Origin of the sequence: Mesorhizobium sp. B2-4-15, from assembly GCF_006658505.1 — a bacterium.
Classification (GTDB): Bacteria; Pseudomonadota; Alphaproteobacteria; order Rhizobiales; family Rhizobiaceae; genus Mesorhizobium.
This window is the reverse complement of record NZ_VFUZ01000013.1, coordinates 113,326-169,492: the sequence shown is the minus strand read 5'-3', so window position 1 is coordinate 169,492 and position 56,167 is coordinate 113,326. Positions and strand designations below refer to the sequence as shown.

The 56,167-nt window shown below is 63.6% G+C and carries 51 protein-coding genes, 1 other RNA gene and 1 pseudogene (2 of these 53 running past the window's edge); 34 read left to right on the top strand and 19 right to left on the bottom strand.

Going from position 1 to position 56,167, the window contains the following annotated elements; translation table 11 throughout:
- The 3 genes from FJ930_RS17410 to FJ930_RS17400 all read right to left on the bottom strand — a co-directional run.
- On the bottom strand, window positions 1–1,562 hold the 5' portion of the coding sequence (locus FJ930_RS17410) for a thiamine pyrophosphate-binding protein (RefSeq protein ID WP_141839364.1). The gene continues 88 nt to the left of window position 1, outside the view; the window shows 1,562 of its 1,650 coding nt (coding positions 1–1,562); its start codon is at window positions 1,560–1,562; its stop codon lies beyond the left edge, outside the window.
- Window positions 1,559–2,734 carry a CaiB/BaiF CoA-transferase family protein gene (locus tag FJ930_RS17405; RefSeq protein ID WP_141839362.1) on the bottom strand — a complete coding sequence of 392 codons (1,176 nt, stop codon included), beginning with the start codon at window positions 2,732–2,734 and terminating at the stop codon, window positions 1,559–1,561. Before FJ930_RS17405 ends, FJ930_RS17410 begins: the two co-directional genes overlap by 4 nt.
- Window positions 2,735–2,842: 108 nt before the next feature.
- Complete coding sequence (locus FJ930_RS17400; RefSeq protein WP_141839360.1) at window positions 2,843–3,775, bottom strand: alpha/beta hydrolase; 933 nt, start codon at window positions 3,773–3,775, stop codon at window positions 2,843–2,845.
- A 189-nt stretch (window positions 3,776–3,964) separates the two neighbouring features.
- Between FJ930_RS17400 and FJ930_RS17395 the strand changes: the two genes are divergently transcribed.
- The 4 genes from FJ930_RS17395 to FJ930_RS17380 all read left to right on the top strand — a co-directional run bounded on the left by FJ930_RS17395 (window position 3,965) and on the right by FJ930_RS17380 (window position 9,031).
- Window positions 3,965–4,972, top strand: coding sequence for a ribonuclease (locus tag FJ930_RS17395; protein WP_140743407.1), 1,008 nt, complete (start codon window positions 3,965–3,967; stop codon window positions 4,970–4,972).
- 228 nt (window positions 4,973–5,200) lie between these two features.
- Window positions 5,201–6,850: an energy-dependent translational throttle protein EttA gene (ettA, locus tag FJ930_RS17390; RefSeq protein WP_141839358.1), complete on the top strand. Its 1,650-nt coding sequence runs from the start codon at window positions 5,201–5,203 to the stop codon at window positions 6,848–6,850.
- 45 nt (window positions 6,851–6,895) lie between these two features.
- Window positions 6,896–7,666: a trans-aconitate 2-methyltransferase gene (gene tam, locus FJ930_RS17385; RefSeq protein ID WP_141839356.1), complete on the top strand. Its 771-nt coding sequence runs from the start codon at window positions 6,896–6,898 to the stop codon at window positions 7,664–7,666.
- Between the two features lie 243 nt (window positions 7,667–7,909).
- Window positions 7,910–9,031, top strand: a complete 1,122-nt coding sequence (locus FJ930_RS17380; RefSeq protein ID WP_140608106.1) for a beta-ketoacyl-ACP synthase III — start codon at window positions 7,910–7,912, stop codon at window positions 9,029–9,031.
- 24 nt (window positions 9,032–9,055) lie between these two features.
- Here the strand turns inward: FJ930_RS17380 and FJ930_RS17375 are convergent, their stop codons facing one another.
- The 3 genes from FJ930_RS17375 to FJ930_RS17365 all read right to left on the bottom strand — a co-directional run bounded on the left by FJ930_RS17375 (window position 9,056) and on the right by FJ930_RS17365 (window position 10,567).
- Entirely contained in the window at window positions 9,056–9,622 is a 567-nt protein-coding gene (locus tag FJ930_RS17375; RefSeq protein ID WP_141839354.1) for an isoprenylcysteine carboxylmethyltransferase family protein, read from the bottom strand.
- Window positions 9,623–9,726: 104 nt separating this feature from the next.
- A complete protein-coding gene (locus tag FJ930_RS17370) occupies window positions 9,727–10,125 on the bottom strand; it encodes a glyoxalase/bleomycin resistance/extradiol dioxygenase family protein (RefSeq protein ID WP_141839381.1) in 399 nt (132 codons plus the stop codon).
- Window positions 10,126–10,144: 19 nt separating this feature from the next.
- Window positions 10,145–10,567, bottom strand: a complete 423-nt coding sequence (locus FJ930_RS17365; protein ID WP_141839352.1) for a tautomerase family protein — start codon at window positions 10,565–10,567, stop codon at window positions 10,145–10,147.
- 196 nt (window positions 10,568–10,763) lie between these two features.
- Here FJ930_RS17365 and FJ930_RS17360 point away from each other — a divergent pair, with 196 nt between their 5' ends.
- Both FJ930_RS17360 and FJ930_RS17355 read left to right on the top strand, forming a co-directional pair.
- The gene (locus FJ930_RS17360) at window positions 10,764–11,333 is read left to right on the top strand and encodes a TetR/AcrR family transcriptional regulator (protein ID WP_246676944.1); all 570 of its coding nucleotides are present in this window, start codon (window positions 10,764–10,766) and stop codon (window positions 11,331–11,333) included.
- 4 nt (window positions 11,334–11,337) lie between these two features.
- A complete protein-coding gene (locus FJ930_RS17355; RefSeq protein WP_141839348.1) occupies window positions 11,338–11,955 on the top strand; it encodes an MOSC domain-containing protein in 618 nt (205 codons plus the stop codon).
- 51 nt (window positions 11,956–12,006) lie between these two features.
- Here FJ930_RS17355 and FJ930_RS17350 read toward each other — a convergent pair whose 3' ends face one another.
- The 4 genes from FJ930_RS17350 to tsaA form a co-directional block, all read right to left on the bottom strand.
- Window positions 12,007–12,846 (bottom strand): SDR family oxidoreductase, encoded by an 840-nt coding sequence (locus FJ930_RS17350; protein ID WP_141839346.1) that lies wholly within the window; start codon window positions 12,844–12,846, stop codon window positions 12,007–12,009.
- A gap of 133 nt (window positions 12,847–12,979) precedes the next feature.
- The gene (locus FJ930_RS17345) at window positions 12,980–13,942 is read right to left on the bottom strand and encodes a D-amino acid aminotransferase (protein ID WP_141839344.1); all 963 of its coding nucleotides are present in this window, start codon (window positions 13,940–13,942) and stop codon (window positions 12,980–12,982) included.
- 198 nt (window positions 13,943–14,140) lie between these two features.
- Window positions 14,141–14,455, bottom strand: coding sequence for a DUF2293 domain-containing protein (locus FJ930_RS17340; protein ID WP_140743387.1), 315 nt, complete (start codon window positions 14,453–14,455; stop codon window positions 14,141–14,143).
- Entirely contained in the window at window positions 14,452–14,976 is a 525-nt protein-coding gene (tsaA, locus tag FJ930_RS17335) for a tRNA (N6-threonylcarbamoyladenosine(37)-N6)-methyltransferase TrmO (RefSeq protein ID WP_141839342.1), read from the bottom strand. The genes FJ930_RS17340 and tsaA overlap by 4 nt, the downstream gene beginning before the upstream one ends.
- Window positions 14,977–15,176: 200 nt before the next feature.
- Here tsaA and FJ930_RS17330 point away from each other — a divergent pair, with 200 nt between their 5' ends.
- Together FJ930_RS17330 and metF are read left to right on the top strand one after the other, a co-directional pair.
- Window positions 15,177–16,199 (top strand): metalloregulator ArsR/SmtB family transcription factor, encoded by a 1,023-nt coding sequence (locus FJ930_RS17330; protein WP_141839340.1) that lies wholly within the window; start codon window positions 15,177–15,179, stop codon window positions 16,197–16,199.
- Entirely contained in the window at window positions 16,199–17,116 is a 918-nt protein-coding gene (gene metF, locus FJ930_RS17325; protein ID WP_140743381.1) for a methylenetetrahydrofolate reductase [NAD(P)H], read from the top strand. Before FJ930_RS17330 ends, metF begins: the two co-directional genes overlap by 1 nt.
- A gap of 492 nt (window positions 17,117–17,608) precedes the next feature.
- Here metF and FJ930_RS17320 read toward each other — a convergent pair whose 3' ends face one another.
- A complete protein-coding gene (locus FJ930_RS17320; RefSeq protein WP_141839338.1) occupies window positions 17,609–18,526 on the bottom strand; it encodes a DMT family transporter in 918 nt (305 codons plus the stop codon).
- Window positions 18,527–18,738: 212 nt separating this feature from the next.
- Between FJ930_RS17320 and FJ930_RS17315 the strand changes: the two genes are divergently transcribed.
- The gene (locus tag FJ930_RS17315) at window positions 18,739–19,959 is read left to right on the top strand and encodes an alanine racemase (RefSeq protein ID WP_141839336.1); all 1,221 of its coding nucleotides are present in this window, start codon (window positions 18,739–18,741) and stop codon (window positions 19,957–19,959) included.
- A gap of 139 nt (window positions 19,960–20,098) precedes the next feature.
- Here FJ930_RS17315 and FJ930_RS17310 read toward each other — a convergent pair whose 3' ends face one another.
- Window positions 20,099–21,277 (bottom strand): lytic murein transglycosylase, encoded by a 1,179-nt coding sequence (locus FJ930_RS17310; RefSeq protein ID WP_141839334.1) that lies wholly within the window; start codon window positions 21,275–21,277, stop codon window positions 20,099–20,101.
- 246 nt (window positions 21,278–21,523) lie between these two features.
- Window positions 21,524–22,324: a GH25 family lysozyme gene (locus FJ930_RS17305; RefSeq protein ID WP_141839332.1), complete on the bottom strand. Its 801-nt coding sequence runs from the start codon at window positions 22,322–22,324 to the stop codon at window positions 21,524–21,526.
- 285 nt (window positions 22,325–22,609) lie between these two features.
- Here FJ930_RS17305 and FJ930_RS17300 point away from each other — a divergent pair, with 285 nt between their 5' ends.
- Window positions 22,610–23,989, top strand: a complete 1,380-nt coding sequence (locus FJ930_RS17300) for a serine hydrolase (RefSeq protein WP_141839330.1) — start codon at window positions 22,610–22,612, stop codon at window positions 23,987–23,989.
- A 23-nt stretch (window positions 23,990–24,012) separates the two neighbouring features.
- On the opposite strand, the gene FJ930_RS17295 is transcribed toward FJ930_RS17300, so the two are convergent.
- The 5 genes from FJ930_RS17295 to FJ930_RS17275 form a co-directional block, all read right to left on the bottom strand.
- The gene (locus FJ930_RS17295; RefSeq protein ID WP_140743371.1) at window positions 24,013–24,321 is read right to left on the bottom strand and encodes a HigA family addiction module antitoxin; all 309 of its coding nucleotides are present in this window, start codon (window positions 24,319–24,321) and stop codon (window positions 24,013–24,015) included.
- Window positions 24,322–24,329: 8 nt separating this feature from the next.
- Window positions 24,330–24,626: a type II toxin-antitoxin system RelE/ParE family toxin gene (locus FJ930_RS17290; RefSeq protein ID WP_141839328.1), complete on the bottom strand. Its 297-nt coding sequence runs from the start codon at window positions 24,624–24,626 to the stop codon at window positions 24,330–24,332.
- A gap of 146 nt (window positions 24,627–24,772) precedes the next feature.
- Complete coding sequence (locus tag FJ930_RS17285; RefSeq protein WP_141839326.1) at window positions 24,773–25,438, bottom strand: class I SAM-dependent methyltransferase; 666 nt, start codon at window positions 25,436–25,438, stop codon at window positions 24,773–24,775.
- On the bottom strand, window positions 25,435–26,733 hold the full coding sequence (locus tag FJ930_RS17280; RefSeq protein ID WP_141839324.1) for a DUF3419 family protein: 1,299 nt from the start codon (window positions 26,731–26,733) through the stop codon (window positions 25,435–25,437). The genes FJ930_RS17285 and FJ930_RS17280 overlap by 4 nt, the downstream gene beginning before the upstream one ends.
- A gap of 158 nt (window positions 26,734–26,891) precedes the next feature.
- Window positions 26,892–30,644: a hydantoinase B/oxoprolinase family protein gene (locus tag FJ930_RS17275; protein WP_141839379.1), complete on the bottom strand. Its 3,753-nt coding sequence runs from the start codon at window positions 30,642–30,644 to the stop codon at window positions 26,892–26,894.
- A gap of 188 nt (window positions 30,645–30,832) precedes the next feature.
- Here FJ930_RS17275 and FJ930_RS17270 point away from each other — a divergent pair, with 188 nt between their 5' ends.
- From FJ930_RS17270 to FJ930_RS30515, 7 genes and pseudogenes are all read left to right on the top strand, one after another.
- Window positions 30,833–31,039, top strand: a complete 207-nt coding sequence (locus FJ930_RS17270) for a hypothetical protein (protein WP_140608067.1) — start codon at window positions 30,833–30,835, stop codon at window positions 31,037–31,039.
- A 160-nt stretch (window positions 31,040–31,199) separates the two neighbouring features.
- Complete coding sequence (locus tag FJ930_RS17265; protein ID WP_141839322.1) at window positions 31,200–31,919, top strand: DnaJ family molecular chaperone; 720 nt, start codon at window positions 31,200–31,202, stop codon at window positions 31,917–31,919.
- A complete protein-coding gene (locus FJ930_RS17260) occupies window positions 31,916–32,671 on the top strand; it encodes an N-acetylmuramoyl-L-alanine amidase (protein ID WP_141839320.1) in 756 nt (251 codons plus the stop codon). Before FJ930_RS17265 ends, FJ930_RS17260 begins: the two co-directional genes overlap by 4 nt.
- A 211-nt stretch (window positions 32,672–32,882) precedes the next feature.
- On the top strand, window positions 32,883–33,602 hold the full coding sequence (locus tag FJ930_RS17255; RefSeq protein WP_141839318.1) for a lytic transglycosylase domain-containing protein: 720 nt from the start codon (window positions 32,883–32,885) through the stop codon (window positions 33,600–33,602).
- A 65-nt stretch (window positions 33,603–33,667) separates the two neighbouring features.
- Window positions 33,668–34,066, top strand: an RNA gene (rnpB, locus tag FJ930_RS17250) — RNase P RNA component class A.
- 158 nt (window positions 34,067–34,224) lie between these two features.
- Window positions 34,225–34,509: a type II toxin-antitoxin system ParD family antitoxin gene (locus FJ930_RS17245; protein ID WP_150829157.1), complete on the top strand. Its 285-nt coding sequence runs from the start codon at window positions 34,225–34,227 to the stop codon at window positions 34,507–34,509.
- Window positions 34,506–34,658 (top strand): annotated as a pseudogene (locus FJ930_RS30515) (type II toxin-antitoxin system RelE/ParE family toxin); the annotation flags it as partial. The gene FJ930_RS17245 and the pseudogene FJ930_RS30515, both read left to right, overlap by 4 nt.
- A gap of 149 nt (window positions 34,659–34,807) precedes the next feature.
- Here the strand turns inward: FJ930_RS30515 and FJ930_RS17235 are convergent.
- Entirely contained in the window at window positions 34,808–35,923 is a 1,116-nt protein-coding gene (locus FJ930_RS17235; RefSeq protein WP_141839314.1) for a cystathionine gamma-lyase, read from the bottom strand.
- Between the two features lie 409 nt (window positions 35,924–36,332).
- Here FJ930_RS17235 and mraZ point away from each other — a divergent pair, with 409 nt between their 5' ends.
- The 17 genes from mraZ to lpxC all read left to right on the top strand — a co-directional run.
- Window positions 36,333–36,806 carry a division/cell wall cluster transcriptional repressor MraZ gene (gene mraZ, locus FJ930_RS17230; protein WP_140743349.1) on the top strand — a complete coding sequence of 158 codons (474 nt, stop codon included), beginning with the start codon at window positions 36,333–36,335 and terminating at the stop codon, window positions 36,804–36,806.
- On the top strand, window positions 36,803–37,819 hold the full coding sequence (gene rsmH, locus FJ930_RS17225; protein ID WP_141839312.1) for a 16S rRNA (cytosine(1402)-N(4))-methyltransferase RsmH: 1,017 nt from the start codon (window positions 36,803–36,805) through the stop codon (window positions 37,817–37,819). The genes mraZ and rsmH overlap by 4 nt, the downstream gene beginning before the upstream one ends.
- Before the next feature lie 4 nt (window positions 37,820–37,823).
- Complete coding sequence (locus FJ930_RS17220) at window positions 37,824–38,219, top strand: hypothetical protein (protein ID WP_140695619.1); 396 nt, start codon at window positions 37,824–37,826, stop codon at window positions 38,217–38,219.
- Entirely contained in the window at window positions 38,216–39,931 is a 1,716-nt protein-coding gene (locus tag FJ930_RS17215) for a penicillin-binding protein 2 (protein WP_141839310.1), read from the top strand. The genes FJ930_RS17220 and FJ930_RS17215 overlap by 4 nt, the downstream gene beginning before the upstream one ends.
- Window positions 39,932–39,987: 56 nt before the next feature.
- The gene (locus FJ930_RS17210; RefSeq protein WP_141839308.1) at window positions 39,988–41,442 is read left to right on the top strand and encodes a UDP-N-acetylmuramoyl-L-alanyl-D-glutamate--2,6-diaminopimelate ligase; all 1,455 of its coding nucleotides are present in this window, start codon (window positions 39,988–39,990) and stop codon (window positions 41,440–41,442) included.
- Window positions 41,439–42,869, top strand: coding sequence for a UDP-N-acetylmuramoylalanyl-D-glutamyl-2,6-diaminopimelate--D-alanyl-D-alanine ligase (locus FJ930_RS17205; RefSeq protein ID WP_141839306.1), 1,431 nt, complete (start codon window positions 41,439–41,441; stop codon window positions 42,867–42,869). The genes FJ930_RS17210 and FJ930_RS17205 overlap by 4 nt, the downstream gene beginning before the upstream one ends.
- 23 nt (window positions 42,870–42,892) lie before the next feature.
- Entirely contained in the window at window positions 42,893–43,975 is a 1,083-nt protein-coding gene (gene mraY, locus FJ930_RS17200) for a phospho-N-acetylmuramoyl-pentapeptide-transferase (protein WP_140608041.1), read from the top strand.
- Between the two features lie 8 nt (window positions 43,976–43,983).
- Window positions 43,984–45,384 (top strand): UDP-N-acetylmuramoyl-L-alanine--D-glutamate ligase, encoded by a 1,401-nt coding sequence (gene murD / locus FJ930_RS17195; RefSeq protein WP_141839305.1) that lies wholly within the window; start codon window positions 43,984–43,986, stop codon window positions 45,382–45,384.
- On the top strand, window positions 45,384–46,535 hold the full coding sequence (gene ftsW, locus FJ930_RS17190; RefSeq protein ID WP_140695606.1) for a putative lipid II flippase FtsW: 1,152 nt from the start codon (window positions 45,384–45,386) through the stop codon (window positions 46,533–46,535). The genes murD and ftsW overlap by 1 nt, the downstream gene beginning before the upstream one ends.
- A 1-nt stretch (window position 46,536) precedes the next feature.
- The gene (gene murG / locus FJ930_RS17185) at window positions 46,537–47,664 is read left to right on the top strand and encodes an undecaprenyldiphospho-muramoylpentapeptide beta-N-acetylglucosaminyltransferase (RefSeq protein WP_140743335.1); all 1,128 of its coding nucleotides are present in this window, start codon (window positions 46,537–46,539) and stop codon (window positions 47,662–47,664) included.
- On the top strand, window positions 47,661–49,061 hold the full coding sequence (gene murC / locus FJ930_RS17180; RefSeq protein WP_141839303.1) for a UDP-N-acetylmuramate--L-alanine ligase: 1,401 nt from the start codon (window positions 47,661–47,663) through the stop codon (window positions 49,059–49,061). The genes murG and murC overlap by 4 nt, the downstream gene beginning before the upstream one ends.
- On the top strand, window positions 49,058–50,023 hold the full coding sequence (murB, locus tag FJ930_RS17175) for a UDP-N-acetylmuramate dehydrogenase (protein ID WP_141839301.1): 966 nt from the start codon (window positions 49,058–49,060) through the stop codon (window positions 50,021–50,023). The genes murC and murB overlap by 4 nt, the downstream gene beginning before the upstream one ends.
- Window positions 50,024–50,346: 323 nt before the next feature.
- A complete protein-coding gene (locus FJ930_RS17170) occupies window positions 50,347–51,273 on the top strand; it encodes a D-alanine--D-alanine ligase (protein ID WP_141839299.1) in 927 nt (308 codons plus the stop codon).
- Window positions 51,261–52,202 (top strand): cell division protein FtsQ/DivIB, encoded by a 942-nt coding sequence (locus tag FJ930_RS17165; RefSeq protein ID WP_140608028.1) that lies wholly within the window; start codon window positions 51,261–51,263, stop codon window positions 52,200–52,202. The genes FJ930_RS17170 and FJ930_RS17165 overlap by 13 nt, the downstream gene beginning before the upstream one ends.
- Window positions 52,199–53,506, top strand: coding sequence for a cell division protein FtsA (gene ftsA, locus FJ930_RS17160; protein WP_141839298.1), 1,308 nt, complete (start codon window positions 52,199–52,201; stop codon window positions 53,504–53,506). The genes FJ930_RS17165 and ftsA overlap by 4 nt, the downstream gene beginning before the upstream one ends.
- 66 nt (window positions 53,507–53,572) lie before the next feature.
- On the top strand, window positions 53,573–55,261 hold the full coding sequence (gene ftsZ, locus FJ930_RS17155; protein WP_140743323.1) for a cell division protein FtsZ: 1,689 nt from the start codon (window positions 53,573–53,575) through the stop codon (window positions 55,259–55,261).
- Between the two features lie 279 nt (window positions 55,262–55,540).
- Window positions 55,541–56,167 carry the 5' portion of a UDP-3-O-acyl-N-acetylglucosamine deacetylase gene (lpxC, locus tag FJ930_RS17150; protein WP_140743321.1) on the top strand. The gene runs 324 nt beyond the window's last position, so 627 of the gene's 951 nt are visible here — the first part of the coding sequence; it begins with the start codon at window positions 55,541–55,543; its stop codon lies off the right edge, out of view.

Sequence of the window (56,167 nt, the reverse complement as noted above, 5' to 3'; positions counted from 1 at the left end):
CTGGCGCGCGCACGCTCGAAGGCGGATGCGAAATCTGACGTCTTCTCCACCGTCTCCCCATGGCCGCCATAGGCTCGGGCCAGCGACGCGAAGTCGGGGTTCTTGAGGTCGGTCGCAACCACGCGGCCAGGATATTCGCGCTCCTGGTGCATGCGAATGGTGCCGTAAATGCCATTGTTGACGACCACGACGACGATCGGCAGGTCGTACTGCACGGCGGTGGCGAATTCCTGACCGTTCATCAGGAAGCAGCCATCGCCGGCAAACGCGACCACGGTGCGTTCCGGAAACAGCTCCTTGGCTGCGACCGCGGCAGGCGTGCCATAGCCCATCGAGCCCGACGTCGGCGCTGCCTGCGTGCCGAAGCGGCGGAAGCGGTGGAAGCGATGCACCCAGGTGGCATAATTGCCGGCGCCGTTGGTCAGGATGGCGTCTTCCGGCAGCATCTTTTCCAGATAGTTCATGATCGGGCCCATCTGGACCGGGCCAGGGCCGCTTTCCGGCGGCGTCGACCATTCGAGATAGGCCGCATGGAGTTTTGGCGTCTCGGCCGCCCATACCGGCTCGGAGGCCGGCTTGCGCCTGGCGAAAGCCTCGACGAAGGCCGATGGCGAGGCGTTGATGGCCACGGTCGGCCTGTAGACGCGACCGAGCTCGCCGGCATCGGCGTGGACATGCACCAGCGTCTGGTCAGGGTAGGGGCTCTTCAGCAATGTGTAGTCGGATGAGGGCATCTCGCCCATGCGGCCGCCGATCAGCAGCAACAGATCGGCCTGCTTGATGGCGGTGGCAAGCTTCGGATTGATGCCGATGCCGACGTCGCCGGCATAGTTCGGATGCAGATGGTCGAACAGCATCTGGCGGCGGAAGGAACAGCCGATCGGCAGCGACCACGCCTCGGCGATCGCGCGCATCCGTGCCACGGCCTCCGTGTCCCAGCGCGTGCCGCCAAGGATGACGATGGGCCTGATGGACTTGGCCAAGAGCGTTTCCAGCGCATCGAGTTCTGCTTCGCCCGGACGGGTCTCGACCGGCGTGTGCGGCAAGACGGCAGGCGCCTCGACGACGCTGGTCAGCATGTCCTCCGGCAGCGAGATCACCACCGGGCCGGGACGGCCCGATGTCGCCACCGCGAAGGCGCGGGTGACGAATTCGGGGATGCGCGAGGCATCGTCGATCTCGACCACCCATTTGGCGATATCGCCGAAGAACCTCTTGTAATCAACCTCCTGAAAGGCCTCGCGCTCCTTGGCGTGGCTGGCGACCTGGCCGATGAACAGGATGAGCGGAATCGAATCCTGCATGGCGATGTGGATGCCGGCCGACGCATTGGTGGCACCGGGGCCGCGGGTGACGAAGCAGATGCCGGGTTTGCCGGTCAGGCGCCCGTGGCAGTCGGCCATCATCGCCGCACCGCCTTCCTGGCGGCAGACGATGGTGCGGATCGTGGAATCATGCAGCGCGTCGAGTACCGCGAGGTAGGATTCGCCGGGTACGCAATAGATGCGGTCGGTGCCGTGGGCTTCGAGCGCGTCGACGATCAGTTGTCCGCCGGTCTTCATTTTCCAGACCTCTCCAGTTCGGCAAGGATTTCTTGGGTGTGTTCGCCAAGGCGCGGCGAGGGGCGCTCATAGACCAGCGGCGTGCCGGACATCACCATCGGCGCGCGCACCGAGGGCAGAAGGTTGCCATGGCCGTCGTCGAGGTCGAGCCGCATGCCGCGCGCGACCGTCTGCGGGTCGGCGAACATCTGGCCGATCGTGTTGATCGGGCTCGCCGGCACGCTTGCCGCTTCGAGTCTTGCCAACAGCGGATCGCGGTCGAGAGACTTCAGCGCCTCGACGATGCGCTCGCGCAGCCTCACGCGGTTGGCGACGCGGGCCGGGTTGGTGGCGAAGTCGGGATTGGCAGGCAAATCGTCCAGTCCGACGGCGGCGCAGAACTTGGTGAACTGGCCGTCATTGCCGACGGCCAGGATGATGTGGCCATCCCGGACCGGAAGCACTTCGTAAGGGGCGATGTTCATATGCGCATTGCCCATCTGAACCGGCGACTTGCCGGAGACGAGATAGTTGAGGTTCTGGTTGCCGAGCGCCGAGATCTGGGTGTCGAAGAGCGCCATGTCGATATGCTGGCCCTCACCGGTTTGCTCGGCATGGCGCAGGGCTGCCTGGATGGCGACGACCGAATAAAGACCGGTGAAAAGATCCGATATGGCGACGCCGGCCTTTTGCGGCTCGCGTCCGGCCTCGCCGGTGATCGACATCATGCCGGCCATGGCCTGGATGATAAAATCGTAGCCGGCGCGGGGCGCATAAGGTCCATCCTGGCCGAAGCCGGTGATGGAGCAGTAGACCAGGCGCGGGTTGATCTTGCGCAGGCCGTCATAATCGAGCCCGTACTTCTTCAAGCCGCCGAGCTTGAAGTTTTCGATCAGTACATCCGACGTCGCGACCAGCCGGCGCACGGTCTCGGCGCCGTCGGGCGTCGAGAAGTCGATGGCGATAGAGCGCTTGCCGCGATTGCAGGAATGATAATAGGCGGCCGACAGATTCTCGCCGTCATGGCTCATGACAAAGGGCGGCCCCCATTTGCGGGTGTCGTCGCCGCCATCGGGGCTTTCCACCTTGATGACATCGGCGCCGAGATCGGCAAGCAATTGCCCGGCCCAGGGCCCGGCGAGGATGCGGGCGAGTTCGACGACGCGGACGCCTTTCAGCGGGGGCTCAGCCATAAATCACCGTGGTTGCCGCAATCACCGTGATCGCAGCGAAAGCAGAGCCTCTATCAAGCCCGGCGACGACTGTCACGGCCCTTGCAATGGGCCAACGAACTGGCTCGGTCACACTTTCAGAACGCTATCCGCCCAGGCCGCGAAATCGTCCATGACGATGTCGCGGTTCACCTCGTTCAGGCTTTCGTGGCGAGTGTCGGCGTAAACCTTTGATACGAGATTCGAAAAACCCATCTTGCGCATGCGGTTGGCGAGATGGGTGATGCCCTTGCCGTAGTCCGAGGCGGGGTCTTTCTCACCGCCGACGATGGCGACGGGAAGACCGCGCCGGACCCCGGCAAAGCCGGCGTCCTTGCCGCCATTGAGCGCCATCGAGACCACGTCGCGCCACATCGAGATAGAGGCATCCCAGCCGCACAGTGGATCGGCGACGTATTTCGCCACCTCCGCCCCGTCGCGCGACAGCCAGTCGAACAGCGTGCGGTGATTGGGCACCGCCTTGCCCCAGGCCTGGAAGGTGAGTCTCGGCAGCAGGCGCGACGGAACGTCCGAGCCCAGCCGCATCCGCTCCCAGGCAAGGATGCCGAGCGCCAGCTGTCCAAGCAGGCCTTGCGAAAAATTGCCGTTCCAGATCGCGGCGGCATGGATGCGGGATGAGTGGCCCAAAAGGAAATTCAGCGCCACGGACGCGCCCATCGAGTGGCCGAAGAGGATGACGGGCAGGCCTGGCCATTCCCCGGCGATCAGATCGTGGACTGCATCGACATCGGCGATCACCTTGGCCGGTCCATCCCTGTCGGCGAATCTGCCGAGCGGCGCGTCTGGCGCCTTGGTCCGGCCATGGCCGCGATGGTCATGGGCATAGACGTGGAAGCCGCGTGAGCCAAGGAAATCGGCAAAGCGGGCATAGCGCGCGGCATGCTCGGCGAGACCATGATTGATCTGGACGACCGCGCGCGGCCGGCCATCGGCCTGCCTGATGAAGAGATTGAGCTCGGCGCCGGTCGGCGAGCGGACCAGGCGTTGCTGGTTGAATGGCATGCAGGCTGGTCTCCACCCCTGGTTCGCCTCATGGCGTCCGACCTGTGTGCCCCTGCCGTCGGTTTTGCGTCAATCCACACCACCCGCTTTTTGCCCAACGATGTTTCTTGCGTTTGGCCAGCAAAATATCGCAATTCTGACATGGAGACAGCGGCAGTCTGTCACCCATTTGCTTCAGCGGGGATTCCTATGCGCATTGGTGTTGTTTTCGGATTGGCCTTGTTGGCGGCATCGCTGGCCAGTGCAGCGTTTGCCGACGTCAAGATGAGCGGCACTTTCGTCGCCGACGCCGCCTGTCCGGCAACGCAGGCCATCAAGAACGGCAAGAACCCCGGCAATGTCTCGACCGATGCCGGACAGGGCTATCAATTGCTTGCCGGCAACAAGGATGCGCCGACGCACTATTTGATCCAGGTGCCCGGCGCCGATCCGGAGCGTCGCTGGGTGAAGGTCTCCTGCGGCCATCTCTCGGGCAGCAGCGCCGCGACGGTTCCGGCGGCTCCTGGTAGGCAAGACAAGCAAGCGGCGTCGGGAAAACCCGAATATGTCTTCGCGCTGAGCTGGCAGCCGGCCTTTTGCGAGACCAAGTCGAACAAGGCCGAATGCAAGGCGCAGAATCCGAGCGAATTCGACGCCACCAATTTCACCTTGCACGGGCTGTGGCCACAGCCGAACGGCAATTTCTATTGCCAGGTTTCGGCCGGCGACAAGGCCAACGACAATCCTGCCCACTGGCAGGACCTGCCGCCGGTCAACCTTGACGCCGGCACCCGCGCGGAGCTCGACAAGGTGATGCCGGGCACCGCCTCGAAGCTCGAGCGGCATGAATGGATCAAACACGGCACCTGCTACGGCAAGAGCCAGCAGGAGTATTTTTCCGACGCACTCAGCCTGATGCGCGAAGTGAACAGCTCGCCTGTGCGCGATCTCTTTACCAAGAACATCGGCGGCAAGCTGACGGCCGACCAGATCCGCAGCGCCTTCGACCAGGCCTTCGGCTCGGGCGCAGGGGATCGGGTGCGCGTTTCCTGCGTCATCGATCCGTCGAGCGGCCGGCGGCTGATCGGCGAACTGACGCTCGGCCTCGCCGGCCCGATAGGTCCTTCCAGTTCGCTGAAGGACCTGCTGCTGGCATCGGTGCCCACCAACAAGGCCGGCTGCCCAGTGGGTACGGTCGATCCGATCGGCTTCCAGTAAGCGCAAGACCGCCGCGTTTGGTAAGCCGGCGTGCCAGTCGCGGACAGACGCGGAAGGTTAACCGGAGCTTTCAGCAGGGGCGTGACCGGCAGAAACGTCGCCTCTCGGCGGACACTTCCCCGTGTGCCCGGCCCGCAAAAGCGATTGCCGTTCGCCGCCGCATCGCCTACATAGCGGCCAACCTCCATTCAAATCGACAATTCAGTCAGTTTTTCAGGGAAAGCGCGCGTGGCACGCCAGTTCATCTATCACATGTCCGGCCTGTCGAAGGCCTACGGCACCAAGAAGGTGCTCGATAACGTTCATCTGTCCTTCTATCCGGACGCCAAGATCGGCATTCTCGGGCCGAACGGTTCGGGTAAGTCGACCATCCTGCGCATCATGGCCGGGCTCGACAAGGAATATCAGGGCGAGGCGTGGTTGGCCGAGGGCGCGACCGTGGGCTACCTGGCGCAGGAGCCGCAGCTCGACAACTCAAAGACCGTGATGGAAAACGTCATGGACGGCGTTGCCAGGAAGACCGCCATCATCGAGCGCTACAACGAGCTGATGATGAACTATTCCGACGAGACGGCGGACGAGTCGGCAAAGCTCCAGGACGAGATGGACCGGCTGAACCTGTGGGATCTCGAGCAGCAGGTCGAGATGGCGATGGACGCGCTGCAGTGCCCGCCGGGCGATTCCGAGGTGACCAACCTGTCGGGCGGCGAGCGTCGCCGTGTGGCGCTCTGCCGGCTGCTGCTGCAGCAGCCCGATCTGCTGCTGCTCGACGAACCGACCAACCATCTCGACGCCGAGACCACGGCGTGGCTGGAAAAGCACCTGCGCGACTATCCCGGCTCTGTGCTAATCATCACCCACGATCGCTACTTCCTCGACAATGTCACCGGCTGGATCCTCGAACTCGACCGTGGTCGTGGTATCCCCTACGAGGGCAACTACACCAGATATCTCGACGCCAAGGCCAAGCGCCTGATCCAGGAAGGCCGCGAGGACGACGCCCGACAGAAGTCGATCTGGCGCGAACGCGAATGGATCCAGTCCTCGCCAAAGGCGCGCCAGACCAAGTCGAAGGCGCGTATCAAGGCCTATGAGGAACTGGTCGAGCAGTCGCAGAACCGCAAGCCCACCGACACGCAGATCGTCATCCCGTCGAGCGAGCGCCTGGGCAATGTCGTCATCGAGGTCGAGAACCTCAGCAAGGGCTTCGGCGACGAGCTTCTGATCGAGAACCTGTCGTTCAGGCTGCCGCCGGGCGGCATCGTCGGCGTCATCGGCCCGAACGGCGCCGGCAAGACGACGCTGTTCAAGACGTTCACCGGCCAGGAGAAGCCGGATGCGGGCACAGTCCGCATCGGCGAGACGGTCAAGCTCGGCTATGTCGACCAGAGCCGCGACGCGCTCGAGCCGAACAAGACGGTGTGGGAAGAAATCTCCGGCGGCGCCGAAGTCATCAAGCTCGGCAAGCACGAGGTCAACAGCCGCGCCTACTGCTCGTCCTTCAACTTCCGCGGCGGCGACCAGCAGCAGAAGGTCGGCAACCTCTCGGGCGGCCAGCGCAACCGCGTGCACCTGGCAAAGATGCTCAAGACCGGCGGCAATGTGCTGCTGCTCGACGAACCGACCAACGATCTCGACACCGAAACGCTGAGCGCGCTGGAAGACGCGCTGGAAGCCTATGCCGGCTGCGCCGTCATCATCAGCCACGACCGCATGTTCCTCGACCGCATGGCCACCCATATGCTCGCCTTCGAGGGTGACGCGCATGTCGAATGGTTCGAAGGCAACTTCGAGGAATACGAGAAGGACAAGCTGCGCCGCCTCGGCGCCGAAGCGGCAGCCCCGCACCGCATGACGCACAAGCGCCTAACGCGGTAAGGGGGCACTAGGCGGCGAATTCTCAAGGCGATATGAGGAGCTCAAATGGCCGACTGGTCCGCCGCCCAATATCTGAAATTCGAGGACGAACGCACGCGGCCGGCGCGTGACCTCGCGGCCGAGGTGCCGGTCGACTTCCCACGCCGCGTCGTCGACATCGGCTGCGGGCCGGGCAATTCGACTGAGCTCCTGGTCGAGCGCTGGCCGGATGCGGAGGTCAGAGGCTTCGACACCTCTCCAGACATGATCGAGAAGGCGAGGGCGCGCTTGCCGGGCGTCAGTTTCGATCTGGCGGACGCCTCCACGTGGCAACCGGCCGAGCCGGTCAACGTCATTTTCGCCAATGCGGTGTTCCAGTGGTTGCCGGGACATCCGGCGGTATTCCAGCGGCTGATGGGTCTTCTGGCGCCGGGGGGCGCGCTGGCCGTCCAGATGCCCGACAATATGGGCGAGGACTCCCACCGCCTGATGCGCGAGACCGCCGCCGAAATGCCGTTTGCCGCCAAGATGAAGGGGGCGGCGCGCGCGCCGCTGCCTCCAGTGTCGTTCTATTACGACCTGTTGTCACCGCTCAGCGACAGGGTCGACATCTGGCATACCATCTACAACCATCCGCTGGCCGATGCCGAGGCGATCGTCGAGTGGGTGAAGGCAACCGGGCTGAAGCCGTTCCTCGATCCGCTTGAAGAGCACGAGCGCAAGCTGTTCCTCGACAGCTACACGGCAAGTATCGCCAAGGCCTATCCCAAGACCGCGAACGGCAAGGTGCTGCTGCGTTTCCCCCGCATCTTCATTGTCGCCAAGCGGGCCGGATAGGGCATGTCCGAATTCAAGTGGCGCCGGCCTGCAAACGGCGGCCTCCTGCGCTTCCGCGGCTCAGGTACGAGAACCACGCGCCGCTCCTGTTCTCAACCTGTACGCCTTGTGAAAGTCAGGTTTACGTGCGCGTAAATCTTTGGTTTAAGCCGGCGTAAACCGGCGAAGTGAGAAAAGTGTTGCGCCGAAGCGTTTCGGCGCTCACATGAAGCCGCAAGGCCTGCGGATGGGACGGACTGAAATATGCATCGCGTCATCATCAGCGGCATCGGCGCTGAAATTCCTCAACCTGTCATCACCAATGAAGAGCTGGTCGAAAGCTTCAACAGCTGGGTCGACACCGAGAATGAGCGGCGCCAGGCCACAGGCGGGACGCTGCTGCAGAAGTCGGACGCAGACTTCATCGTCCATGCTTCCGGCGTGCGCAGCCGCCATGTGATCGAACGCGAAGGCATTCTCGACCCAACCCGCATGGCACCGCGCATTCCGGCGCGGCCGGATGACGTCCTGTCGCTGCAGGCCGAGTTCGGCATCGCTTCGGCCAGGAAGGCGATCGCCCATGCCGGCATCGACCCGTCGGAGATAGATCTGGTGATCTGCTCGTCCTCGCATCAGCAAAGGCCATATCCAGCCATCGCCATTGAAATGCAGGAGGCATTGGGCACCAAGGGGGCCGGCTTCGACATGGGGCTTGGCTGTTCGTCGGCGGCGGCGGCATTGCACATGGCGGTCAACCTGGTGCGCTCGGGCGCGCACAAGCGTATTCTGGTCACCACGCCCGAAATCATCACCGGCCATCTCAATTTCCGCGACCGGCAGACGCATTTCATCTTCGGCGACGCTTCGGTGTCGATGGTGGTGGAAGGGCTCGCGTTGGGCGAAAAGCGGCCGGAACGCTTCGAGGTGCTCGACACGCGTATCTGGACGCAGATGTCGAACAACATCCGCACCAATCTGGGCTACCACACACGCACGGCCCAGGACGATCCCTATATGATCGACCTGGAGGGCAATCTGATCAAGCAGGTCGGCAACAAGGTGTTCAAGGAAGTCACCGTCGCCGGGCACAAATTCATCGTCGAATTCCTGGCCGAACATGGGCTGACGCCGCAGGCCGTCCGTCGCTTCTGGCTGCACCAGGCCAATGCGCGCATGAACGCGATGATCCTGAAGCTGGCGTTCGGCCACGAGGTCGGCCACGACCGCGCGCCGATGGTGCTGGAGCGGCTCGGCAACACGGCGGGCGCCGGTGCCATCGTCGCGCTGTCGGAAAACCATGCCGACATGAAGCCCGGCGATTTCGGCCTGATCTGCGCTTTTGGCGCGGGGTATTCGATAGGCGGCGCGCTGCTGAGGATGCTCTGACTTGCGGGGTGCTCCGGCCGCGCGTCAGGCGGGAGCGAACGGCACCAGCATCGGCACACGCCTGGCATAGTCGTCATAGGCGGTTCCGAGTTCGCCGCGCAGGAAACGCTCCTCGAGCTTTGCCTTCATGACGATGCCGATGATGAGCAGGAGCGCGCCGGCAATGCCCCAGACAGCGCCTTTTGCCGCCATGGTGGCGAGGATCGCCAGAAGCAATCCTGTGTAGATCGGATGGCGAACGAGGCCGTAGGGGCCGCTGTCGACGACACGGTGCCCTGCCTTGGCGGTGACATTGCCCGACCAGAGACGGCCAAGATGCAGCCTTGCCCACCACGAGAAGCCGAAGCCGACAGCGATCAGCACAACGCAGGTCCAGGCCACGGCAAGATCGGGAACCCACAGCCGCAGGCGCCCGTAGTAATTGTGTGCCGGGAGGAGGAACAGGACCGCGCCAAACACCATCACCATCCGGTAGCGCATCTCCGACCCAAGGTCGGCACGTTTGGCGACCGGATCCGCCCAGAAGGCGGCAGCCGCCCACGACACCACCCAGATCAGCCAAAGCAGCACGATTGCCGTTCCAGGACGCATGGTGATCTCCGTGGACCTGTCCGGACGTCACCATGGGACCGGCACGGCATGGCGGCAATGCCGAGCCGGTTCTGATCGAGGTAAGAAGATCGTGATCCGCGCCCTCATTCACCGGAACAACTGAACATCCACTGCACGCCATAGGCGTCAACCAGCATGCCGAAGGAGGTTCCCCAATATTGCCGTGCCAGGGGCACGGTGATCCGGCCGCCGACGGTCATGCGGGAGAAGAGTTCGCGCATGGCCGACAGGTCGTCGAACTCCAGCATCATGGCGGAGCCTTTCATCGGTTCGGCATCGTCATTGTCGGAGGCATGGAACAGCACGCCCGGGCCCTCAAAGCGGGCATGCAGGACTTTTCCGCGCATGGCTTCGGTTCGCACCGGCATGTTGTTGTCGCCCCAGCGCAGCAGGATCGTTCCCCGGCCAAGGCCGCACTGTTCGTAGAAGGCCAGTGCCGGCTCGCAATTTGTGGTGAAGAACAGCGAAGGAGAGAGCCGCACCGTCATCGCTCCTGCCGGATCAGTGCGCGGCGGCCGTGGCGGCGGCGACAAGCGCGTCGCCTGTATATTGCCTGTCGCCGATGCCCCAGCCGCCATCGGGCGCGTTGACGATGTTGATCCAGGTGTTTTCGGGCCTGTGCCCTGGCACGCAGAGTTCGGCGACAATTTTCGCGGCGGCGTTGATGAAGGCCTTGCGAGTTTCGACCGAGCCAAGGCCGATATTGGGCAATTTCAACTCCACTATGACGACAGGCCGATTGGCGCCGCCGGCATAGATATGGCGGAGCGGCAGGATGTGGACCGTGCCACCGACAATCGCGTTGAAGAAGGAATTGCCGGTGGCACCGGAGGCTTCGATGAGAGCGGCGCTGAGACGCGGTAGGATTTCGCGCTCTCCGGCGGGGGTCAGTACGCCTTCCGGCGCGGTCACGGTGATTGGCATCTGGACTCTCCTTGTGCTCGAACTGCATGGCCTTGCCAAGGGATGGTCCTTCGGCTTGCCATGTTTCGTATCAATTGTTATGTTATGTGCAGAAGGTGAGTCAATAGGTTTCGTATCGATCGATATGGAAGATTTGGAAAAGCCGCGCGGTGGCCGGCCGCGTGCATTCGACCCCGACCGGGCGCTGGATGCGGCAATGCATCTGTTCTGGGAGCATGGCTATGAGGCGACGTCGCTCGCCATGCTGCGCGAAGCGATGGGGCTGACGCCGCCACAGATCTACAATGCCTTCACCGACAAGGAGACTTTGTTTCGCAAGGCGCTGACACGCTACCACGAGACCGAGATCGGCTTTGCGCTGGAGGCGCTGAGCGCGCCGGTCCCGACGCGGGAGGCGATCCGGCGGTTGCTGCTGGGTGCAGCGGAAGCTTATTCCAGACCCGGCAAGCCGGGCGGATGCCTTTTCGTCAGCGGCGCGCTGGCAGCCTCGCCGCAGGCGCAAGCTATCGCGGATGAACTCAAGGCCTATCGCAAGGCGAGTGAAGCGGCGATCGCGCAGCGGCTGGCCAAGGGGAGAGCGATGGGCGATCTGCCGGAAGGCCCCTCCGTCGAAGGCTTCGCCAAATATATCGCCGGCGTCATGAACGGCATGTCTATCCAGGCGCGTGACGGCGCATCGGCCGAAGAGTTGCGCATTATGGCCCAAACCGCTCTTGCGGCCTTGCCGGCCGAAGGGCAAAACCGAGGCGCATCATCCAAGGAATGAAGCTATGCTGGATCTCTTCCCCGAGGCCGAGAAGCCGGTCGAAATCATCCCGGCGAAAAAGCTTTCTGCTCGCGCGGCGGCGCTCTATGTCGCGCCGGCGGATCATTTCCAGACGCGTCCGGCGGAGGAATTGCGGTTGGGCTTCGACGGCATTTCAGGCGATTTCCATGCTGGAGCGACGCGGCGCTCGGGCGGGCGCGAACCCTGGTATCCACGCGGCACAGAAATGCGCAACGAACGGCAATTGTCGATCGTGGCAGCGGATGAACTGGCCATCGTCGCCGAACGGATGGGATTGGCCGAGATCAAGGCGGAATGGATCGGCGCCAATCTGGTGATCGAGGGCGTGCCGCATCTCTCGATGCTACCGGCCGGTACGCTGCTTTTCTTCAAGGACGGAGTGACCCTCAAGGTCGATGCCCAGAACGGGCCTTGCCGCATCGCCGGGCGATCGATCGCCGAAAACGGTGGGATGGCGGATGTGGAAGCCGGCGCGCTGTTGTTTCCGAAAGTGGCCAAGCGGCTGCGTGGCGTCGTCGCCTGGGTCGAGAAACCGGGAACGATCAGGGCCGGCGAAGAGATTTCGGTGCGGGTGCCCGAGCAGTGGATTTATCGCGCATAGCCGAGGGTAGGGCTACGCCGCCCATCGGGCGGCGTAGCAAGACCCTGGGCCTTAGCTCTTGCGGTTCTTGTTGGCGCCTTGCGCCATGACGGAGACGTGGTCCCACTTCTCCCAGGTGGCGATGCGGTTGGCGTATTCCTGGCGGATCATCGGCAGGCCGCCGTCGCCGAAGAACACACGCAGTGGCGGTTCGGCGGCATCGACAATCGCCAGCATCGCCGGTCCGGTAGCCTCGGGATCGCCTGCCACGGCGCGGCTGCGGCGTTCCGCCATGGCGGCGCGAGCGGGCGCATAGGCCTCGATCGCTTTGGAGACCTTGGCCGACGGGCCGGCCCAGTCGGTGGAGAAACCGCCCGGCTCGACCAGCGTCACATGGATGCCGAATTCCGCGACCTCGATGCTGAGCGACTGGCTGAACGCCTCCAAGGCCCATTTCGAGGCATGGTAGAGGCCGAGCGAGGCAAAGGCATTGACGCCGCCGATGGACGAGATCTGGATGATGTGACCGGACCGCTGCGCCCGCATGATGGGCAGCGCGGCCTGGGTGACCCAGAGCGCGCCGAACACATTGGTTTCGATCTGGTCGCGGGCTTCCTGTTCGCTCACTTCCTCGATGGCGCCAAAATGACCGTAGCCGGCATTGTTGATGACGACGTCGAGCCGGCCAAAGCGCTGGTGCGCCTCGGCAATTGCCGCATCGACGGCTTTCTTGTCGGTAACGTCGAGCTTTATCGCGGCGATGTTGTCGCCATATCTCGCGACGAGATCGGCGAGCGTTCCGACGTCGCGGGCGGTTGCGGCGATGCGGTCGCCACGCGCCAACGCGGCTTCCGCCCAGACGCGGCCAAAGCCTTTCGACGATCCGGTGATGAACCAAACCTTGTTTGTCATGATGTGGAATCCTTGCCCGTGCGGGCGTGATTTTTGGTGAAAGCGGAGGCCTCTCCGCTTTCGGGCAAATACGGCCTGTCCCGTGATTTTCCAGAGGCGAGGCGAAATCTTTTTGACCAGCCTGCCCGGTTGATCAGGGATAGCGCACCGGGCTCGACCATGCCGGATCGTCGTGTTTTTGCCAATAGAGGGTCATCAGCCGGCTGGTGACCGGCCCGACCTTGCCGCCGGCGATCGCCGCGCCGTCAATCTCCGTCACCGGCATGATGCCGCCAGCGGTCGAGGTGATGAAGACCTCGTCGGCCGCCTTGAGCGCCGCGACGCTGACATCGGTGGCTGTCGCGGCGAGACCTTCCTCGGAGCAGAGGTCAAAGACTGTGCGCCTGGTGATGCCGGGCAGCACGCCGATCGCCGGCGTCGACAGTTTGCCATCCTTGACGCAGAACACGTTGAAGCCCGGACCTTCGGCGACATTGCCGTTGAAGTCGAGAATGAGAGCGGTCTCGGCGCCACGGTCATAGGCGTCGTAGAGGCCGCGCACCAGATCGAGCCAGTGGTAATTCTTGATCGCCGGATCGACCGAGGCCGGCGGGATGCGCACCTTGTCGCTGATGGCCACGCGCAGGCCACGCTGCAATTGCTCGGTATTGGCGACCGAGCCGAACGGTACGGCGAAGGCCATGAAGCGGTTGACCGCCTGGCGGGGGTCGCGGCTGAAGGTCGGCGAGGCTCCACGCGTGCACAGCATTTCGACATAGGCAGCGCGGAGACCAGACAGCGCGACGCAATCGTGCAGGATTTCGCTCACGCCGTCGCGATCGAACGGGATGGTCATGCGCAGTTTTTCCAGCCCTGCGAAGAAACGGTCGAGATGTTGGTCGAGACGGAAGAAACCGCCGTTCCAGACATGCACGGTATCGTAGGTGGCGTCGGAATGCAGAAACCCCCAGTCCAGTACCGATACCTTGGCTTGCGACATCGGCAGGTACTGGCCATCGAGGAAGGCGACGCCGTTGGGATAGGCATGCGGGTCGATATGCCGATCGGAGACAGCGGGCAGTTGCCGTGCATCCCACGTCTTCGTTGTCTGGCTCATCGAGGCCTCCTCTCGCACAAGGCGGACCATCAGCCTAGCGGTCCCAGTCGGAAGGCATAGGGCCAGCCACCCGGCGCTGTTCGTCCTCTATCAGGATCAGGTTTACGAGGGAAACTTGTCCTGACCTGGGTCGGCCAGGCGGACAGCCAGCCTGACAATGCAATCGTCGTGCCGACGCGGCAATAGGGGGACCAAGCCTTACTCGTCCTCTTCATCGGCGTCGAGCAAGCGGGTCGCGCGCCAGCGCGTAAGCATGATGTTGGTCTGCTCGATGACGAAGAAACGGGCCGAGTCGCGGTCGTAGCCTTCGGTCAGCAGCTTTTCGTAGTCGGTATGGTTGTGGCGGATATGGGCAATGGTCGCCAGCCAGACGGCGATCGTCGGCGGCAAGGTCTTCATGTGCACCGAGCCGGCGTCGGCGCGGATCTTCTCCATGTCGGCATAAGGCGCCAGCGGCAGGAGCGCGGTCAGCGCCTTGGCGATGGCGCGGCGGCGGCCGGTCGGCGCTGTCATCGTTCATCACGTCCTTCGACCGTCGCCTCTGCTATGGCGTCGGTCGAGGCGAAGTAAGGCTTGATGTCGATGACCGGCGTGCCGTCGAGCACGTCGATGGCGTCGAGGTCGACGCGCCCGGTGCCGATGTCCAGCCCGACGAGCCTGGCCACATGCAGGCCGATCGGGTTCGGTCGGGCAGGGGAGCGCAGGCCGAATACGCCTTTCGCATCAGCCGCATGGCGCGGTTTCTGCACGATCAGATTCCGCGGCGCGTGCTGCAGCCAGGACAGGACAATGACATGGCTGGCTCGTTCCAGTCCGCGCAGGCCATCGCGGTAGGGCGCATCGATGGTCAGCACCGCGGGTTGTCCGGCCTCGCGCGCCGCGCGCATGTTTTTCGGGCAGCTTTCCCGTGTCGTCCATGGCGAGGCGATGCGGCCAATGAAAACGACGCCGCCATCCGCGGGCATCGTTGCCGGATCCTGCTCCAGCCTGATCTCGCCTTCGCGCGACTCGAACATCTCACGCGGTCCGGTCATTCTGTCGATCTCTGTGTTGATGCAAGTCATGCTTTGTGTTGATGCAAGGCATGGTCCAAAGACCGCAACACATTTTTGGACGACATGCACCCGGAAATCACGCATGCGGCATTTTCTTGTCCGGAAGCGACATAGCTCTTGCAAGGCCTCAAAAATCGACATAAACATATGTTTATATCTTTTTCAAAGAGAATACGCTGATGCATGTCTCGCTCGACACCATGGTGGATACGTTGAAGGCGGCGGCCGAATCGAGCCGCCTGCGCATACTGGCGCTGCTGTCACGCGGCGATCTCACCGTTTCCGATCTTACCGAAATTCTCGGCCAGTCGCAGCCGCGTGTCTCGCGGCACCTGAAACTGTTGCTGGAAGCCGGGTTGATCGGCCGCTACCAGGAGGGATCGTGGGCCTTCTTCCGTCTGTCGGATGCCGATTCCGCGCGCGATTTCGTGCTGAGCCTGGTTTCCAGCATTCGCGGCGCCGACCCGCAGGTCGAGCGCGATCTCGAGCGCCTGTCCTCGGTCAAGCGCAAGCGGCAGGACCGGGCGGCGGAGTATTTTTCGCTGAATGCCGCGAGTTGGGACCATATCCGCTCGCTGCATGTGCCGGACCGTGCCGTCGAGGCCGCGATGCTGAAACTGGTCGGCAAGCGGCCGTTCCAGTCGATGCTGGACCTGGGCACCGGCACAGGCCGGCTGCTCGAAATCTTCTCGCCGCTCTACCGGCGCGGTGTCGGCATCGACATGTCGCGCGAGATGCTGACCGTGGCGCGCGCCAATCTCGACAAGGCCGGCGTTTCGAATGCGCAGGTGCGGCAGGGCGATATCTTCTCGCCGCCGGTCGAGCGCGATGCCTTCGATCTCGTCACCATCCACCAGGTGCTGCACTATCTCGACGATCCGGCCCGCGCCATCCATGAGGCGGCGCGGCTTCTGCGCCCGGCCGGCCGGCTGGTCATCGTCGACTTCGCGCCGCACACGCTGGAATTCCTGCGTGACGAGCACGCGCATATGCGCCTTGGCTTTTCCGACCGGCAGATCGGCGAGTGGTTCGCCGAGGCCGGCCTCGACCTCGAGGATGCCCAGGAGTTTGAACCGCGCGGCGGCAACGAAGCCAGGCTCACCGTCAAGCTCTGGCTTGGCCGCGACCGGCGCCTGCTGATCGCCGATCCCGCCAACGCCAGCCAGCAGACCAGAGTGAGCTCGATAGGGGAAATCGCGTAATGAACCAGTTCCGTTTTTCCCGCCGGCCCGACATTGGCGACAAGGTCCGGGTTTCGTTCGAATTCTTCCCGCCGAAGACCGACGAGATGGAGGCAAGGCTCTGGGATACGGTGACAAGGCTGGAGCCGCTGAAGCCGAAATTCGTCTCGGTGACCTATGGCGCCGGCGGCTCGACGCGCGAGCGGACGGCGCGCACGATCGACCGCATCCTGAAGGAGACCAGCCTGACGCCGGCGGCGCACATGACCTGCGTCGACGCCGCCCGCCATCAGGTCGACGGGGTGATCCAGGAGTTTGCCGATATGGGCGTGAAACGCTTCGTCGCCTTGCGCGGCGACCCGGCCGCAGGTGTCGGCACCGCCTACCGCCCGCATCCGGACGGCTACGCCAACGGCGCCGAACTGGTGGGGGCGCTGAAGGTTGCCGGCGATTTCGATATCTCGGTTTCGGCCTATCCGGAGAAGCATCCGGAAAGCCCCGATTTCGCCACCGACATCGACATGCTGAAGCGCAAGGTCGACAATGGCGCGACGCGGGCGATCACACAGTTCTTCTTCGACAATGATCTCTACGAGCGTTATGTCGAGCGCGCGCGCCGCGCCGGCATCTACATCCCGATCGTGCCCGGAATCCTGCCGGTGCACAATTTCACCCAGGTCGCCAATTTCTCCGCGCGCTGCGGCGCGCTGGTGCCGGCATGGCTGGCCGAGCGCTTCGACGGCCTGCAGAACGATCCGCAGACGCACGCGCTGGTGGCATCGGCGGTGGCGGCCGAACAGGTGCTGGATCTGGTCGAGCGCGGGGTGGGCGACTTCCATTTCTACACGATGAACCGCGCCGACCTTGTCTTTGCCATCTGCCACATGATCGGTATCCGCTCGCACGAGGCGGAGGTGGCCGGATCGGCCGCGGCATGAGGCACTGCTGAACAGCAAAAGGCCGGGTAAAAACCCGGCCTTTTGAATTGTTTTGAACTATCTGGTGCTGGTCTTCCCCGGCTTGGCGGGTTCAGGGAAGGACGCCCATAATGAGGGCGCCGATGAAAGCAAACGCAGCACAAATCATCAATGCGTTGATTGGCCTCGTAAGTCCCATGACATAGCCTCCTCTTAAAGAGCTATGCCCGGAGTCTAGGTTCATTTGTGCCACAGGCAAGCGGAAAATGTGCTGCATTGCGACATGAATGCCAGATTTGCGACTCGTTTTTGCCGTTAGATGTTGAAACTTCTAGGCAAAAATCCGCTAGAGACCTGTGAATAAATTATGGCGGGACCGTGTCCTTGGCGTGTCATGGCAGCGCTACCGCGTCGATCCGAAAATCGAATCCGGCTTACATCAAGTCGGCGGCCGACACATGATCGAAGCGGTTGGAGCGTTCTCTTCTGCGCCCGATTTGGACGCGCCGCGCTCTAACGTTTTCCGAACAACCGCCCGTCGATGGTAACAAGGCCGAGACCGATCAGCATGACACCCCCGATCTCGAAAAGCTCCAGCCGTTCGCCCAGAAACAGGAAACCGAGCAGCATGGCGCTGGCCGGAACGACCAGTGTCACCAGCGAGGCGTTGGTGGCGCCGGCAGAGGCGACCAGGTTGAAATAGAGGATGTAGGCGAAGGCGGTGGACAGGAGCGCCAGCGCCAGCACCGCCGCCCAGACGGGAGGCGAGGCCGAGAACAGGCCGGCCGGGCCATGGGCGAAGAGCACGATCGGGACCATGATTATGGTCGAAGCGGTCAGCTGTCCGGTGGCGAGCACCGGCGAAGGCACGCCCTTGAAACGGCGGGCGACCATCAGCGCGACGGCATAGGACAGAGACGCGCCGATCAGCGCGAATTTGGCCCAGACCGGGCCGCCAAGCCCGGCAAGCAGGCCGGGACCGATCATGACGGCGGTGCCCGCGATGCCGAGACCAATCCCGGCCAGTTTGTTCCAGGACAGCTTTTCGTCCGATGTCATCGCGTTGGCAAGGATCAGCGTCCAGAACGGCGTCGTCGCATTGAGCACGGAGGCGACGCCGGCGCCAAGCTCTGTCTGGCCGGCGAAGATCAGCGAGAAGGGCACGACGTTGTTGGTGAAGGCCAGGAGGAAGAACAGGCCGGCGTGAGGCAGGGCAAGCCGGAAGGAGGGGCCGCGCAGGGCGAGATAGAGTTGCAGCGCGATCGCGGCGATGGCGACGCGAAACAGGACCAGCACCAGCGGATGAAGTTCCGCCACCGCGATGCGGGCGAAAAAGAAGGAGCCGCCCCAGATCGCACCGAGCAGCAGCAATTGCCCCCAGTCCTTGAGGACCATCGGTCCGCGTGGTGCTGAAGTCGCGGCTATTGCCATGTGCATCGTCCTCCCAAGACGGCCTGAGAGCCAGTCAGCCAAGCAGAAGCCATATCGGGTTCGGCGACAAGCGCCACCCGAAACATGATCGATGGCAAACATCGCCGCCAAAAGGATCTAGCACCAAGGCGCCAGGCGCACGAGACACAGAATTGTTTTCATTAGCCGCTAGCTTGGATTAATTGTGCACAGCCGAAGTCGAGGATTCGTCAATGCAGCGATTCGAGAATGCACGCGAGGCGGCTCTGGCGCTTCGCCCCGACGATCCTGTCTATTGCTTCCGCCCGCAGGTGCTCAAGGCCGATGCCAAGCAGTTCATGGGCATGTTTCCCGGCAAGACCGCCTATGCGGTCAAGACGAATGGCGAGCAGATCGTGCTGAAGACGCTTGTCGATGCCGGCGTCACCGCTTTCGATGTCGCTTCGCCCGGCGAGTTCGCCGCCGTACGCGCCGTCTCTCCCGATGCAGAGATGCTCTACATGCATCCGGTCAAGGCGCAGTCGGACATCAAGCTGGCGCTGGAGAAATACGGCATCCGCGTCATTTCGCTCGACCATGAGGACGAGATCACCAAACTGACACGGGTGGTGCGGGCGCTCGATATCGACCCCGGCGCGATCAGCGTTTTCGTGCGGGTGCAGACCAAAGGCCATGCGGCCTACGAGCTGTCGAAGAAGTTCGGCGCCGGGCCGGCTTATGCCGTGGAACTCGCCGAGCGGCTGAACCGCACCGGCTACAAGGTCGGCCTGTGTTTCCATGTCGGCAGCCAGATCGAGGACCCCGACACCTATGAGCGGGCGCTGGCCTCGGCCGACTGGGTGCGCAACCGGCTGACCTTCGACCTGGCCGGGCTCGATGTCGGCGGCGGCTTTCCGGCTGAATACGGGCATGACCCCAACCGCAAGCAGATCGAGATGCCGTCTCTCGGCCAGATCATGTCGCGGCTGTCCGGCGACATGAAGGAATACCAGTTCGACCAGATGCCGCTGGTGGCGGAGCCGGGCAGGGTGATCGTGGCGCGCTGCCTGTCGCTGATCGTGCGCGTGCTCCTGCGCAAGGGCAAGCGGCTCTACATCAATGACGGCATTTGGGCGTCGCTGTCGGATTCCTGGACCGGCAAGATCACACTGCCGGCGCGCTTCATTCCCGATCCGGCTATCCGGACCCGCAATGGCGCCGAAAAGAACATCGTGCCGTTCAAGGTCTGCGGCGCGACCTGCGATTCCGTCGACATCCTGTCCAGGCCGTTCTGGCTGCCTGAAACGGTCGACACCGGCGACTGGATCGAGATCGGCCACATCGGCGCCTATTCGCTGTCGCTGAGGACCCGCTTCAACGGCTTTTATCCCGATACCTTCGTCGAGGTGGCGACACCCTTCGACGAGGGCGATGCGCCGGAAGGGTTTGCGAGTTTGGAGACGATGGCGGATTAGGGAATGGTCAGTAGTCAGTAGTCAGTAGTCAGTAGTCAGTAGTCAGTAGTAAGTAGTCAGTAGTCAGTAGTCAGTAGTGGTGCAGCGCTCTATGCTACTACTCACTACTCACTACTCACTACTCACTACTCACTACTTTTTATAGCTTCCCCAGCAATTCCGGCGTCGGCCAGCCGTCAACTGGCAGACTCAGCCGCGTCTGCTCCTTGCGGATTGCTTCGCGCGTGTTGGTGCCCAGAATGCCGTCGACCGTGCCGACATCGTAGCCCCTGGCTTCGAGCTTAGTCTGCAGCGCCTTCATCTGCTCGTTGTTGAGGCCCGGCTCGGGATTGCGCGGGTCGATCGGCGGCGCGCCCGCCAGCCGTGCGGCGAGGTTGGCCGCCGTCAGCGCATAGGTGAAGGACTGGTTCCATTCGAGATAGACGTCGAAATTGTCGTAGGTGAGGAAGGCGGGACCTTTGCGGCCCATGGGCAGCGCGAGCCCGGCCTTGAGGCCCTTGTCGGCCAGCGGCGAGCCGTCGGGATTGGTGACGCCCCACTGCGACCACTGCGTCAGCGGCAATTTGTTGGTGCGCCCGGTCTGGTCCCAGGGCATGTCTTCAGGAACGCGGACTTCCTGGATCCAGGGTTCGTCGCGCTTCCAGCCGCGCGACAGCACCTTGTTGCCCGTGGTCATGATCACGTCGGGCACGCTGTTGCGCAGGTCGATCTTGCCGTCACCGTCGCCATCGACGCCACGGGCAAGATAGTCCGAAGGCAGGATCTGCGTCTGGCCGATTTCGCCTGCCCACGCGCCCTTGACGTCGGCCGGCAGCACACCGCGATCGATCAACTCCAGAAGCGGCACGAGCTGCTGCCGGAACAACTGCGGGCGGCGGCAATCATGCGACAGCGTCACCAGCGCGCTCAGCGTGTGGAAATCGCCCTGCACGGCGCCGAAATCGGTTTCCAGTGCCCAGAAGGCAGTAATGACAGGCGCCTGAACGCCGAACTGCTGGTCGGCGCGAGCAAAGATACCGGCGTATTTCTTCATGTTCGCCGCACCTTGCTTCAGCCGGTAGGCCGAGATCATGCGGTTGGAGAATTCGATGAAGGTCTGGGTGAAGACACCCTGGGCGCGGTCTCGCGCCAGCGCCCTCGGGTCGAAGGCGGCGTCCTCCAGCGCGTCGAGGCCGACAGCGCCGACACCAGCCGCCTTGGCTTCGGCCGCCACACCCTGCTTCCAGGTTTCGAAATCGCCGCCGCATTCCTGCGCCATCGCCGGCAAGGCCGTGGCGCACAGCAATAGCGCCGCGAGGGCTTGGGAACGCAATCGCATCAGCTTCCTTTCGACATTCAGGGCTCCAGGCGACCCGGCGCGTCCGTGCGGATGCGCGTCGTCTTGGAATACCGGCGGTTGTACTCTTGGCCGCCGGCAGTGTCGAAAAGCAGGCGGCAGGCCCGGTGTCAACGGTTCTTCTGCCGCGGCCGCTTGTTAAAGACGCCTCCGCTGCCGCTGAACAGGTGTCAACGGTGCCTGCCGCGGGCCGTTGTTGAAGTCGGCCCCGCTGCCGTTCAACAGGTGTCAGCGGGTGTTCTGCCGCAGCCACTTGTTCCAAGCGGCTTCGCTGCCGTTGAAGACGTTGATGTCGGATTTGCCGGTCATGCCCGGAACGATGCCGGTCCCGGTGTACTGCCAGAAGGTGAAGGGGTGGCTGCCATACTTCTCGCGCGGATGGCCCGCGACGGAGCGCAGCCAGTAGGGGTAGCCCCGGAAGGTCGACAACTCGTTGTCGTCAAAGAAGTCGACCGACGTGTAGATGATCGGCTTCTTGCCGTAATGCCGCTCGACGATTTCGAGAAAGGTGGTCATCTCCGCGCGCACCGTGGCCGCGTCGGGGCGCAGCCTGCAGGTCGGCGATTTCGGGTTCCATTCCATGTCGAGGACCGGCGGCATGGCGGACCGGTCGACCGGCACATTCTGGATGAACCAGTGCGCCTGCTGGGCCGCCGGCGTGCAGAAATAGAAGAAATGATAGGCGGCGCGCGGAACACCGGCGGCCTTTGTGCGCGCCCAGTGCTCGCTGAAATAGTCGTCGAAGCGGTCGCCGCCTTCGGTCGCCTTGATGAAGGCGAACGAAATGCCGCTCGCCCTGGCCGCGGGCCAGTCGACCGAGGTCTGATATTTGGAGACGTCGGTGCCATGGACGGAATAGTTCCAGGGTGCGCCGCTGTCCCATTCATGCGGCTTGGAATCGGCGAAGCGCGGCGCGCGCACCGCTACCGTCGAACTGCTCGACGCGGATGGCGACAGCGGCGACAGATCGTCGACGGTCGAGCAGGCGCCAAGCAGCGTCAGCACGAAAAGAGCCGCAAGACGGCGCATCACAACTCCCGAGCCGGAATCAGCCGGTCGCTGATGGGTCTGTGCACTGACGGCCGCCGACCGGTCGAGCCCCCTCCAGGCGATCGCCCCACAGCATCGCCTGGTATCTCCTTTTTTGCATGTCGCTGCCCCAGAACCGTTGCGAAGTTTGGGCGACACACTCCCTGTGATCGCCGATCATGGTTGATAATCCGTTGACGGCGCTCGACAAGAGACCCGATTTTGCGGAAGCAATGACGGCAAATCGATGACATAAGAGCCGGGCGAAAGCCGGGGAGGCAACACATGCGGATCGTGGTCAAGTTCGTGAGATGGCTGCTTGGCCTGATCGTGCTGGCGGTCGTCGCGCTGATTGCGTGGCTCTATATCGCGCCGCCTGAACTCATCCGTGTCGGCTCCGGCTATTCGGCCAAGATCGTCTGTTCCAATGTCTTCATTGCCGGGCGCGATGCCAAGGAGGTGCTTGCCGTCGACGTACAAGCGCCCGGACACCCGTTGCTGCGGCTGATGCGGGTGGCGGTCGACAAGAACCGGAGCACGGTTTCAGCCGGACTGCTCGGCTTCCTCGGTAAAAGCGTCGCCGTCTCGCGCGAAGGGCTGGGCTGCGCTTCGGTTCCCGATGGGGATGTCGGCAAGGCGCGGCGCACGGCAATCCGTACCGAACCATCCCCGACCAATCAGGACGCGCTGTGGCCCGAGGGCGAGCGGGTCGATGCCTCGCGGAACCCCGAAGTCTCGAAGATCATCGGCGATGCCGCGATGGCCGGCACCGGCATGCGCGCGATCGTGGTGGTCAAGAACGGCCGCGTCGTCGCCGAACGCTATGGCGAGGGTTTTTCAGCCAAGACGCCGCTGCTCGGCTGGTCGATGACCAAGACGGTGAACGCCGCTATCGTCGGCACGCTGGTCAAGGACGGCAAGATGGCAGTCGACAGCAAGAGCCTGTTCGGACCTTGGAAGGCGGACGGCCGTGCCGCCGTCAGCCTCGCCGACATGATGGCGATGTCGAGCGGGCTGGAGTTCAACGAGGACTACGGCGACGTCGCCGACGTCACGCGCATGCTCTATCTCGAACCCGACATGGCCGGCTTTGCTGAATCAAAGCCGCTGGCGGGCGATGTGGGCAAGGTGTTCTCCTATTCGAGCGGCACGGCGGTGATGCTGTCGCGGCTATGGCAGGACGCGATCGGCGACAAGGCCAAGGCGCTGACATGGCCTCGCACGGCGCTGTTCCAGCCGCTCGGCATGCACAGCGCGGTGCTCGAAACCGATGAGCAAGGCACTTTCGTAGGCTCGTCCTATCTTTATGCCACCGCGCATGACTGGGCCCGCTTCGGCCAGTTCCTGCTGCAAGGCGGGGTGTGGAACGGCAACCATGTGCTGCCGGTGGGCTTCGTCGACTGGATGCGCGAGCCGGCGCCTGGCTCAAAGGTCTACGGCAAGGGCCAGTTGTGGATCGAGGCGCCCGGCGATGAGGAAAATCCCGGTGCCGGTGTCGCGGCGGGCTTGCCCAAGGACACATATTGGATGGAAGGGCACGACGGGCAAACGGTCGCCATCATACCGTCGGAACAGCTCGTGATCGTGCGGCTCGGTCTGACGCCGGCCAAGCTTGGCTATCGGCCTCAAGCGATGGTGGGAGCGCTGATGAAGGCGCTGCATTAAGCCGCGCCCGATTGTCGTGTCATCTACGCTGCTGTCGCCAAAGGCTTGGCACGATCGACGCGCGCTCTCTCGATGGGCGAATTCATGACTTGCCAGAGATCGCTACGGCGCTGCACGTTCAGCCAGAAGTCCGGGCTGTTGCCAAACACCCGAGCCAGAATGAGCGCGGTCGCTGCGGTCACGTTGCGGCGGTCATTGCACAATTCGTTGACATGCTTGCGCTGAACACCCATCGCCTCGGCCAAAGCCGCCTGTGTCAGGCCGAGCGGTTGCATGAATTCTTCTGTGAGGATTTCACCAACCGTTGCTGGCTTGCGCGTGGTCGTCAACATATGTCACCTCACTTATAGCTATGGTCGTCGAGATAGATATCCGCCGCCTCACCGCGGCCGCCGTCCCACCGGAAGATCAGCCGCCATTGATTGTTGATGCGGATTGAATGAAGGCCATCGAGATTGCCACGCAACTTCTCGAAATGATTGCTGGGCGGCACACGCAAATCCTGATCGGTCATCGCGTCATCAATCATCTGGAGTTTACGGAATAGCCGTCTTTCGAGATCGGACGGAATGTTGCGGGAATGGGTATCTTCCACGAAGAACGCCCGCAGCCATTCGTCTCGAAATCCGACGATCACTCCGCATTCCTCCCAAGCGGAGATAATGTACCACTCCTTGGGTCAGATCGCAATCTGTTTCGGATGGCGACCCGATCGCGTCCTCGAGGTCCCGGGGGGTATCAGGGGCCGGCTACCAACAGCGATGGCCGGCAATTTACCTGATGTCAGTGGCCGAGCTTGACAATCGCAAGCCAGGCATAGCCGCGATAAAGCGTTCTGAAATGGAAGGTTGCGCCGGTTCGCTCAGCTTCCGATTCAAGGACGTCCCGCAACGAGTCACGCGGCGTCACGTGGAATTTCCTCAGCCAGCCGCGCAGCAGCGACCGGAACCAGCGCGGCAGGCCTTCCTGCTGGCCGAAGTCGACGACATGCAGAGAACCCTCGGGCGAAAGGGCGGCGAGCGCCGCCGACACCGTTTTTTCCCAGCCGGGGATCATCGACAGCGAGTATGAAACGAACACGCGGTCGAAGGTGGCCCGGCCGAACAGCGCGCCGGAGTTGAACTCCGTGGCGTCGCCCTTTGCCAGCTTGACGCGCCCGGACAGGCCTTCACGGGCAATTGCGGTGTCGGCCGTCTCCAGCATTTCAGCTGAAATATCGAGGCCGAAGAAGCGGGCATCGGGAAAGCGACGGGCGGCGAGGATGATGTTGCGGCCGGTGCCGCAACCGAGTTCCAGCACGGTGCCGCCGGCTGGAACGTCCAGGCCGTCGATCAAGCGGTCGCGTCCGAGCAGATAGTATTTGCGGGTCAGGTCGTAGATGTGGCGCTGCCAGCGGTAGACGCCGTCCATCAGCTCGGCGTGGCTGGCCGGCAGCTCCGTCGCGCTCATGCCGCGCGCTTCACATAGAGGTGGAAGCCGCCATAGATGGCGGAACGATCGCGGGCCGAGAATTCGCGTGACGCCTCGTTCTGATAGTCCCATTGGTCGAGCAGCGAGGTCGAGACGCGGCCCGGCAGCAGGCTGGGCTCGGCGGCGGTGCGGAAGATGACGCGGGCGCCGGCGGAAGCCGTGCGGGTGATCTCTAACCACAGCGCGTTGAGCTGGTCGTCGGTCATCCAATCCTGCGCGTCGAGAAGGATGAATCGATCAACGGCGCCGGCATCCTTGGCGGCGAGGAACTCGATCAGGTTGGCATGGTGGATGGCGACGCGATCGACATTGCCACGGATGGTGTCGTAGTTCTGTTTTTCCAAATAGGCGGGCAGGGCGGCTTCACCTGGATTCGGATAGCGCCGCGCAAAAGCCTGCCAGGCGAAATAGTTGTTTTCCAGGGGGAAATCACAAGCAAGCTTTTCCAGCCGGGCCTTCAGCACGCTGGCCATCGAGCCGTCGCCTGAGGTGATCAGGGAATCATATTGCGCCGGCGGAATGCCGAGGCCGAACAGTGAGGCCTTGCGCGAGGTCGCCCATTTCAGGAGCTTCTTGTCGAAGATCGGAGCCAGCTCCTCGTTGAAGAAGCGGCGCTGTTCGCCGATATTCCTGGCTTCCATCATGCGGGCCGGGTTGACACCGAAGAACTTCGCCGTGCGGTGACCCATGGCGATGAACAGGCCGAGCAGGCCGGTCTGGTAGAAATTGCGGTCGAAAACCGCGATGCGCCTGATGCCGCGCCAGTTGCGGCGTTCCCAATAATGGCGGCTGACCGGATCGAGATGCGGGGCGATGAAGCGGTCGTAGGCTTCCGAATTGTGGCTGGTGTCGGCGGCGCCGAAGAAACGGAACAGGTCGCCCTGCGAGGGCAAGCGGCGCACCGCCTCCAGCTTCATGCGGTTCAGCGCGATGTGCGCGGCGTTGAGGTCGACCGCGTCGACCCTTGCTGGCGAGCGCGTGAGGTAAGCCAGGATGTTGCAGCCGCCCGAGGCGATGGTGACGACGCGGTGGCCCTTGCCGAGCTGCATGGCTTCCATGTCGACATCCGGGTCTTCCCAGATCTGAGGATAGACGAGGCCGGAGAAGAGGAAGGCGAACAGCCGTTCGGAGATGCCGGCTTTCGAAAGCGGGCGGTTCTGGTAGACGGCTTTTCCAACTTCCTTGCCGCGCCGAAAAACCAGATCTGCGGAAACGTCCGTCATGGCAAGGTGATTCCCCATTTGCTTTGGCGCAAGCGGGTAGCGCAGGGTCATGACAAGCCGGTGACAGTCGGAAGCATCGATAATTCTACTGCGACGGTCATCTGACGCGGCTTTCTGCGCTTCCGGTGCTCACGGACCTAGTGTCCGCTCCGCTCCGGTTCTCGACAGCCATGCCATCTGACTCGCCGCAGCGAATTCTGGATGCTTCCTTACAGCCTGCCGAACCCGCCCGGCGTCGGCGTCGTCAGGATGACGGCATCGCCCGCGTCGAGCACGGTCTGGTCGCAGGCTTTGAGCACGTCGATCGCGCCGTCCTTGCGGCGGATCTTGGTCGAGCCGACGTTGCCGTTGCCGCCGCCGTCCAGCCCTTGCGGCGGGCGGTTGCGGTGCGAGGACAGGATCGCGCATTCCATCGTCTCGAGAAAACGGATCGTGCGCCTCGTGCCGTCACCCGCATTCCACTTGCCCTTGCCGCCGGAGCCTTTGCGGATGTGGAAATCCTCCAGCACCACGGGAAAGCGCAGTTCCAGAACCTCAGGATCGGTGAGGCGCGAATTGGTCATATGGGTGTGGACGCCGGAGGTGCCGGCAAAGCCGCGCCCAGAGTTCATGTGCCCGGCCGGCGAGCCGGAGCAGATCGTCTCGTAGTACTGATATTTCTTGTTGCCGAAGGTCAAGTTGTTCATCGTGCCTTGCGCATTGGCCATCGCGCCCATGGCGCCGAACAGCGCATTGGTGACATGTTGCGAGGTCTCGACATTGCCGGCGACAACGGCGGCAGGATAGGCGGGCTTCAGCATACAGCCATCGGGAATGACGATGTTGATCGGCCGCAGGCAGCCGGCATTCATCGGGATCATGTCCTCGACCATGACGCGGAAGGCGTAGAGCACGGCGGCACGGGCGACCGGTTCGGGCGCATTGAAGTTGTTCTTCATCACCGGGGACGTGCCGGTGAAGTCGACGGTCGCCTCGCGCTTCTGCCGGTCGACCGATATCTTCACCTTGATGACCTGGCCGGTGTCAGTGGGATATTCATAGGCCGATGTGACGGGCAGCCGCTCGATCACCCGCCGCACGCTCTCGGCGGCGTTATCCTGGACGTGGCCCATATAGGCCTCGACGACATCGAGGCCGAAATGCGCGACCATCTTGCGCAGTTCGGCGACGCCTTTCTCATTGGCGGCGATTTGCGCCTTAAGGTCGGCGATGTTCTGGTGCGGGTTGCGGGCCGGATAACGGTGGTCGGTCAGCAGCGTCTGCAATTCCTTCTCGCGGAATTTTCCGCGGTCGACGATGCGGAAATTGTCGAACAGCACGCCTTCCTCGTCGACCGTGGTGGCAAGCGGCGTCATCGAGCCGGGTGCGGTGCCGCCGATGTCGGCGTGATGGCCGCGTGAGGCGGCCCAAAAAAGGATATTCCTTTGAGCATCGTCGAAGACCGGCGTCACGACGGTGATGTCGGGCAGATGCGTGCCGCCATTATAGGGTGCGTTCAAGGCAAAGACATCGCCAGGACGGATGTCGCCGGAGTTCAACCGGATGATGGTTTCGACCGAGCGATCCATCGAGCCGAGGTGCACCGGCATGTGCGGCGCGTTGGCGGCCAGCGCCCCGGTGTGGTCGAAGACGGCACAGGAGAAATCCAGCCTTTCCTTGATGTTGACGGAGTAGGCAGTGTTCTGCAGCGTCACGCCCATCTGCTCGGCGATCGACATGAAGAGATTATTGAAGACTTCGAGCATCACCGGATCGGCTTCGGTGCCGAGCGCGGCGGCGCGCGCTTTTCTTTCCGTTCGGCGGATCACGACGTGATTGAGGTCGGTGATTTCAGCCTGCCAGCCCGGTTCGACGACGATGGTCTGGTTCGGTTCGATGATCAGGGCGGGGCCTGCCACCCGATCCGACGTGCGCAGGTTTTCGCGACGGTGGACGCCAGCTTCATGCCACCTGCCTTCCGTATAGATGCGCCGGGTTTGGGAAGCGCCGATCTTATCCTTCGCAGGTCCGGCGGGTGCATGGGCTTCGGCGCTGTTTTCGGCGATTTCGGTGCCTTCGACCCCAACCGTCTCGACGATCATCGGCTTATCGTCATAGACGAAGCCGAATTGCGCCTTGTGGGCGATTTCGAAATCGCGCTTGGCCTGGAAAATCGAGCCGCTTTCGAAATTCACCGGCAGCGTCGTATCGGTGCCGTCATAGCGAATGTGCAGCACGGGCCTGGTGGCAACCGCATCCTCGGCGATGCCTTGCGCTGCGAGTTCGGCGATAACGGCTTTTCTCAACGTCGCGATGAGACCGCTGATCTCTGTCCTGGAGTCCTCGGCAAGCGGCTTGAGCAGCGCCTGCTGGCGCGAGGCAAAGACCGATGCCAGGCCAATGCCATAGGCTGATAGAAGGCCGGAGAAAGGATGGATCAGCACGGCTTCCATGCCAAGCGCGTCGGCGACGAGGCAAGCGTGCTGACCTCCGGCGCCGCCGAAGCAGTTCAGGAGATATTCGGTGACATCGTAGCCGCGCTGCACCGAAATCTTCTTGATGGCATTGGCCATGTTCTCGACGGCGATGGTGATGAAGCCTTGAGCGACGGCCTCGGGCGAGCGGCCGTCGCCGATTTCGGCGGCAAGTGCCTCGAATTTCGCGCGCACCGTTTCCAGATCGAGCGGCTGGTCCTGGTCGGGGCCGAAGATGGCCGGGAAGAAATCGGGCTGCAGCTTGCCGAGCATGACGTTGGCATCGGTAACCGCAAGCGGGCCGCCGCGCCGGTAGGCGGCGGGGCCTGGATTGGCGCCCGCGGAGTCCGGTCCGGCGCGAAAACGGCCGGCCTCGTAGTGCAGGACCGAGCCGCCGCCGGCGGCGACGGTGTGGATGCGCATCATCGGAGCGCGGACGCGCACGCCGGCGACTTCGGTGTCGAAGGCCCGCTCGTACTCGCCATCATAGTGGGCGACGTCCGTGGAAGTGCCGCCCATGTCGAAGCCGATCACCTTGTCGAAGCCGGCGAGCTTCGCCGTCTCGACCATGCCGACGACGCCGCCGGCCGGACCCGACAGCAGCGCGTCCTTGCCCTGGAACATGTCGGCGGCGGTGAGGCCGCCAGAGGACATCATGAACATGAGGCGCGGGCCTTCCCTCCCCCTCGAGGGGAGGGTGGCGGCAAAGCCGCCGGGTGGGGTCGGTTCGACTGGGTGCGACGTTCTGGCGGTGCCTTCTGAGATGACCCCCTCTGTCGGCTTTGCCGACATCTCCCCCTCGAGTGGGGAGAAGACGCCGAGCTCTCCCGCCACCCTTTGCACATAGCGCGACAGGATGGGCGACAGATAGGCGTCGACCACGGTGGTGTCGCCGCGGCCGACCAGCTTGATCAGCGGCGAGACTTCGTGGCTGACCGATACCTGGCTGAAACCAAGCTTGCGGCAGACCTTCGCCACCGCCTTCTCGTGATCGGGGTATTTCCAGGCATGCATGAAGACTATGGCGACCGCATCGATGCCATCGGCTTTGGCCTGCTCGATCGCTGGCCGGCAAGCAGCGATGTCGAGCAGCCGTTCGACGCAGCCATCGGCGAGCACGCGTTCGTCAATCTCGAGGACGCGCTCATAGAGCTGTTCGGGCAGGATGATCTCCTTGGCGAAAATGTCGGGCCGCGCCTGGTAGGCGATCCTGAGCGCATCGCGGAACCCCTTGGTGACGAGCAAGAGCACGCGGTCGCCCTTGCGCTCCAGAAGGGCATTGGTGGCGACGGTGGTGCCCATCTTGATGTCGCCGATCAGACCCGACGGCATTGCCGCGCCCGGCGCAACGGCAAGCAGATCGCGAATGCCCTGGATGGCGGCATCGGCATAGGCTTCAGGGTTCTCCGAAAGGAGCTTGCGCGGATGCAGCCCACCCTTCGGGTCCCGGCCGATGACGTCGGTGAAGGTGCCGCCGCGATCGATCCAGAAATCCCATTTTGCGGCCATGGCGGCTGTCTCCGGCATTTTTCGTTTCCAGCTTTCGTTGTTAATCCGCCGCGACGCCGGCAGCAACGTTGGCCACATCCCGTTGCTGTTACACGCCGAAATGCAACGTTACGAAACTCATGGCCGTGTGACGCATTTCCCCTGCGACCGTTCACCGCAATGTGAGCGTTTGTTGAAGGAGAGATGTCATGAAAAAGCTCATTCTTGCTTCTGTGTCCGCTCTTGCCCTGTTGGGCGTCGCGGCCTGCAGCGACAGCGGCACTGACAAGACCACCACCCAGAGCACCAATCCGCCGCCTGCCGAGCAGCCCATGAAGCCCGCGGCTCCGGCCGATAAATCGACCAAGCCCGCCGAGCCGGCTCCGGCAACGCCTGCTCCTGCGCCCGCGCAGTAGTTCGTTAAGCAGTAAGAGTGTCTTGGGAGGAAGGGCCGGCGTCTCGTCGGCCTTTTCTTCGTCAGGGCACCTGTGGACCGGCAAATGCCAGTCTTCCACAAGCGAGGCCATGGCCGTTATTGGCTTGATAGCGGGGACCGGTTCGCTTTAAGAAGCGGCCATGTCGATTTGGGACCGTCTCGGAGATTTCATCACACGGGTATCGTCGTCAGCTTCGTCGGGCGTGGCCGACGTCGTCGAGGCCGTGCGCACGGTTTTCTCCGGGGATGCGGACCTGCGCCGGCGCGTCGCCTTCTCGGTGGCGATGATCGCGCTTTCGGCAAAGATGGCCAAGGCCGACGGCATCGTCACCCAGGATGAGGTGCGGGCCTTCCAGGAGATATTCGAGGTGCCGCCAAAGGAGACGCGCAACGTTGCGCGGCTCTATGACTTGGCCAAACAAGACGTTGCCGGTTTCGAAACCTATGCCGAGCGCATGGCCCAGCTTTGCGGCTCCGGCCATTCGAACTGCGCAATGCTGGAAGACATACTCGACGGCCTGTTCCACATCGCCAAGGCCGACGGGCTGATCCATGAGCGCGAAGGCCAGTTCCTGCACCGCATCGCCGAGATTTTCCGCATCGACGAGGCGCATTACGAATCGATCCTCGCCCGCCACGTCAATCTCGGTGCCGCCGACCCCTATGTCGTGCTGGGCATCGAGCGCGGCAAGCCGTTCGAGGAAGTCAGGAAGCGGTATCGCAAGCTGGTTTCCGACAACCATCCCGATCGGCTGATCGCGCGCGGCCTGCCGCAGGAGTTCATCAAGATCGCGACGACCAGGGTCGCGGCGATCAACGCCGCCTATGAGATGATCGAGCGGGGCCTGCGGCACGCATGAGCGGCTTCCTGCCCGACGAGCCAAGCGCCGAGGTCAGGGTATCGCCGAATTTCGGGCCAAGGCGCGACACGCTGAAGCCCGACATGATCGTGCTGCACTATACCGGCATGGCGACAGGTGCGGGCGCGGAAGCCTGGCTGTGCGACCCGGCGAGCGAGGTTTCCTCGCACTATCTCGTCCATGAGAATGGCCACGTCGTGCAGATGGTCAGGGAAAGCGATCGCGCCTGGCACGCCGGCAAGAGTTCCTGGTTCGGACGCACCGACATCAACTCCTGCTCGGTCGGCATCGAGATCGTCAATCCAGGGCACTCGCTGGGTTATCCCGGTTTTCCCCGGCGCCAGATCGACGCGGTCATCGGCCTATGCCGGGGGATCATCAGCCGCCATGCTATCGCGGCCGAGCGGGTTCTGGCGCATTCCGATGTGGCACCGGGTCGCAAGATCGATCCGGGTGAGAAGTTTCCCTGGGCAGTGCTGTTCGAGGCCGGTGTCGGCCATCTCGTGCCGGCCGCCCCTATGAGGCGCGGAGCCGCGCTGAAGCCCGGCGACAGCGGGGCTGATGTCGAGGCGCTGCAGTCGATGCTGGCGCTCTATGGCTACGGCGTTGAGATATCAGGTACTTTTGACCATCAGACACAGAACGTCATCGAGGCTTTCCAGCGGCATTTTCGGCCGCGCCGGATCGATGGGACGGCAGACGGGTCGACGGTGCGTACGCTGGAAAGGCTGCTTGCTTCCGTCCGGAGGTGACCCCGGGTCAAGGTGCCGTCCAAGTAATCCTTTTCGCTGTTAGGTTACAAACTGTCACTTAAAGTGACTTGCCCCGCCTTCATTGCCGCCAATTCGGGCTTCAAAGGGCAATTCGTACAGTTTGTCGGACACCTAACCCCCCGGATGTTCCGACGTTAATCAAGCAATCCCGCGCGAAAATCTTCGCGTGGTCCAGACAGAACAGGATCTCATGCAGAAATTGACCGTTGTAACGGCAGCTCTTGCTGCCGGCGTAATGACTCTTGCCTTCAGTGCGGCCAACGCCGCGCCGGTAAGCCCACGGGCCGATCAGGGGCTGGTCGCGGTGAGTGCCAAGGGCAAGGTCATTCCGACCGAAAGCAGCAAGAGCGCCAAGGCGGTGACGAAGCAGCCTTCGGCGAAGGTGGAAAAGGCAAGCTGGTCCAAGGCAAAGAGATCCGCAGCCAAAAGGCGGACGAAGCGTAGCCGCAAGACCATCGACATGACGACGACGGCATCGATCGGCCTGAGGAATGTCGCCGCGTCGACCGCGGCGGTGGCCAGTGGCGGCCAGTATTCGGCGATCGTCGCCCGCTACGCGGCGAGCTATGGCGTTCCTGTTTCACTGGCTCAAGCCGTCATCAAGATCGAGAGCAACTATCGGCCGAACATGGTTGGCAGCGCCGGTGAGATCGGCCTGATGCAGATCAAGCCGGCAACAGCGCGGATGATGGGCTACAACGGCTCGGCCAAAGGGCTGTTCGATCCCGACACCAACATCAGATACGGCATGAAGTATCTCGCCATGGCGCGGGATCTCGGCGGCGGCACCACTTGTGGCACGATCCTGAAATACAATGCGGGCCACGGCGCGACCCGGATGAACCCGGTGTCGGCGGCCTATTGCAGCAAGGTCAAGGTGCAGTTGGCCGCTGTTGGGGCGCCCGCATGAGAAGAACTGGCCGCAACCGGCTTTTTCGGTTGCGTTTTGCCGGCTGAACCCCTTTATACGCCCAGCCAGCTGGCTGGGCGGCCGCACCCGCAAGCGCCGAAAGGCCGTGGGTGAGGAAAGTCCGGGCTCCATGGAGACACGGTGCCGGTTAATGGCCGGCGGGGGCGACCCCAGGGAAAGTGCCACAGAAAGCAAACCGCCACGATTTATCGTGGCAAGGGTGAAAGGGTGGGGTAAGAGCCCACCGCGCGACTGGCAACAGGAGCGGCACGGTAAACCCCACCGGGAGCAAGACCGAATAGGGGCGGTGCGAGGGGAAACCCTCGAGGGCTGTTTCCGGCTCACCGTCCGGGTAGGTTGCGTGAGGCGCATGGCAATATGCGTCCAAGATGAATGGCCGCCACGTTCTCGTCCCGCAAGGGGCGAGGGCCATACAGAACCCGGCTTACAGGCCGGCTGGCAGTTTCTCCCCGAGAAATCAGCAGGTTGCGCCGTCCGGCGCGCCTGTCGATTCAAGTCTCTTGTTGCCTCATTGATTCCGTCAACACCGTGCAGGATGGCCTTCCTTGAAAATGGTACGATTAAATCGTACCATACCTGTGAACGGAATAAGGAGCCACTCATGGGCCAGGTCGACAAACGTAGCATTACGCTTTCGCCGGAACTGGCGGCAGCTGTCGATGATGTCGTCGCTGCCGGCGAGTATGCGTCGGCAAGCGAAGTAATCCGCGATGCGCTCAGGCAGTGGAAGGATCGTCGCGATCTCTTCGGCTACACGGTGGAGGAACTGCGCAAGCTGGTGCAGGAAGGGATCGACAGCGGGCCGGCGCTGGTGGGACCACCAATCCTCGAACGCGTGCGTGCCAAATATCTCAAGATGGCTGAGGCAAAAGGCCTTGAGGAGTGAAATACCGGCTGCTTCCTCAAGCGGCGGTCGATCTCGAAGGGGTTGGTGACTATATCGCCAGCCACAATCCCAATGCCGCGGTCCGTTTCGTGGACGCCTTGGAAAGACGATGGAACTTACTCACCCTGCATCCTTTCTCAGGGGCGCCGCGCGAGGACATCGCGCCGGGCATCCGCCATCTGGTCGTCGGCGAATACCTTACTTATATCGAGTTACTGACGACGCGATCGAAATTCTTCGCGTGCTGCACGGCCATCGCAAGATCGAAGCCGACGATCTCGGGTCGTGATCAATCCGCTCACCCGCTGATCTTGTCCAGCGAGGCCTCGATCGCTTTCCAGAGTTCCTCGACCGGTTCACAGCCGACCGAAACGCGGACGAAACCTGGCGGCACCGCATCGCCGCGCTTCAAGCGCCGTTCGGCCGAGGTATGGACGCCGCCAAAAGATGTCGCCGCCTGCATCAGCTGGCAATTGTTGATGAAATCCTCGGCCTTCTCCTCCGAGGCGAGTTCGAACGAGATCAGAAAGCCGAAACGTTCCATCTGGGCGCGGGCAAGATTGTGCGACGGGTCGCTTTCCAATCCGGGATAGCGCAGGCCGCTTATCGCTTTGTGGCCCTGCAGCCGTCGCGCGATCACTTCCGCCGAGGAGCACATGCGGTCGAAGCGTATGTCGAGCGTCTCCAAGCCGCGATGCACCAGCCAGGCTTCGAACGGCCCGGGAATGCTGCCTGACACCTCGCGCCAGCCGGTCACGGCAGTGATGATATCCGCATTACGGCTGGCGACATGGCCAAACAGCACGTCGGAATGGCCATTGGGGGCCTTGGTGTCCGCGGCCACCACGACATCGGCGCCGTGGTCGAGGGGAAGCTGGCCAAAGGGCGTCATTGTCGTGTTGTCGATCGCAAGCAGCGTACCCGCTTTGTGAGCGGCCGCGGCGACCGCTGCTATGTCGCAGATGTCCAGCCCCGGATTGGCGGGGGTTTCGACGAAGGCAAGCCGATAGCCATCGAAGCCTCCATCGAGGAAGGTGGATGTCGGGCGGACATCGTAACTGATGCCGAAAGGCCTCAGGAAACGGTCGGCCAGCGCCCTTGTCGTGTGATAGCCGTCCGACGGCAGCAGAATACGGTCGCCAGCCTTGAGCAGCGCGAAAAACACCGAGCAAATCGCGGCCATCCCCGAGGGAAAGGCCACGCAAGGCGCGCCTTCCAGATGAGACAGCATGTGCTCGACGGCAGCCCATGTCGGGTTGCTGAAGCGGCCATACTGATCGTAGCCGGTGGCATCGCCGGGCGAGTGGTAGATGGCGGCCATGGTCAGCGGCAGGGGGATCGGGTCGCCCTTTGCGAGCCCGCTGTTGCGCAGATGAGGAAGTGCTGCGGCGCGTGTGTTCGCTGATTCAGGCATCGATTCTCAAACCCCTTGGTGACCGGTCGGACGCGCGCAGACGCTATGCCCGGCAGCCGTTCGCGGCAAGGCGCGTCCGGTTGGGCCAGGCGGCTCTAAACGCTTCGTTAGGCTTAATGGATCATAAAGATGAGACGTGCCGTAGCGGCTGCTCTGATTGGCCGCGGCGCGCGTGTTTGTGAAGCTTATTCCCGTTGACGCCCATAGTGCCCCATGATATCCCATTCAAACACTCAAGCCTTCGTTCCGTGTCAGGTTAAAGCGTACGCCAATCGGGCAGCCGCGGCGGCTGCGCGTTTGCCGGCTTTTGCCTGTTTGGACGGGGTGAGTGCGGGGCAGGGAACGCGCTGCGGCGGCGCGTGCGACACGATGAAGAGGGGTGCGGCGGCGCAAGCGGCTGTAACGTGTGATGGACCGGTTTCTGTCGAACACGGTGAGCAGGATCGATGCGAAGGGGCGGGTGTCCGTTCCGGCGCATTTCCGTGCTGTCGTGCAGAAGCGCGGCTATTCGGAACTCTACGCACTGCGCTGTCTCGACCTGCCGGCGATGGACGTCGGCGGGCTCGATCTTCTCGATCGTTACGAGCAGCGCATCGCTCAGGAAGATCCCTTCCTGCAGACGGCGGACGACATGTCGTTCTTTTGCCATGGCGACGGAGCATTCCTGAAACTCGATCAGGATGGCCGTATCACGATGACCGATTTCATCCGCGAGCACACCGGCATCTTGGCGGAGGTGGCCTTTGTAGGCCGTGGCAATTTCTTTCAGATCTGGGAGCCGGCACGGCTTGCCGCCTACGGGGCGCAGGCGCGGGCCAGGCTTTTGCAGCTTCGGCAGGGGACGAAGGCTCACGAGGCCAAGGCTGGGGAGCGACCGGAATGACGGCGGGCCACGGCGATGACCTTCACGCCGTTGGCGGATCGGTCCGCCACATTCCGGTCCTCCTTGGCGAGGTGCTCGCGGCGCTGGCGCCGGCGGAGGGCGACATCATCATCGACGGCACGTTCGGAGCCGGCGGTTACACGAAAGCCATTCTGGCGACGGGCGCTTCCGTGGTCGCGATCGACCGGGATCCCGATGCGATCGCGGCCGGACGCGACCTGGAGGCACAGTCGGGCGGCAGGCTCCGGTTGGTGCAGGCGCCGTTCTCGACGCTGGACGAACATGTCGAAGGGGCCGACGGCATCGTGCTCGACATCGGCGTGTCCTCGATGCAGCTCGACCAGGCCGAACGTGGATTTTCCTTCCGTACCGACGGGCCGCTCGACATGCGCATGGCGCAGGCTGGCCTCAGCGCCGCCGATGTCGTCAACAGCTTCAAGCCGGGCGACCTTGCCCGCATCTTCGGCTTCCTCGGCGAGGAGCGTCATGCCGGCCGCATCGCCCGCATGATCGAGGCACGCCGCGAAAAGCGTCCGTTCGAGCGCACACTCGATCTCGCTGACGCCATCGAGACGCATATCGGTCGCGCGCCGAAGGACAAGATCCATCCCGCCACCCGCGTCTTCCAGGCGCTGCGCATCTTCGTCAATGACGAGCTTGGCGAATTGGCCAAGGCCCTGTTCGCGGCCGAACGCGCGTTGAAACCGGGCGGACGCCTCGTCGTGGTGACGTTCCATTCACTGGAAGACCGCATCGTCAAGCGCTTCATCGCCGACCGCGCCGATGCCGCCAGCGGCTCGCGCCACATGCCCGAGGCGCAGGCGCGCAGTGCCACCTTCCGTAAGGCCGGTGGCGGCGTGACGCCCGGCGACGCCGAGATCGCGGCCAATCCGCGCGCCCGCTCGGCCAGGCTGCGCGCCGCGATCCGCACCGAGGCTCCGGCGCGCGCCGGCGATTTTTCGATCTTCGGCCTTCCAAAACTTCCCGGTATCGACCGGCCGGGGGAGAGGTAAGCACGTGTTCCGTACCAGCGACATTGTCCTGATCGCCGTCATGGTTTCGGCGGCGGCCCTGACCTACAAGACCAAGCGCGAGGCCGAGGACCAGTTGGCGGCGGTGCAGAAGATCCATACCCAGATCCGTTATGAGGAGGAGACGATCGACCTGCTCAAGGCTGACTGGAGCCTGCTCACCCAGCCGTCGCGGCTGCAGAAGCTGACCGAACTCTACAAGTCGCAACTCGCACTCGAGCCGGTCAGCGGGCGCCAGATCGTGGGCTTGAGCGACCTGCCGGCGAAGGCCCTGGACATTCAGGACATCCTGAACGGACGCCAGGGCACGATGGCCGACAATTCCGACAAGGCGCCCTCGGGCGGCAAGGACCCCGTCGTGACCGGAGGCATCGCCCAATGATCGGAATTGGCAAACTGCTGAAGCGTCGCGCCAGGACGGGTGAAGATGGATCGATCGTTGTCGACGGCGCCCGCAAGGCGACCGGCGGCAAGGGCAAGGCGCGCATCGTGATGACGATGGCGGTGTTCTTCGGCATCTTCTCGACCATTTCTGGGCGGCTGGTCTATCTTGGCTTCCAGACGCCCGACCTGTCGGGCGGCCCGCAGAGCCGGATCACAGCCTCGCGGCCCGACATTGTCGATCGCAATGGCGAAGTGCTGGCGACCGACATCAAGACAGCGTCGCTGTTCGCGGAGCCACGCCGCATCGTCGATGCCGACGAGGCGATCGAGAAACTGTCGACCGTGCTGCCCGAGATCGATTACGAGCAGACCTACCATAAGCTCAAGAGCGGTGCCGGCTTCGTCTGGCTGCAGCGGCAGCTGACGCCCAAGCAGCAGGCCGACATCCTGCAGCTTGGCATTCCCGGCTTCGGCTTCCGTACCGAAAAGCGCCGCTTCTATCCGAGCGGCGAGACCTCTTCCTATGTCGTCGGCCTGACCAACATCGACAACCAGGGCATCTCCGGCATGGAGAAATATATCGATGAGCAGGGCCTGAGCGACCTGCAGGCGTCGGGCCTGGCGGTTGCCAAGGATCTCAAACCGGTAAAGCTTTCGATCGATCTGCGGGTCCAGCATGTGGTGCGCGACGAGATCGCCGCCGGCCTGGAGCGTTATCGCGCCGTCGGCGCTGGCGCCGTTGTGCTGAACGTCAAGACCGGCGAAGTGATAGCCATGGCGTCGGTGCCGGATTTTGATCCGAATAATCCTTACAATGCGCAGGAAAAGGACCGGCTGAACCGTATGTCGGCGGGTCTCTATGAGATGGGCTCGACCTTCAAGAGCTTCACATCGGCCATGGCGCTTGATTCCGGCAAGGCGACGATGGCGAGCCGCTTCGATGCTTCGCATCCAATCCGGGTCGGGCATCAGGCCATTCATGATTTCCACGGCAAGAACCGTGTGCTGTCGCTGCCGGAGGTGTTCCTCTATTCGTCCAACATCGGGTCGGCCAGGGAGGCCGAGTTGGTCGGCATCGAGGCACATAGGGAATTCCTGCATCGCCTTGGCATCCTGGAAAGGATGCAGACCGAACTGCCGGAAGTCGCCCGTCCGACCGAACCGAAGGTCTGGAAACAGGTCAATTCGTTCACCATCGCCTTCGGCCACGGCGTGTCGACGACGCCGCTGCAGGCGGCTGTAGGCTGCGCGGCGTTGATGAATGGCGGCTACCTGATACAGCCGACATTCCTGGTCCGCAGCCAGCAGGAGGCGATGGCGGCGGCGAAGAAAGTGGTTAGCGAAAAGACGGTCGAAGGTATGCGCTACCTCTATTCGCTCAACGCCGAGAAGGGTTCGGCCAGAAACGCCAGAGTCCCCGGCTACCGCGTTGGCGGCAAGACCGGAACGGCCGAGAAGGTCATCAACGGCCGTTACTCGAAGGACTTGAATTTCAATACCTTCGTCGCCGCCTTCCCGATGGACGATCCGCAATACCTGGTGTTTACGATTGCCGACGCCCCGCACCCGGAAAAGCCTGGCATGACAGACGTCGCGGCCGCCAATGCGGGGGTTATCGCCGGCAATATTATCAGGCGTTCAGCGGCCATGCTTGGCGTGAAACCCGATTTCAGCCATGAAAATGGTGCAACGCTGGTTTCCTATGAGTGATTCTTGGGGCGCGCCGGCGACTGCGCGCTCTTTAATATTGCGGTGAACGGAACTCAATGAAGCTCAGAGATCTAGCCGGTGTCCTGCCAGTCGAAGGAACAGCTTCCGCCGATCTGGAGGTCACCGGGATTTCGTCCGATTCCCGCCAGGTGAAACCGGGCGTTGTCTTTTTTGCGCTCGCCGGCACCAAGGCGGACGGTGCGGCCTACGCCGCCGACGCGGCAAGGCGCGGCGCGCTTGCGATCGTGACAAGCAAAGGCAGTTCCGTTGCCGGACTGCCGGTCCCGGTGCTGGTGGTCGACGATCCGCGCCTGGCACTGGCGCTCAGCGCTTCCAGCTATTTCGGCAAGCAGCCGCAAACCATGGTCGCCGTCACCGGCACCAGCGGCAAGACCTCGGTCGCCGCCTTTACCAGGCAGATCTGGGAGCAGGCGGGATATGCCGCCGCTTCGATCGGCACCACCGGCGTGGTGGCACCGGGCCGCAACGAGTATGGCTCACTGACGACGCCCGATCCGGTCGCCCTGCACCAATTGCTGAGGGAATTGGCCGAAGCCGGCGTCACCCATGCCTCGATGGAAGCCTCCAGCCATGGGCTCGACCAGCGCCGCCTCGACGGCGTGAAATTGGCGGCCGGCGGCTTCACCAATCTTGGCCGCGACCACATGGATTACCATCCGACGGTCGAGGATTATCATCGCGCCAAACTGCGCCTGTTCGATACGCTCCTGCCGAAAGGCGCGCCGGCAGTCATCTTCGCCGACGATCCGTGGTCGGCGCCGACAATCCAGGCGGCGCGGGCCGCCGGGCTCCAGGTGCTGACGGTTGGCCGCCACGGCGATTTCCTGAAACTGAAGCGGGTCGAGCATGAGCGTCACCGCCAGCGCGCCGAGGTCGAGGCCGACGGCGTGATTCACGAGATCGACCTGCCGCTGGCTGGCGATTTCCAGATCGCGAACGCACTGGTTTCGGCGGGGCTTGCCATTTCCACGGGAACGCCCATCGCCAAAGCCTTGATGGCCTTGGAAAAACTGAAGGGCGCGCCTGGCCGCCTCGACCTCGTCGGGACCACTGCCAGCGGCGCACCTGTCTATGTCGACTATGCCCACAAGCCCGATGCGCTGGAAAACGTGCTGGCCTCGGTAAGGCCGTTCACGACGGGCCGCGTCATGGTCGTGTTCGGTTGCGGCGGCGACCGTGACCGGGGAAAAAGGCCGATCATGGGCGAGATCGCGACCCGGCTTGCCGATGTCGTCATCGTCACCGACGACAATCCGCGCTCGGAAGTGCCCGAGACGATCCGCGCCGCCATTCTTGCCGCCGCACCCGGCGCCATCGAGATCGGCGACCGACGCCAGGCGATCCACGAGGCTGTCGGCATGCTTCATGCCGGCGACACGCTGATCGTGGCCGGGAAGGGCCATGAGGAAGGCCAGACGATCGGCTCCGAGACCCTGCATTTTTCCGATCACGAGGAAGTCCGCGCCGCGCTGCGGGAGCGCGCCGCATGAACCTTCTGTGGACCTCCGAGGCGCTGGTTGCCGCCATGGACGGGCGGCCGCTTGGTCCCATGCCCGAAGGCATATCGGGGATTTCGATCGACAGCCGCAGCCTGCAGCCGGGTGACGCCTTCTTCGCCATCAAGGGCGAGGCGATGGACGGCCACGACTTCGTTACCGCGGCCATCAAGGCCGGCGCCGGCGTGCTGGTGGTGGCGGAGGGCAAGCTGCCGTCTCTCGGCCGGCTGACGGCGCCGATCATCGTAGTCGAGGACGTGCTGGCCGCCCTGGAAAAGCTTGGGGTCGCGGCACGTGCCCGCTCGCAGGCCAAAATCATCGCGGTGACCGGTTCGGCCGGCAAGACCACGACCAAGGAGGCGCTGCGCCACGTGCTGTCGGCCGTTGGCAAGGTGCATGCCTCGGCGCAGTCCTTCAACAATCATTGGGGCGTGCCGCTGACCCTGGCGCGCATGCCCGCCGATTGCGACTATGCCGTGTTCGAGATCGGCATGAACCATCCCGACGAGATCCGGCCCCTGGTGAAGATGGTGCGGCCGCATGTCGCCATCGTCACCATGATCGCGGCCGCGCATCTCGGCTTCTTCCGCAATCTGGACGAGATCGCCCAGGCCAAGGCCGAAATTTTCGAGGGGCTGGAGCCCGAAGGTGCCGCCGTTCTCAACCGCGACGACGCGCGTTTCAAGCTTCTCGACAAGATGGCGCATGCCGCCGGCGTCGAGCATGTCTACGGCTTCGGCGAGAATGCGCGCTCGACTTTCAAGCTCACCAAATGCGAACTCCACGCCGACCATTCCAACATCGCCGCCAGGATCGGCGGCCACGAGGTGACGGCCCGCATCGGCGCACCCGGCCGGCACATGGTGCAGAACGTGCTGGCGGTGCTGGGCGCGGCGCATCTGGTGGGTGCCGATCTCGACAAAGTGGCATCGGCGCTGGCTGATCTCTCCGCCGAGCGCGGGCGCGGCAGGCGCCATGTGCTGCGGCATCCACAGGGCCTGATCACGCTGATCGACGAGAGCTACAACGCCAATCCCGCCTCGATGGAGGCCGCCATGGCGCTGCTCAACGCGACGCCTGTAACGGGCGAGGGCCGGCGCATCGCCGTGCTTGGCGATATGCTCGAACTCGGCGACCACTCGGCCAAGCTGCACGCCGCTCTTGCCGATCTCATCGTCGGCACCGGCACGCAGACCGTCTTCCTCGGCGGCCCGGAAATGCGGGCGCTGGCGCAAGCGCTGCCGGACGACATCAAGACGGAATACCGCGCCGGTGTCGAGGAGCTGAAGCCGGTGTTGCTTGCCGCGCTGAAGCCGGGCGACGTGGTGATGATCAAATCGTCGAAGGGCATCGGTTTTGCAAAACTGGTCGATGCCTTGCTGGGCAAATACCCGGCTGAAACAACCAGCAAACTGACCTAGATCAAGCCGGGGACGAAAAGCGCATGTTCACACTGCTGGTCGATTTCGCGGACAAGATCTCGGTCTTCAACGTTTTCCGCTATATCACCTTCCGCACCGGAGGGGCGCTGATCACCTCGGCGCTGATCGTCTTCATCTTCGGGCCGACCATCATCAACTCGCTGCGACTGCGCCAGGGCAAGGGCCAGCCGATCCGCGCCGACGGGCCGCAGACGCATTTCAAGAAGGCCGGCACACCGACCATGGGCGGACTGATGATCCTGTCGGGCATCATCGGCTCGTCGCTCCTGTGGGCGAACCTGTCGAGCATCTATGTCTGGGTGGTGCTGCTGGTGACACTGGGCTTCGGCTCGATCGGCTTCTACGACGACTATCTGAAGGTGACCAAGCAGTCGCATCTGGGCTTTTCCGGCAAGGCGCGGCTAGGGCTCGAATTCATCATCGCCGGCATCGCCGCCTGGGTGATCATGCGTAACGGCCAGGCGCCGTTCTCGTCATCCCTGACATTTCCCTTCGCCAAGGAATTCATCGTCAACCTCGGCTGGTTCTTCATTCCGTTCTCCTGCTTCGTCATCGTCGGCGCCGGCAATGCGGTCAACCTGACCGACGGCCTCGATGGCCTGGCGATCGTGCCGATCATGATCGCGGCGGCATCGTTCGGCGTCATCGCCTATCTCTCGGGCAATGCGGTGTTCGCCGAATATCTGCAGATCCATTTCGTTCCCGGCACCGGTGAACTGGCGGTCGTGCTGGGCGCCGTGATCGGCGCCGGCCTTGGTTTCCTGTGGTTCAACGCGCCGCCGGCGGCGATCTTCATGGGCGACACCGGCTCGCTGGCCATGGGCGGCCTGATCGGCACGGTCGCGGTCGCCACCAAGCACGAGATCGTGCTGGTCATCGTCGGTGGCCTGTTCGTGGTCGAGATCCTGTCCGTCATCATTCAGGTCGGCTACTTCAAGATGACCGGCAAGCGCGTCTTCCTGATGGCGCCGATCCACCATCATTTCGAAAAGCTCGGCTGGACCGAAAGCCAGGTGGTGATCCGCTTCTGGATCATCGCGGTCATCCTGGCGCTGGTCGGCCTGTCCACCCTCAAGCTGAGATAGGCAAAACCTTGATCCCCGCCGCATCCTTCGCAGGCAAACATGTTTCGATCTTCGGGCTGGGTGGTTCGGGGATCGCGACGGCGCGCGCGCTGATCGAGGGCGGCGCGCATGTGCTGGCCTGGGACGACAATCCCGACAGTGTCGCCAAGGCCGCCGCCACGGGCATCGCGACCGGCGATCTGCGCGGCGCCGACTGGGCGAAATTCTCGGCCTTCGTGCTGTCGCCCGGCGTGCCGCTGACGCATCCCAAGCCGCACTGGACGGTGGAGCTTGCGCGCGGCGCCGGCGTCGAGATCATTGGCGATGTCGAGCTGTTCTGCAGGGAGCGGATGCTCAGCGCGCCGACGGCTCCGTTCATCGCCATCACCGGCACCAATGGCAAGTCGACGACGACCGCGCTGACGGCGCATATCCTCAAGGCCTCCGGCCGCGACACGCAGATGGGCGGCAACATCGGCCGCGCGGTGATGACGCTCGATCCGCCGAAGCCTGACCGCCACTATGTGGTCGAGTGCTCGTCCTACCAGATCGACCTTGCGCCATCGATCAACCCGACGGCCGGTATCCTGCTCAATCTGACTCCGGACCATCTCGACCGCCACGGCACCATGCAGCACTACGCCTCGATCAAGGAGCGGCTGGTGGCGGGCAGCGAGACGGCGATCATCGGCATCGACGATTCCTGGTGCGCGCAGATCGCCGAGCGGCTGGAGCGGGCAGGCCGCCAGGTCATCCGCATTTCCAAGCGGCTGCCGCTGACCGATGGCTATTTCGCCGACGGCACCAATCTGATGGAAGCCGTGCACGGCCGCTACAGCCGGGTCGCCTTCCTCGAAGGTATCGGCTCGCTGCGGGGCCAGCACAATGCGCAGAACGCGCTTGCCGCGGTCGCCGCCTGTCTCAAGGTCGGGCTCGACCTTGGCGAGATCCAGTCGGGGCTGGAGAGCTTTCCGGGCCTCGCCCACCGCATGGAGCAGGTCGGCCGCAAGGATCATGTGCTGTTCGTCAACGATTCCAAGGCGACCAATGCCGATGCGGCCGCGCCCGCGCTGTCCAGCTTCAACCGCATCTACTGGATCGCCGGCGGCCTGCCCAAGGAAGGGGGGATTGAACCGCTGCGCGGCTTCTTTCCGCGCATCGCCAAAGCCTATCTGATCGGCGAGGCGGCGCCCGCATTTTCGGCGACGCTGGGCGAAGCGGTGCCGTACGAGATATCGGGGACGCTGGCCGCCGCGGTCGAACACGCCGCGCATGATGCGGCCAAGGAGGATGGCGGCGAGGCGGTGGTGCTGTTGTCGCCGGCCTGCGCCAGTTTCGACCAGTTCAAGAATTTCGAGGTTCGCGGCGAAGCCTTCAGGCAAGCTGCGAGCGCTATAGATGGCGTCAAACCCATCGGAGGGGCACGATAATGCAGAGCCGTCTCGATAAAAGTCCCGTCGCAACCTGGTGGTGGACGATCGATCGCTGGTTCCTGGCGGCATTCCTGTCGCTGATGGGGCTTGGCATCGTGCTGTCCTTCGCCGCGAGCCCGGCAGTGGCCGAACGCATCGGCCTCGACAGTTTCCACTTCGCCACCAGGCAGATCATCTTCACCGTGCCGGCGCTCGGCGTGATGCTGGCGGTATCCTTCCTCGATTCCAGGCAGATCCGGCGCATGTCGCTGATCATGCTGTGCCTCATGCTGGTGCTGATGGTCGCGGTGCTCTATGTCGGAGTCGAAGTGAAGGGCGCGCGGCGCTGGGTTTCGCTCGCCGGCCTGTCGATCCAGCCGTCGGAATTCCTGAAGCCGGCCTTCGTCATCATGTGCGCCTGGCTGTTCGCCGAGCACAAGCGCCAGCCCGACATTCCCGGCAACCTGTTCGCCATGCTGCTTCTGGTGCTCGTCGTATCGCTGCTGGTGGCGCAGCCGGACCTCGGCCAGACCATGCTGACGACCGGCACCTGGGGCATCATGTTCTTCATGGCGGGGCTGCCCTGGCTGTGGATCATCGTGCTGGGCGCCGCCGGCGTCGGCGGCGTCTTTGCCGCCTATACGGTGTTTCCGCACGTTGCCCTGCGCATCGACAAGTTCCTCACCGGCGAGGGCGACACGTTCCAGGTCGATATGGGGCGCGACGCGCTGATCAATGGCGGCTGGTTCGGCGTCGGGCCGGGCGAGGGCACGGTCAAGCGGGTCATCCCCGACAGCCACGCCGACTTCGTGTTCTCGGTCGCGGGCGAGGAGTTCGGGCTGATCATGTGCTTCTTCATCATGTCGATCTTCGCCTTCATCGTGCTGCGCGGGCTCAACACGGCACTCAAGGAACATGACGACTTCACCCGCTATGCGGTCGGCGGCCTCGTCACCGTGTTCGGCCTGCAGGCCGTCATCAACATGTGCGTCAACCTGCAGCTGGTGCCGGCCAAGGGCATGACGCTGCCCTTCATCTCCTACGGTGGTTCCTCGCAGATCGCGATCGCAATCTCCATGGGCATGGTGCTGGCGCTGACGCGCAAGCGACCTGAAAAACGCAAGCAGATGGGCTTCACGCTGCCACAGCGCGCCCTGCCGGCGGAGTGATATGGCGAGGGGTGTCATCCTTCTCGCGGCGGGCGGAACCGGCGGACATCTGTTTCCGGCCGAGGCGCTGGCGCATGAGCTCGCCGAGCGCGGCTGGACGGTGCATCTGGCGACGGACGACCGCGCCGAGCGATTTGCCAGCCGCTTCCCGGCCGCCGCCATCCATCCGATCCAGTCGGCGACGATGGGTTCGAAGAACCCTTTCGCCTTGCTCGGGGCCTTCTGGAAAATCTGGCGCGGCGTACGGCAGGCGTCCGCCATTATCGGCAGGATCAAGCCGGATGCCGTCGTCGGCTTCGGCGGCTACCCGACCCTGCCGCCGCTCTATGCCGCGACGCGGCGCAAGGTGCCGACTTTGATCCATGAGCAGAACGCGGTGATGGGGCGCGCCAACAGGGCGCTGGCCGGCCGTGTCGATGCCATAGCCGGCGGCTTCCTGCCGCAGGATGCGAGTGCCGCCGGCGCCAAGACGGTGACGACAGGCAATCCGGTCAGGCCGGCTGTGCTGGAAGCGGCCAAGACACCTTATGCGGCATCGACCGGGGAGGAGCCGTTCCGCCTGCTGGTGTTCGGCGGCAGCCAGGGCGCCCAGTTCTTTTCCGATGCCATGCCGGGGGCGATCGCACTGCTTTCCGATGCACAGCGCAAGCGGCTTGCGATCACGCAGCAGGCGCGTGCCGATGACGTGGGGCGGGTGAAGGCGGCCTATGCCGCGCTTGGCGTCGCCGCCGAGGTTTCGCCCTTCTTCACCGACATGGCGGCACGCATGGCGGGGGCGCATCTGGTGATCTCACGTTCCGGTGCCTCGACCGTCTCGGAGATCGCCGTCATCGGACGACCGGCGTTGCTGGTGCCCTATCCCTACGCGCTCGACCACGACCAGGCGGCAAACGCGGCGGCCCTTGCCGCCGCCGGCGGAGGCGAGGTGCACCCACAATCCTCGCTGTCGCCCGAGCGCATCGCAACCCTCCTTGGCGGACTGATGGACGCCCCCGAGCGGCTGGCGGCGATGGCGGCTGGCGCGAAATCAGCTGGCAGGCCGCACGCGGCAAGGTTGCTCGCCGACCTCACAGAGGCTATTGCGTCCAGAAAAACCGTTTCGGACTTCAGGAAGGGGACGCACGCATGAAAATGCCGCAGACCATCGGCCTCGTGCATTTCATCGGCATTGGCGGCATCGGCATGAGCGGCATCGCCGAGGTGCTGCACAATCTCGGCTACAAGGTGCAAGGGTCCGATCAGGCCGATAGCGCCAATGTGCAGCGCCTGCGCGACAAGGGCATCGAATGCTTCGTCGGCCACAAGGCCGAAAACCTCGGCGATGCCGAGGTCATCGTCGTCTCGACGGCGATCAAGAAATCCAATCCGGAGCTCAAGGCCGCGCGTGAAAGGCTGCTGCCGATCGTGCGTCGCGCCGAGATGCTGGCCGAGCTGATGCGCTTCCGCCAGGCGGTGGCCATCGGCGGCACGCACGGCAAGACGACGACGACCTCCATGGTGGCGACGCTGCTCGAAGCCGGCGGGCTTGACCCGACCGTCATCAATGGCGGCATCATCAATGCCTATGGCACCAACGCCCGCATGGGCGATGGCGAATGGATGGTGGTCGAAGCCGACGAGAGCGACGGCACCTTTCTCAAGCTGCCGGCCGACATTGCCGTCGTCACCAATATCGATCCCGAGCATCTCGACCACTATGGTAGTTTCGACAAGGTGCGCGAGGCGTTCCGCCAGTTCGTCGAGAATGTGCCGTTCTACGGTTTCGGCGTGATGTGCACCGACCACCCGGAAGTCCAGGCGCTGGTCGGCCGTATCGAGGACCGCCGCGTCATCACCTATGGCGAGAACGCGCAGGCCGATGTGCGCTTCACCAACCATCGCATGGCGGGTGCCACGTCCGAGTTCGACGTGGTGATCCGCGACCGCAAGACCGGCGGCCAGAAGACGATAGCGGACCTGCGGCTGCCAATGCCAGGCCGCCACAATGTCTCGAACGCCACCGCCGCGATCGCGGTCGCGCATGAGCTCGGCCTGTCCGGCGAGGCGATCAAGAAGGGCCTGTCGTCCTTTGCCGGCGTCAAACGCCGCTTCACCCGTACCGGCTCCTGGAACGGCGTCGACATTTTCGACGACTACGGCCATCATCCGGTCGAGATCGCGGCCGTGCTCAAGGCCGCGCGCAGCGCCACCAAGGGACGCGTCATCGCCATTGCCCAGCCGCACCGCTTCACCCGGCTGCATGATCTGTTCAACGAGTTTTCGGCCTGCTTCAACGACGCCGACACGGTGATGGTCGCCCCTGTCTACGCGGCCGGCGAAGAGCCGATCGAGGGCGTGACTTCCGATGCGCTGGTGTCGCGCATCCGCGCCGGCGGCCATCGCGACGCCCGCTACATCGAAGGACCGGCCGATATCGCGCCGATCATCCGTGATCTCGCCAAGCTCGGCGATTTCGTCGTCTTCCTCGGCGCCGGCAATATCACCCAATGGGCTTATGCCTTGCCCAAGGAGCTTGCCGCCTCATGACGCATGGCCAGGCCCTGATCGACAGACTTGGCGACCGGCTTGCCGGCCTGCGCGGCCGCATCACGCCCAATGCCGAGATGGACAAGATCACCTGGTTCCGCGCCGGCGGCCTGGCTGAAGCGCTGTTCCAGCCGGCGGACGAGAAGGACCTCGCCGCATTCCTTCGGGCGGTTCCCGAAGAAATCCCGCTGACCATCGTCGGCATCGGCTCGAACCTGCTTGTCAGGGATGGCGGCATTCCAGGCTTTGTCATCCGGCTTTCCGCCAAGGGCTTTGGCGAGGCCGAAGTCATCTCACCGATCAGGATCAGGGCAGGCGCGGCGACGCCCGACAAGCGCATGGCCGCCGTGGCGCTCGAGGCCGGCATTGGCGGCTTCCATTTCTACCACGGCATTCCAGGCGCCATTGGCGGCGCGCTCAGGATGAATGCTGGCGCCAATGGCGTCGAGACGCGCGAGCGCGTTGTCGAGGTGCGCGCGCTCGACCGCAAGGGCAATGTCCAGACGCTGAGCAATGCCGACATGGGTTATGCCTATCGCCACTCGGCCGCACCGTCCGGGCTGATCTTCACCTCGGCCGTGTTCGAAGGGTTTGCCGAGGACAAGGCGGTGATCAAGGCGGCGATGGATGCCGTGCAGAACCACCGCGAGACCGTGCAGCCGATCCGCGAGAAGACCGGCGGCTCGACCTTCAAGAATCCCGAAGGCACCTCGGCCTGGAAGGAGATCGACAAGGCGGGCTGCCGCGGCCTGCTGATCGGCGGGGCGCAGATGTCGCCCCTGCACTGCAACTTCATGATCAACACCGGCACCGCCACCGGTTACGACCTCGAATATCTCGGCGAGACGGTGCGGGCGCGCGTGCTCGAACATTCCGGCATGCGCCTGCACTGGGAGCTCAAGCGCATCGGCAATTTCCGGCCCGGACATGCCGTGCAGGAGTTTCTCGGCCAACTGCTCTGACCTCAATCTCAATTAATTTTAGTTGCCGGTGAAGTTCACGTGATGGTTGAACTTCAAACGCGTTCCCGGAGTGCGCAAAAAGCGTTGCTTCGGGGACTCACCGACACGGTTTTCACGTCCATTTTCTCAGAAAGTGAATCTCTCGGAATCATAAGCACTTGCCAGTAAATCAACTCTCTGATTCTCTGCTCCAAAGCGTTTCCTGATTTGAGTCGTTCGACGCGTTACCCGCGTTTTCCGTCTGGGGGGCAACCTGCCGAGAGACTCGGACTCAATGTTGCGGAAATCTGGTTTTGGTCCGCCGTGAGAGGGGATGACGGGGAATGAAGAGCAAGCATGTGGCCGTCCTGCTGGGAGGTTTCTCGTCAGAGCGGCCCGTGTCCCTGTCCTCCGGAAAGGCCTGTGCCGATGCGCTGGAGAAGGAAGGCTACCAGGTCACCCGCGTCGATGTCGGGCGCGACGTCGGTTCCGTGCTCGCCGAGCTTCGGCCGGATGTCGCCTTCAACGCGTTGCATGGTCCATTCGGTGAGGATGGCACGATCCAGGGTATCCTCGAATATCTCGGTATTCCCTACACCCATTCCGGCGTGCTCGCCTCGGCGCTCGCCATGAACAAGGAGCAGGCGAAGAAGATCGTCAAATCAGTCGGCGTTCCCGTCGCCGAATCGAAGGTCGCCAATCGCTTCGCCATCCAGAACAAGCATCCGATGAAGCCGCCCTACGTGATCAAGCCGGTCAATGAAGGATCGAGCTTCGGCGTCGTCATCGTGCCTGAAGGGCAGTCGCATCCGCCGCAGATCGTCGGATCGTCCGAATGGAAATATGGCGATACCGTCATGGTCGAGCGCTACATCCATGGGCGCGAACTGACCTGCGCCGTCATGGGTGATGTGGCGCTCGGCGTCTGCGAGATCATCCCGACGGGCCATTCCTTCTACGACTACGATTCAAAATATGTTGCCGGCGGATCAAAACACGAATGCCCCGCAAAAGTTTCACCGAATATTTACCAAAAAATACAGACACTGGCGCTCAAGGCTCACCAAGCTGTCGGCTGTCGGGGCGTTTCCCGGTCGGACTTCCGTTATGACGATCGTCACTCCGAAAATGGCGAAGTTGTATGGCTCGAGGTCAACACCCAGCCGGGCATGACGCCGACATCTCTGGTGCCTGAAATCGCCGCCCAGGCCGGGCATTCGTTTGGTGAACTGTTGAGTTGGATGGTGGAGGACGCTTCGTGTCTGCGTTGAAATGGGGACAGGGTAGGGGGAAGGGCGCGGCGGTGCCGTCGCTGTTCGGCCTGCCGTTGTCATCGGGCCATTTCGTGCTGCCGCGCATGCTTCGCCGCCCGGTGCGCATGCTCGCGCGCCTGGGTGACGGCGAGTTCCAGGCGCCGCGTTTCTCCTCCGCGATCATGTCGGCCGTGCTGCTCGCGTCGAGCGGCGCCTACGGTGCCTATCTTGGCGGTCATGCCGACGGTATCATCCAGAGCATCACTGCCCGCACCGGCTTTGCCGTCGATCAGGTCAAGGTGGTCGGCAACCATCAGACCTCGGAAATCGACATTCTCGACAGGCTCGAGCTTGACGGCTGGACGTCGCTGATCGGCTTCGACGCGGAGGCCGCGCGCGAGCGCATCTCCGGCCTGCCCTGGATCGAGGTCGCTGCGGTGCGCAAGGTCTATCCGCACACTCTGGAAGTGCGCGTCGAGGAGCGCGAGGCCTTCGCGCTCTGGCAGCAGGGCAGTGATCTTTCGGTCATCGAGAAGAATGGTGCCGTCATCGCGCCCTTCTCGGGCGGCAAGCAGGTGCTCTTGCCGCTGCTGATCGGCACTGGCGCGCCCGCCAAGGCGCCTGATTTCCTGGCCAAGGTCGAGCAATATCCCGATCTCGCCAGCCGCATAAAGGGCTACATCCGTGTCGGCGAGCGGCGCTGGGACCTGAAGCTGGACAATGGCATCACCGTCAAGTTGCCGGAGGATGGCGAGGACCAGGCTCTCGCGGAACTCGTGAAGATGGACCATGACAACGGACTTTTGTCGCGTGACATCGCCGCCGTCGACATGCGCCTCACGGACCGGCTGGTCGTGCAGTTGACGCCCGAGGCGGCGACGCAGCGCGAGGCCGCGCTCAACGAGAAACCGAAAACCCTCAAGCGCAAGCCGGAGACGAAGATATGAGCTGGCTTGGCGGTTCTGGCGATGCCTCGTCGCGCCGGTCCGGCACCTTGACGGTGCTGGATGTCGGCTCGAACAAGGTCTGCTGCATGGTGGCCAAGCTCAAGCCGAACGATGACGGCAAGCTGTTGCGCGGCCGCTCGCACCGGATCCGGGTCATCGGCATCGGCCATCAGAAATCGCAGGGCGTGAAGTCGGGTGTGGTGGTCGATCTCGACCGCGCCGAGCATGCGATCCGCTTGTCCGTCGACGCCGCCGAGCGGATGGCCGGGCTGACGGTCGATTCGCTCATCGTCAACATGACCGCCGGCCGGCTGAAGAGCGAAGCCTTCTCGGCGACCATCAACCTCGGCGGCCATGAGGCCGACGAGGCCGACATCAAGCGCGTGCTTGGCGCCGGCGCCAAGCAGGCGCTCAAGGCCGAGCGCGAGGTGATCCATTCGCTGCCGGTCGGCTTCTCGCTGGACGCCGAGCGCGGCGTGCGCGATCCGCGCGGCATGGTCGGCGACGCGCTTGGCGTCGACATGCATGTGCTGACGGGTGACGCGGCCCCAATGCGCAACCTGGAGCTCTCCATCAACCGCTCACATCTGTCGGTCGAGCGCATGGTGGCGACGCCCTATGCCAGCGGGCTGGCGGCGCTTGTCGACGATGAGCTGGAACTGGGTGCAGCCTGCATCGACATGGGCGGCGGCACGACCACGATCTCGGTGTTTTCGGAAGGCAGGTTCGTCCACGGCGATGCGATCGCCATCGGCGGCAACCATGTCACGCTTGACATGGCCAAGGGGCTCTCGACTTCGCTCGATGCCGCCGAGCGGCTCAAGGTGATGCACGGTTCGGCGCTGCCGGGCAGTGCCGATGACCGCGACCTGGTTTCGATCCAGCCGATCGGCGACGATGGTGACGTGCCGTTGCAGATCCCGCGCTCGGTGATGACACGCATCGTGCGTGCCCGTATCGACGAGACGCTCGAACTTCTGCGCGACCGGCTGAACAAGTCGGGCTACGGCAACGCGGTCGGCAAGCGCGTCGTGCTCACCGGCGGCGCCAGCCAGTTGGCCGGCCTGCCGGAGGCGGCACGCCGCATCCTGGGACGCAATGTGCGCATCGGCCGCCCGCTCGGCGTGGCGGGCCTGCCCGAGGCGGCGAAGGGGCCGGCTTTCTCGGCCGCCGTCGGACTTCTGATCTATCCGCAGATGGCGAGTTTCGAGAGCCATCCGGCGAAAGGCATTTCCGGTCTCAGGATGACCGGAACGGGTGGAAAACTGCATCGCATGAGTCAGTGGTTGAGAGACAGTTTCTAATTGACGGGGACAGCCCCATAGGCGGCCGCGGCGGCGAAGCGGCGTGAAAGGCAAAGGACGGAGACAATGACCATCAATCTGCAGAAGCCGGACATCACCGAGCTTAAGCCACGCATCACCGTGTTCGGTGTCGGCGGCGGCGGCGGCAACGCCGTCAACAACATGATCACCGCCGGGCTGCGCGGTGTCGAGTTCGTTGTCGCCAACACCGACGCCCAGGCGCTGACCATGTCGAAGGCCGACCGGCTGATCCAGCTCGGCGCGCATGTCACCGAAGGTCTCGGCGCGGGTTCGCAGCCGGAAGTCGGCCGCGCGGCGGCGGAAGAATGCATCGACGAGATCATCGATCACCTGTCCAACACCCATATGTGCTTCGTCACCGCCGGCATGGGCGGCGGCACCGGCACCGGTGCCGCTCCGGTCGTTGCGCGCGCCGCGCGCGAGAAGGGCATCCTCACCGTCGGCGTCGTGACCAAGCCGTTCCACTTCGAAGGCCAGCGCCGCATGAAGACGGCCGACATGGGCATCGAAGAGCTGCAGAAATGCGTCGACACGCTGATCGTGATCCCCAACCAGAACCTGTTCCGGCTGGCCAATGACAAGACCACTTTCGCCGATGCCTTCGCCATGGCCGACCAGGTGCTCTATTCCGGCGTCGCCTGCATCACCGACCTGATGGTCAAGGAAGGCCTGATCAACCTCGACTTCGCCGACGTGCGTTCGGTCATGCGCGAAATGGGCAAGGCGATGATGGGCACCGGCGAAGCTTCGGGCGAGGGCCGCGCAATGGCAGCGGCGGAAGCGGCAATCGCCAACCCGCTGCTCGACGAGACCTCGATGAAGGGCGCCAAGGGCCTGCTGATCTCGATCACCGGCGGCCGCGACCTCACCCTGTTCGAAGTCGACGAAGCGGCAACCCGTATCCGCGAGGAGGTCGACCAGGACGCAAACATCATCCTGGGCGCCACCTTCGACGAGGAACTGGAAGGCGTCATCCGCGTCTCGGTGGTCGCCACCGGCATCGACAAGTCGGCGGCTGAAATAGCCGCCGCGCCGATCTCGATCCGCGCCGCGCCGCAGAAGCCCGCCCCCCGTCCAGCCGTTGCCGCCGTCGAAAGCCGCCCGGCGCCGGTCCAGCAGACCGTTTACGAGCCGCGCACCGTCGATCCGGTAGCGGAAGCGATCCAGTTGGCCGAAGCAAATGCGGCGGCCATGGCTCAGCCGCGTCCGGCACCGGTTGCCCATGCGGACGATTTCCGCCCGCAGAGCAAGATCTTCCAGGCGCCGCCCGCGCAGCCGCAGCCGATGGTGCAGCCGGTTCCCCAGCAGATGATGCAGCCGGCTCCGCAGCCGCGCGAAATGCTGCGTGAGGTCCAGCAGCCGGTCGCGATGGCCCCGCAGCGCATGCCGCGCGTCGAGGACTTTCCGCCGGTCGTGAAGGCCGAGGTCGAAGCGAAGAGCCGTCCGGCAGACCACCACGAGAACAGCGGACCTATGGGCCTGCTGAAGCGTCTGACCAATGGGCTGACCCGCCGCGAGGAGGAGCCCGCACGGCTGCAGCCGGCGCAACCGCGTGAACCGAAGCTGCGCCAGGCCGCGCCCGAAGTGCGCCGCCTCGCCAGCCAGGACGCGCAGCTCTACGCACCGCGCCGCGGCCAGCTGGATGAGCAGGGCCGCCTGACGCCGCAGACCAGGGCGACTCAGGACGACGATCAACTGGAGATCCCGGCGTTCCTGCGCCGCCAAGCCAACTGAGTAGTTAACGGACTGTAACAATTGTTAACAGGCAGGCAAGGAATTGCTTGCCTGTTAACGTTTAAAGTTGTGGAAAATCAAACGCTTATGATGCTGTACATGTTCCAGTTCGCGGTTACAGAGAGTAAGAAACCGTGATTTGGAGTCTCCTTGCCGGGACATTATCTTCGCCGCCTACCATAGTCGGTCTGCCGGGATTTCGGGGAAGTGGCCCTGCCTGCCGATTTCACAAGAGCCGCGCCCTCGGGCTGGAGAAGCGGCCCTAGGCATTTCGGGCTTATGGGGATTGTCTTGCACGACTATCAGACGACAGTGAAGACGCGCGCGTCGCTTACAGGCACCGGCGTTCACAGCGGCAAAGAAGTTTCCATCAGTTTCCTGCCCGCGGATGCCGACACTGGCATCGTGTTCCAGCTTATCAATGAGGAAGGGCAGGGCCGCGAGTTCCGTGCCCTATTTTCCGAGATCGGTGCCACGGACCTTTGCACCATGCTCGGCGATCCTTCGGGCGAGCACATCGCCACCGTGGAGCACATAATGGCCGCGCTGTTCGGGCTCGGCATCGACAATGTCGTCATCGAGATCGATGGGCACGAAGTTCCCATTCTCGACGGCAGCGCCATGGCCTTCGTGGAAGCCATCGACCAGGCGGGTATCGAAAAATTGCCGGTCAAGCGGCGCTACATCAGGGTCGTCAAGCCGGTCCGCATCGAGAACGGTGCTTCCTGGGCGGAGTTCAGACCCTATGACGGCACCCGCTTCGAGGTCGAGATCGATTTCGAAAGTCCGGCGATCGGGCGTCAGCTCTTTGCTTCCGACATCAATGCCGACATCTTCCGCCGTGACATCGCGCGGGCCCGCACCTTCGGCTTCATGAAGGATGTCGAGCGGCTGTGGGCCGCCGGC

Bases quoted from the DNA above. Each gene is read 5' to 3' on its own strand.
- FJ930_RS17365 (WP_141839352.1), bottom strand. From the start codon at position 10,567: ATGCCAATCACCGTGACCGCGCCGGAAGGCGTACTGACCCCCGCCGGA.
- FJ930_RS17170 (WP_141839299.1), top strand. From the start codon at position 50,347: ATGAAGAGCAAGCATGTGGCCGTCCTGCTGGGAGGTTTCTCGTCAGAG.
- rsmH (WP_141839312.1), top strand. From the start codon at position 36,803: ATGACGGCGGGCCACGGCGATGACCTTCACGCCGTTGGCGGATCGGTC.
- FJ930_RS17205 (WP_141839306.1), top strand. From the start codon at position 41,439: ATGAACCTTCTGTGGACCTCCGAGGCGCTGGTTGCCGCCATGGACGGG.
- FJ930_RS17270 (WP_140608067.1), top strand. From the start codon at position 30,833: ATGAAAAAGCTCATTCTTGCTTCTGTGTCCGCTCTTGCCCTGTTGGGC.
- FJ930_RS17400 (WP_141839360.1), bottom strand. From the start codon at position 3,775: ATGCCATTCAACCAGCAACGCCTGGTCCGCTCGCCGACCGGCGCCGAG.
- murG (WP_140743335.1), top strand. From the start codon at position 46,537: ATGGCGAGGGGTGTCATCCTTCTCGCGGCGGGCGGAACCGGCGGACAT.
- FJ930_RS17215 (WP_141839310.1), top strand. From the start codon at position 38,216: ATGATCGGAATTGGCAAACTGCTGAAGCGTCGCGCCAGGACGGGTGAA.
- murB (WP_141839301.1), top strand. From the start codon at position 49,058: ATGACGCATGGCCAGGCCCTGATCGACAGACTTGGCGACCGGCTTGCC.
- FJ930_RS17245 (WP_150829157.1), top strand. From the start codon at position 34,225: ATGGGCCAGGTCGACAAACGTAGCATTACGCTTTCGCCGGAACTGGCG.
- mraY (WP_140608041.1), top strand. From the start codon at position 42,893: ATGTTCACACTGCTGGTCGATTTCGCGGACAAGATCTCGGTCTTCAAC.
- metF (WP_140743381.1), top strand. From the start codon at position 16,199: ATGAACCAGTTCCGTTTTTCCCGCCGGCCCGACATTGGCGACAAGGTC.
- FJ930_RS17280 (WP_141839324.1), bottom strand. From the start codon at position 26,733: ATGACCCTGCGCTACCCGCTTGCGCCAAAGCAAATGGGGAATCACCTT.
- ftsA (WP_141839298.1), top strand. From the start codon at position 52,199: ATGAGCTGGCTTGGCGGTTCTGGCGATGCCTCGTCGCGCCGGTCCGGC.
- FJ930_RS17330 (WP_141839340.1), top strand. From the start codon at position 15,177: ATGCATGTCTCGCTCGACACCATGGTGGATACGTTGAAGGCGGCGGCC.
- FJ930_RS17380 (WP_140608106.1), top strand. From the start codon at position 7,910: ATGCATCGCGTCATCATCAGCGGCATCGGCGCTGAAATTCCTCAACCT.
- murC (WP_141839303.1), top strand. From the start codon at position 47,661: ATGAAAATGCCGCAGACCATCGGCCTCGTGCATTTCATCGGCATTGGC.
- FJ930_RS17305 (WP_141839332.1), bottom strand. From the start codon at position 22,324: ATGCGCCGTCTTGCGGCTCTTTTCGTGCTGACGCTGCTTGGCGCCTGC.
- FJ930_RS17310 (WP_141839334.1), bottom strand. From the start codon at position 21,277: ATGCGATTGCGTTCCCAAGCCCTCGCGGCGCTATTGCTGTGCGCCACG.
- FJ930_RS17295 (WP_140743371.1), bottom strand. From the start codon at position 24,321: ATGTTGACGACCACGCGCAAGCCAGCAACGGTTGGTGAAATCCTCACA.
- FJ930_RS17395 (WP_140743407.1), top strand. From the start codon at position 3,965: ATGCGCATTGGTGTTGTTTTCGGATTGGCCTTGTTGGCGGCATCGCTG.
- FJ930_RS17405 (WP_141839362.1), bottom strand. From the start codon at position 2,734: ATGGCTGAGCCCCCGCTGAAAGGCGTCCGCGTCGTCGAACTCGCCCGC.
- FJ930_RS17235 (WP_141839314.1), bottom strand. From the start codon at position 35,923: ATGCCTGAATCAGCGAACACACGCGCCGCAGCACTTCCTCATCTGCGC.
- FJ930_RS17345 (WP_141839344.1), bottom strand. From the start codon at position 13,942: ATGAGCCAGACAACGAAGACGTGGGATGCACGGCAACTGCCCGCTGTC.
- FJ930_RS17275 (WP_141839379.1), bottom strand. From the start codon at position 30,644: ATGGCCGCAAAATGGGATTTCTGGATCGATCGCGGCGGCACCTTCACC.
- ftsW (WP_140695606.1), top strand. From the start codon at position 45,384: ATGCAGAGCCGTCTCGATAAAAGTCCCGTCGCAACCTGGTGGTGGACG.
- FJ930_RS17355 (WP_141839348.1), top strand. From the start codon at position 11,338: ATGCTGGATCTCTTCCCCGAGGCCGAGAAGCCGGTCGAAATCATCCCG.
- FJ930_RS17320 (WP_141839338.1), bottom strand. From the start codon at position 18,526: ATGGCAATAGCCGCGACTTCAGCACCACGCGGACCGATGGTCCTCAAG.
- FJ930_RS17340 (WP_140743387.1), bottom strand. From the start codon at position 14,455: ATGACAGCGCCGACCGGCCGCCGCCGCGCCATCGCCAAGGCGCTGACC.
- FJ930_RS17210 (WP_141839308.1), top strand. From the start codon at position 39,988: ATGAAGCTCAGAGATCTAGCCGGTGTCCTGCCAGTCGAAGGAACAGCT.
- FJ930_RS17350 (WP_141839346.1), bottom strand. From the start codon at position 12,846: ATGACAAACAAGGTTTGGTTCATCACCGGATCGTCGAAAGGCTTTGGC.
- FJ930_RS17300 (WP_141839330.1), top strand. From the start codon at position 22,610: ATGCGGATCGTGGTCAAGTTCGTGAGATGGCTGCTTGGCCTGATCGTG.
- FJ930_RS17260 (WP_141839320.1), top strand. From the start codon at position 31,916: ATGAGCGGCTTCCTGCCCGACGAGCCAAGCGCCGAGGTCAGGGTATCG.
- FJ930_RS17360 (WP_246676944.1), top strand. From the start codon at position 10,764: ATGCATCTGTTCTGGGAGCATGGCTATGAGGCGACGTCGCTCGCCATG.
- ftsZ (WP_140743323.1), top strand. From the start codon at position 53,573: ATGACCATCAATCTGCAGAAGCCGGACATCACCGAGCTTAAGCCACGC.
- FJ930_RS17285 (WP_141839326.1), bottom strand. From the start codon at position 25,438: ATGAGCGCGACGGAGCTGCCGGCCAGCCACGCCGAGCTGATGGACGGC.
- FJ930_RS17255 (WP_141839318.1), top strand. From the start codon at position 32,883: ATGCAGAAATTGACCGTTGTAACGGCAGCTCTTGCTGCCGGCGTAATG.
- mraZ (WP_140743349.1), top strand. From the start codon at position 36,333: ATGGACCGGTTTCTGTCGAACACGGTGAGCAGGATCGATGCGAAGGGG.
- FJ930_RS17375 (WP_141839354.1), bottom strand. From the start codon at position 9,622: ATGCGTCCTGGAACGGCAATCGTGCTGCTTTGGCTGATCTGGGTGGTG.
- FJ930_RS17265 (WP_141839322.1), top strand. From the start codon at position 31,200: ATGTCGATTTGGGACCGTCTCGGAGATTTCATCACACGGGTATCGTCG.
- tsaA (WP_141839342.1), bottom strand. From the start codon at position 14,976: ATGACCGGACCGCGTGAGATGTTCGAGTCGCGCGAAGGCGAGATCAGG.
- FJ930_RS17315 (WP_141839336.1), top strand. From the start codon at position 18,739: ATGCAGCGATTCGAGAATGCACGCGAGGCGGCTCTGGCGCTTCGCCCC.
- tam (WP_141839356.1), top strand. From the start codon at position 6,896: ATGGCCGACTGGTCCGCCGCCCAATATCTGAAATTCGAGGACGAACGC.